Here is a 57,671-nt window from a genome sequence, read left to right on the forward strand (position 1 = left end):
TGCGGTGGACGACGTTCGCCAAGGGGTGCAGTGGGGGTGGGACGTGGGGCAGGAGGGCGGGAGTGGGGGGCGGGGGTTGGGTGAGAGGTTCCGGGGTGAGGGGTGCGGGGGTGGGGAGGTAGGAGGGTTGGAGGTGGTCCAGGGCTAGGTCGGCGTGGCCGGCTAGGGCTGCGGGGAGGGTTAGGGCGCCGGATACGGCGAGGGCTGTTGCGGTGCCTGGGGTGTCGAGGGTGGGGCGGGCTATGACGCGGAGGTGCAGGCCCGGGGCGGTGGACAGGACGCGGAGGTTTTCGCGGGTGGTGGGGGTTTCGCCGGTCAGGTCCAGGGTGCCGGTGGGGGTCGTCAGGCGTAGGGCTTGGCCTGCTGGGCCTTCTACCGTGCCCTCGGCGAAGAGCAGGGTCGGAGGGCGGTGGGATTCGGGGAGGGTCAGGGCGGCGAAGGCGGCGGTGATCTGGTCGGACAAGGGGCGGGACCACAGGGTGGACAGGGGTGGGGCGTCCCAGGTGGTGCCCTTGGCCGCTACCGCGCGGACCTGTTTGCCTGCGCCCAGGCGGTGGTCGGGGGACGCGGTGCCGCCGGACAGGAGGAGGCCCGCTCGGCCCAGGGCGCGGTGGGTCAGGCCGGACTCGCCGATCGCCACCGGGCCGTTCGCGGCGGCGGGTACGCGTTCCGGGCCGCCGGGCATGATCGACGGGACGGTCCACAGGGTGCCTGTGTCGTCCACCAGGTGGGTGACCACGCCACCGTAGCCCGATGTGGTGACGACGGCTTCGGTGCACAGGCCGTACAGGCGGAGTGAACCGATCGGGCGGTACTCGCGCCTGGCCGTGCCGCGCTCGGCGAGGGTGGCGGTGGGTGCGGTGCGGAGGTCGTGGCAGAGCAGCATCAAGTCGACCAGTTCGGCGGCCAGGACCTCGCGGTCGAACGCCGAGTCGTTCGTGTGGCACGCCGCCAGGGAGGCGGCGATGCGCAGTCCGCCGGCGGCGGCGCGGTGCAGGCCGGCGACGCGGGCGCTGTGCACGGCTCGCAGCAAACCGGCCCGCACGACTGCGCCGCTGCCTGTTGCCCCGGCACGCAGGACGGTCGCGCAGGCTGCCCAGAGCGCGGTGGCGGCGGCGCGCTCGTCCGGCCGGACCTCGATCACCGGATCGGAGGGGAAGGTGCCGGAGGCTTCCACCGCTGGGTCGCTCGCGGCGGCCGGAGTGGTGGTCGTCGGGTCGGTGGCCGGGTTTGCGGCCGTCGGGTCGGTGGCCCGGGTTACGGCCGTCGGGTCGGTCGCGGTGCCGGGGGTGGAGGCGGCGGTCGGGTCGGTGCCCGGGGTGGTGGCGGCTGGGGTGGTGGCCTCGGCGGTGGTGGCCTCGGGTGGGGTTGTGGTGGCGGGGTCTGTGATGGGGGCGGCGGCTACTGCCACGCCTCGGTGCAGGCACTTCGGGGCCAGGAGGCAGGTGCAGGTCAGGTCGTCGGCGTCGGTGAGGACGCCGTCGTGGAGGGTCCAGGTGAGGGTGGTGTCCGGGTCGAGTTCGGCGCGGGCCTCGGTCGGTGTTGTCGTGATCTCCCAGGTCGTCGCGCGGTCCAAGGACGTGTCGACGCGTTTGCGCAGGCGGGGTGGGAGGGTGTCCAGGACGTCGGCCAGTACCGCGGGGGCCACCGGGGGCGGGGTCACGAGCGCACCTTCTCCCCCACCCAGCGGGCCAGTTCCTGGGGGCTCAGCGCCGCCACCGGCATGCCGGCCGCGACCAGCGCGCCCGCGACGGACATCGAGTAGCGCGCCTTGCCCTTGTCGTCCAGGCTCGCGCAGCCCAGCACTGTCACGCCCGACGCGACCAGCTCGCGCACCTGCGCCACGAGCGAACCCACCGGGCCGCCCTCCTCGAAGTCGCTGACCAGCACCACCATCGTCCGTTCCGGAACGGTCACCAGGGAACGGGCGTGCCGCAGCGCGCCCGCGATGTGCGTGCCGCCGCCGACGCGCACCTCAAGCAGCAGGGACAACGGGTCTGCGACCCGGTCGGTGAGGTCCACGACCTCGGTCGAGAACGCCAGGAAGTGCGTGGTCAGCGCGGGCACGCCGGCGAACACCGCGGCGGTCAGCGCGGACCAGACCGTGGAGGCCTCCATCGAGCCGGACACGTCCACCACCAGCACGAGCCGCCAGTCGCTGGCCCGCCTGCCGCGCGTGCGGAACACCGGGCGCTCCGGCACGACCAGCACCCGGCCGTCCTCGGTGCGCCGGGCGGTGGCGAGGTTCGCGCGCAGGGTGCGCGGCAGGTCCAGGCGTCCGCCGGGTCTCCTGGTCGGGACGGGCAGCTGGATGCCGGTCAGCGCCGGGCGGACCCGGTTGGCCAGTTGGGCGGTCAGCTCGTCGACCAGTCGCTTCACCAGCGGGCGCAGCCGGGCCAGGGCCTGCTCGGACAGGCCGCCCGCCAGGGACAGCACGGTGCGCAGGAGGTCCACGGACGGGCGGACCGACTCGGGGTCGATCGCCAGCGCGGCCTCGATGCGCCCACCCTCGGCAGCAGCGGCGAGGACCTCTTCGCGGACCCGTTCGCCGAACAGGTCCGCCAGCTCCTCCGACCACTCCCGGACGTCCGGGAAGGGTGCGGACCGGTCAGCGCCCAGGTCGCCGCGGTTCGCGCCTTCGCCGCGGTCCTGGCCGTACAGCTCGTCTAGGGCGGCGGCGTAGCGGGCGGCGCCGGGCGGGCGTTCGCCGCGCGAGCCCAGCACCAGCCGCCACCGCACGATCGGTTGCAGGTCGGCGGTCGGGTCGGGCGCGGGAGGGGCTGGGGTGGCGGGTGTGCGAATAGTGTCCACTGTGGAGGGTGTAGGGGCGAGGTTGTGGGCGCGCAAGGCTTCCAGGGCGGCCAGCTCGGCGTTGAGCCACACGGCGAGCATCTCGGGATCGGGGCTACCCGGGACGTCGACCCGGTCGCCGGCGCGCTCCTCGACCACGGCCAGGACGCGGGTGCGGGCCGCCGGGCCGACCGAGGTGAAGGCGCCGCGGAGTGCGGGGAGGCGGGACAGGAAGTCCTTGTCGGACAGCGCACTCACGCGGTCCAGCAGCGGGTCCAAGGCCTCCGGGGTTTCCAGCAGGGGGCCGGCGGCGGCCAGGACGCCGGTCAGGCCCTGGCGCAGCACGGTTCGGCGTTCGGGGGTGGTGGCGTTGTCGATCCAGGAGGCGATGCGTTCACCCAGTTCGCCGGGTTCGGACAGGCCCAGGAGGACACGCGCCGCACCGGCCGCGCCGGCGATCATCGGCACGCCCTCGTCGCACAGCCGACGCAGCGCCGCGGACAGGCGCAGGCCGGTGCCGTGGGTGTCGTGACGCCTGCCCAGTTCGACCAGGGCGTGGGCGTCAGCCGGGTCCTCCGAGCCGGCCAGGCCTTCCAGTTGGGCGACGGCGGCGGTCTCCAGCTCGCGCACCAGGTGGGGGTGTGCGGCGAGGACGTCCGAGGGTGTGCCGGGGACGTGGCCGGCGGCCAGGCGGTCCAGCAGGGACAGGGCGTTGAGCAGGTCGTTCAGGGTGCCGGCGGAGGGCAGCACGGTGGCCGCGTCGGTCAGGAGGTCGCCGACCAGGTCCGGCAGGCCGCAGCGAGCGGCGTCGTCGAGGTCGGTCAGGACCCCGGTCGGCGTGGGACCGCCGCGCTGGTCGCGTTCGGCGCGACGGGCGCGCAGCCGGCCGTGCGCGGCCAGCGGCAGGGTCGCGCCCCACAGGCCCGCCACGGGGAGGGTCGCGGCGGTGGCCGGGGTCCACGTGGCCTTCCACCGGGTGGTCAGCGCGTCGCCGCCGCCGACGCCGGTGGTCGCGGTCTCCTCCGCGTACGAGACGCCCAGGACGGTCAGGCGGCGCAGGGCGATCTCGCGGCGGGCGTCCAGGTCGGACCGCAGCGGGTCCAGGCGCAGGTCCGCCGGGTCGCGGGTGCCGGGGCCGGGCAGGCGCAGGTCAGCCAGGAGGTCCTCCACGGCCGGGGCGAGGCCCGAGCGCGGTGTGTCCGGGGCCAGGACGCCCGTGCGGTGGCCGACCAGGACGTCACCGGCGGCTCTCGCCACGACCCGGCCCCGCCCCAGCGGTTCGGCGTGGGTGAGGACGGACTGGACCGCCTCCACCACCTCGCCCCGACCCGGCGCGGGCAGGCCGCGCAGGCGGGCGAGGTCGACCGCCATCCGCAGCGCCTCCCGGGCCTCGCCGGGACCGGCCGGGTGACCCAGTTCCCGCACCCGCGCGCAGATCCGCACGATGACGGTCGCCGCGGCGGCCTCGATCGCGGCCGGGTCTCCCCCGGCCTCCAGCACGGCCTGCTGCCATTCGGGGTCGCGGATGCCCGCCGGGTAGCCGGACCGCTCGTCCAGCAGCGAGAACCCGTACGGCACCAGGGAAGTCACGAGATCGACCTTGGTGTCCACTGTGGACTGCTCGGTCGCGGGGTCGAGCAGTGCCGCCGCGTGGAACGAGCCGACCACCGCCGCGCACCGCCGGTCGCCGACCTCGGCCACCGCGTTGCGCATCCACGCTTCGCGCCGGAGGTCGAACGGGTCCACGCCAGGGCCATCCGCGGCGTCGCGGCGCAGCGCCCAGCCGACCAGCAGGGCGGCCCGCCGCACCGCCTCCGGTGTCTGGCCGGGTGCGGCGGCCTCGACCAGGCGGTCCCACAGGTCGTCGCCGTCCCGACCGGTGACTGCTCGCCGGAGGGCGTCGGCCAGCGGTGTGCCGGCGGCGGCGGACGGGCTGTGGCCGTCGCCGCGCAGGGACAGGGGGAGGTCGCAGGTGCGGACCTCCACGCCGTGCCGGAACGCCCAGCGGATCGCCGCCAGCTCGGGCGAGAAGTCGGCGAACGGGTAGAACGCCAGGCCGCTGCCGTCGCGGTGCGCGCCGGACAGCGCGACCGGGGCGGTCAGGCCGGGGTTGGCGAGGTGGGGCAGCCACGAGCCGAGCTCCTCGGGCAGCTCGACCAGGAGCACCTCCGGGTCGGCCGCCGCCAGGAGGTCGGGCATCACGGCGGCCAGGGCGGGCGAGTGGTGGCGCACGCCGATGAGGACGGGCGCGCGGTGCTCGGCCAGCCGGGCGGCGAACTCGCGCGCGTCGGCGGAATCCGGCGGGTGGCCGGAGTCGCGCGGACCGGCGGCGGCGCGCGGACTGGCGGCGGCGCGCGGACTGGCGGCGGCGCGCGGACTGGCGGCGGCGCGCGGACTGGCGCTGGCGAGCGGACCGGCGGCGGCGCGCCCGGCGGCCGACTCCCGCGCCCTGGAGGGGGCGCGGGTGTCGGCCGGGCCGGGGGCGGCGGTGGGGTCAGGCGTCGAGGACATCGCGGAGTTCCCAGAGACGTCGCCAGGTTCGGGCTCCGGTCTCGGCGCGGCGGCGGACTGCACCATCCCAGTAGCCCAGGAGCTTTGCCGCGTCGGTCGGGTCGTCTTTGCGGACGACGCCGAGCAGGTGGCCGGGCAGGAGGGACAAGGGGTCGCGGTCGCTGGGGAAGTACGCGTCGGACAGGCCCAGTGCGGTGGCCACCGAGACCGCCTCCGCCGTGCTCATCACCGTGGACGGCCGCTCCACCGCCCACCCCTCCTCCGACACCCCGTTGCGCAGGTCCCGGAATGCCGTGACCAGCACCTCCAGCACCACGTCGTCCACCGCGAACGGGGCACGCACCCGCTCCAGCGCCGCCGTGGCCTGCCGCCGGACCAGCTCGGTCTCCGCCGCGAGCGACCCGATCGGGCCGACCGCCTCGAAGTTGAACCGGCGCTTGAGCGCCGCCGACATCTCCGACACGCCCCGGTCCCGCAGGTTCGCCGTCGCGATCACGGTGAACCCAGGCGCGGCGTGCACGGCCTCGCTCTCGGTGCCGGACAGCTCGGGCACGGCGATCCGCCGGTCGGACAGGATCGACACCAGCGCGTCCTGCACCTCCGGCAGGCAGCGGGTGACCTCCTCGACTCGCACCACACCGCCGTTGCGCATCGCGTTGAGCACCGGCGACGGCACCAGGGCGCGCGGTGTCGGGCCCTCGGCCAGCAGGAGGGCGTAGTTCCAGCCGTAGCGCAGCTGGTCCTCGGTGGTGCCGGCGGTGCCCTGGACGACCAGTTGGCTGCTGCCCGACACGGCCGCCGCCAGCAGTTCGGAGAGCATGGACTTCGCCGTGCCCGGCTCGCCGACCAGCAGCAGGCCCCGCTCACCCGCGAGCGTCACCACGGCCCGCTCGACCAGGGCCCGCTCCCCCACGAACTTCGGGCTGATCACCAACCGCGTGGGCAGCCCGTCGACGGGCGCGGGCAACGCCAAGGGGTCGCCGCTGCCCATCACGAACGTGACCACCGCGCGCGGGGTGAGCCGCCAGCCCGGCGGGCGCGGGCCGTCGTCGTGGGCGGCCAGGAACGCCAACTCCTCGCGGTAGGCGTCCTCGGCCGGTTCGATCTGCCGTGCGGCGGTCACCGTCGTCCTCCGGTCTTGAGCTCTTCGTAGGCGGGGGCGTCGCCGTCGAGCACGCGCCGCCAGGCACGCGCGAACAGGTCGGCGACGGGCTCGCGGGGCGCGATCACCCCGGTGGGCTCCGCGGTGAAGCCGAACATCGGCGCCTTCCACGACTCCAGCGGCAGGTGCGGGCTGCCCAGCGCGAGCCACCCGCCGGGCAGGAACAGCGACCGCCCCGCCCGGGACCGCTTCGCCGTGAGCACCAGGTCGGTCGCGGCCAGCGCCTCGCGGGCCTTGCGCAGCCGGGCGGGCTTCCACCCGGTCCAGCGGGTCACGTTGGCGTCGGTCGGGTCCGGCAGCGCCAGCAGTTGCAGGTACAGCGCGGCAGCGTCCTCCGGCAGGCCCGTCTTCGCGGCGACCTCGGTGATCAGGTCGGGCGCGGACACCGCCGGGTCCTGGAAGTACACGCCCGGGTCGGTGTCGGCACGGGCCGCGCACGCCGCCGTGAAGGACTCCTCGCCCAGCAGGCCCAGCGCCGACACCAGGTCCTGCGCGTAGCCCAGTTCGGCCAGCGCGGCCAGCTCCGCCCGGTCACCCGGACCGATCAGGCTCACGTTCACGACGACCTTGCTGTAGTAGTCGTTGCTGCGGATCACCGACAGCCACGGCCGCGCCTGGAGCACCTCGCCCTCCGGCGCCTCGGCGAGGCCGAGCAGGTTGTGCAGCGGCTTGGTCTCCATCCACGAGTTCAGCTCGATGACGAACCCGGGGTGGGAGACCCGCTGCCGCACCAGGTCCAGCGCGACCGGCAGGGCCGAGCGCAGCGGTGAGGCGGCGGGCAGCCGGTAGGCCAGCCACGCCAGGACCTCCGGCACGGACCGCAGCGCCGTGGACCCGAAGCCCTCGGGTTCACGGGCCACCAGCGCACCGCCCTCCAGCCGCACGTCCCGGTCGACGGAGAGCCACGGCGTTGTCTCCGGGTTGACCACCCCGGTCACGTACTCGGCGCCGGACCGGATCGGTAGCTTCACCGCGTCGGCCAGCACGTCGTCGGGCACCGGGCGGCGCACGCCCTTCTCGGCGATCCACACCTGTGCCACGGCCTCGACGTCGGGCCCACTGGTCCACAGATCGGCCGGGTCGGCGGGCAGCGCCGCGGCGAGCAGCCGCCGCCGGAACCCGTCGTCCAGCGGGCGCAGCCGCTCCTTCGCGGTCTTCGCGCCCGCCGCGGACAGGTCGAGCAGCTTGCGCTCGGCCGTGCTCAGGTAGGTGGACTGCCAGGTGTCCACCCCGGGCATGCCGGCCAGCAGGACGGTGGACTCGGCCGTGCCCAGGCCGGTGCGCTCGGCGAACTCGGCCGCCGCCGCCGGGAACCACGGCGCGGGACCGCGTTCGGCCAGCACCGCCAGGAACCGCCGGATGCGCTCCGACCCGAGGGGTGTGTCGACCTCGCGCGCGGTGTCCAGGAGCCAGCCGCGCGGCAGCTCGAACCGGCCCGGCGTGACCGCGTACTGGACGCCGTCGTACCGGTTGTCCGAGTTGTAGCGCCACTGTTCCTGGTACGTCGCCAGGAAACCGCCCTCCACGGGAGTGACGCGGTGCTTGGGGTTGGCCTGCCCCTCCGGCACGACGACGCTGACCATCCGCCAGTGCCCCGCCGCGTCGGTGAGACCGTGGTCGGCGATCGCGCCCAGGACCAGGGCCAGCGCGTCCCGGTGCTCGGGCGGGGTCAGCGGCGACGCGGCGCGGTGGGCGAGCGCCGCCAGGTCCGGCAGCCACAGCCACCACCACGTGGGGCTGTGCTCGCCCAGCTCGCGACCGGCCGGCGCACCTCCGGCGGCCACCGCCTCGGCCGCCAGCGCCGCCAGCTCCGCGACCTGCTGGGGCACGCGGGTCTCCACCGTGCCGGAGTTGCCCGAGTTCGCGTTGAACCACGACAGCGCGGCGTTCACCGCCTCCTCGGTGACCACCGGGCCGCGCGGCGCGAACACGGACGTGTCGACCTCGCGAGCCTGCGCGGCGATCTCGCCGTAGCGGCGGTAGCGGACCAGCAGGTCGGCCGTCCGCCGCACCAGCTCGACCACGCCCGCCAACAGGCCGGGATGGGTCACGCCGGGCAGGTGACGCCGGACCGCGCGGACCACCTCGTGGTCGTGGTCGCCGCCCGCGAACGCCGTGAGGCGCTCCGACCGGCTCCGGGCGTCGGCCGGCGCGTCGAGGGCCGCCGCGACCATCGCGTCCACGGCCTCGCGGGACACTTCCCGCAGCGCCGCCGACCCGGCCTCGTCGCGCGGCTTGAGCACGTGCCACCAGTCCAGCGGCGGCACCAGGGGCGTGCCGGCGGCGAACCGCTGGAGGCTCGCCTCGGCCTTCACATCGCCCAGTTCCACGCCGTGCTCGTCGTACAGGTCGATCGAGTCGTTGGCGCCGAGCAGGTCCAGCCGCCCGCCGGCGGGCAGGCGCAGCGAGCCCAGCGGGCGCTGCCGGCCGGGCGCCACCCGCACGCGCCACCCGTCCACGCCCTCGCCGACCGTCGAGCCGTCGGCCTCCTTGCGCACCCGCCACCCGTGCAGGCCGTCCACGGCGCCGAGCGGGCTGGCCGAGGTCGCCGCGACGGCGGGCCGCAGGTCGCAGTCCGCCAGCACGAGGGAGGCGCCGTCCGCGGCGAAGTCCTCCAGGAAGCGCGGCAGGCTCGCGCGGCCCCGGTCACCGGTCGCCGGGTCGACCTCCAGCCAGCGGAACGTCTGGTCCACCCACGCGCCGGTCCACACCGAGGTGCCGTCGCCGTGCGCCCGGTCGTGGCCGGGCAGCTTGGTGTCACCGGGCTTGACGGCCCGGTGGCCGGTGAAGCGGGCACCGCCGGGCAGCGCGATCGAGGCGTGCGGCGCGGGTTGGCGGCCGTAGTACACCGACTCGCCGGTCGCGGGGTCGAAGACGTGGTCGGGCGCGTCGCTCCAGTACGCGCGCTCGCCGTCCGGGCCGTGCCAGGTCACCAGGAGCACCCCGTCGAACCAGGACGCGGTCGGCGCGAAGGCCCACTGGTGGCGGTCGTCGGCGGGGATGCGGGACACGTGCTCGAACAGGATGCCGTCCGGCCCGACCACGATGAAGGTCTCGCCGCGCCGCAGCACCAGCGCGGGCCAGCCCTCGCCGCACATCACGACGTCCTCGCCCTTGACCGCGCCGGACCCGCGCAGCTTGGCCACGGCCTCCTCCAGCGCGGGCCAGCCCAGCTCGTCCAGCAGGCCGGCGCGCAGGGTCGCGTGCAGCGCCGCGCCCACGTCGGTGGCGGCCAGCGCCTCCGCCGCCTCCGGGATGTCGGCGAAGGCCTCCGGCAGGGCCACCACGGCCAGGCCCTCCAGGTGCCGGCCCAGGCTGGGCAGGCCCTGCGCGGTCTGCCCGGCGCGCCGCGAGATCCAGTGCCGCAACGCGGTCCGCAGACCGGGCACGGACAGCACGCCCACCAGCACGTCGGCCGCGACCGCCGATTTCTGCCGCACGTTGCGCAGGTAGGACACCAGGCCGTCGCCGAGACCGGTCACGAACCGCTCCGAGGCGGCCAGCGCGGCCAGGTCGCGGCGGCCGGGCTCGTCGTCGGACAGCCAGCCCTGCACGTACAGCTCGTGGTCGTCGCGGTCGGCCTTCTCGATCGGCACGCCCCGCGCCACCAGCAGGTCCAGCAGGTCCAGTTCGCCCTGCCGCCACACGCGCAGCGCCCGCACCGCCTTGCCGTCGGCCGAAAGCCGGTCGGCCATCGCCTCGACGAGGTCCAGCAGCGCCTGCGACCGGCCGTGCTCCCGCCACCCACTGGACCGGACGCCCAGCAGCGACGACAGCCACTCGGCCGCGTCGGCGGCGCCGCACGGCTCGATCAGCTCACGGGTGGCGCCGCACGCGGTCAGGATCTCCAGCCAAGTGTCCACAGTGGACGCGGATGCGGGCACGAAGGTGAGCAGCTGCGCGCGGACCTCGGCGTCGGCCGTCGCCAGACCGACCAGGGAGTCCCGGTAGGACTTCCAGAACGACGCCGTGGCGCGGCTGACCGCCGTGCTCTCCAGCACCGCCCGCAGCAGCCGCTCGTCCTCGGCGCGCAGGTCGCGCTTGGCCGCCTTCGCCAGCCGCCGCAGGTCCTCCGGCATGCCCGTGTACGGCGGCAGACCGCCCTTGGTGCGCTCCACGCACAGCGTGAGGAACAGCTCGTAGGCCGCGTCGGCGTCGTGCTTGCGCGCCAAGCCCTTCGCGTGCGCGGACAACGCCTTGGCCGTCAGCGCGCCGGCGAAGGCGAACTCCAGGAACACCTCCCGGGTGCGCTCCGGGTCGACGGCGAGGTCGTGCACCTCCTCCGCCTCGCGGGCCTTGCCGAACATCGTGGCCGCGTAGGTCTGGTTGCCGTGCTGGAGGAAGATCCGGCCCGCCTGCTCGTAGAACGTGGGCAGGAAGTGCGGCGCGGACCGGCCCAGCATGTCGCCCAGCGCGGTGAACCCGTCCTTGGCCGCGCCCGCGCGGGACTTCGCCACCCGCGCCAGCCGCTCGACCTCCTTGACCAGGTTGAGCGCGTGGTGGGCGTTCTTGGGGTCGTTGACCAGCGCCCACGCCGGGAAGCCCAGCGCGCTGCGCCGACCCGTCCCGACCTCGGCGACCCGCGCCGGCTCGGCGAACCCGAGGAACTCGCACGTGAGGTCTTCCGCGCGACCCAGGACCTCGGGCACCAGCCGCACCACGACCCGGTCGGCCAGCGCCGGGTGGGCGTAGTGCCGCGCGGTGATGGTGTCCCGGTCCTCGCCCGACGTCCCGACGCCCGGCAGCACGGCCCCGGCCGCGATGAGTGCCTTCTCGGTGCTCATGACGCGACCGCCTCCTCGACGACCCGGCCGGCGTGGATCGCCGACGCCATCCGCATGCCCTCCGACCACGCCACCGGCCCGACCTCGGCCAGCGGCACGGTGGTGCCGTTCTCCAGCGCCCAGTGCAGGTCGCCGGTCCACGTCTCGCCCTCGGGGTAATCCGACCCGATCCAGAACCGGGCCTCCACCACCCGGCCGCCCTCGAACGCCGAGTACACCGCGTCGCCGCCGCGCACCGGGTAGCCCAGCGTGCGGCACCGGCCCAGCGCGTGGTTGAGCTGCTCGAACTTGCCGCCGGAGAACTCGCTCACCGCGTTCTTGCCGGGCAGCGCGGCCGGCTTGGCGAAGGTCTGCCGGAACAGCTGCTGCACCTTCTGCTCCACGCCCAGCTCGGCCCCGAACTCGCGCAGCTCGTCCAAGTCCTCCAACAGGACCGGGTGCGGCACAGTCACCGTCTCGGGCTTGCGGCGCACCGTGTCGCCGTCCAACGTGACCAGGCCCAGGCCGCGCTCGGCGTCGGCGTCGCGCAGGAACCCGACCTCGCCGTCGGCCACGACCACCAGGTCGCGCAGCACTGCGGCCCACGCGGCGTCCGCCCACACCTCGGCCAGCAGCGCCGCGGGCACCGGCAGCGACCGCACCATCCACCCGTCCACGGTGGCCAGGCACTCGGCCTCGTGCCGCGACAGCCACTCCGCCAACTGGCGCAACTGCACCACCCGCGGATCGTCCTTGATGGACGAAGGCACCGACGACAGCACCTTCCCCTTGGCGTTGCGGCACTGGACGCGCCCGCCCTCACCCAGCCGCACCTGATACCCGGCAGCGGCGTCCAGCCAGCTCACGGCCCCTCCAACCAGTCGATCACAACTCGATGGGCGGAGGTTAACGACGAGCACCGACAAAAACGGATCACTCCCGGCCAACGGTATCCCGCCGTGATCGAAACGGGCAGAATCGGCGGGCGGTCGAGACGAGGGGGACGCGGTGGCCGACTACCCGGAAGTGCCGGACGAGGTGCTGGAACGGTTGAGCGCGGTGTGCGCGGCGCTGCCCGAGGCCGTCGAGGAGCGGGCGTGGCGCGGCACCCGCTGGCGCGTGGGCCAGCGGGCGTTCGCGCACGTGCTGGAGATCGAGGACGGCCGACCGCCGTCCTACGCCGAGGCGGCCGGGCTCACCGCGGGCAGCGTGCTGACCTTCCGGGCGGGCGGCCCGGAGTTGGCGGCGCTGTCCCACGCGCCGCACCCGTTCTTCAAACCGCGGTGGGCGGTCAACGTCGTGGGACTGGTCCTCGACGCCGACACCGACTGGGCCGAGGTCGCGGAGTTGCTCGTCGAGAGCTACCGCGTGTCGGCTCCCAAGCGCCTGAAAGCGTTGCTGGAAGCCCCTTAAGGCGCGTCGAAGAACTCAAGGACGCGTGTGGCGACGTCCTGTGGTCGTTCTTCGGGCACGTAGTGGGCCGCGCCGGGCACTTCCAGCACCTCCAAGTCGTCTGCTTGGTCTTCGTAGCCGTGTATGAGGCGCGGCTGCACGATCGGGTCCTTGGTGCCCAACAAGACCCGTGTGGGGGTCTTCAAGTGCGCCTTCTTGTAGGCGCCCGTGAGCATGCGGACGGATTCGGGCGTGATCAGCTTCCGGTACAGCAGGGAACCGGCCTTCGCACGCGCGGGGTCGCGGAGGCGTTCGAGGTAGATCTCGACGTCGCGTGGGGTGAGAGAGCCGGGGACCGTGAAGTTCGTGAGCAGGAATTGCGGCAGGCCGCCGTGGCGCAGCAGCCAGGCACCCAGGCCGGGCGTGATGATGGCGAGTTGGAACCATGCGTGCCGCAGCGCGCCGAGCATGCGGATGTCGAAGTCGATGAACGGCGGCGGCACGCCGATGGACACGAAGCGGCGGAAGCGGTTCGGGTCGTCCAGGCACATGCGGAAGACGACGATCGCCGACCAGTCGTGCGCGACGACGTCCACCCGGTCGAGGTTCAGCGTGTCGAGCAGGGCCAGCAGGTCCTCGCGCAGCGACTCGTAGCCGTAGCCGCGGGGCGGCGCGTCGGTCCAGCCGGCGCCGCGCAGGTCCGGGACGACCACCTTGCGCCGCCCGGCCAGGGCCGGGACGACCTTGCGCCACTCCCACCAGTGCTGGGGGAAGCCGTGCAGCAGCAGAACGGGGTCTCCGTCACCGGCCTCGGCCACGTGCGCACGCAGCCCCGGGAGGTCGAGGTAGCGGTGGGAGACGCCCTCCAAAGCGGGGAACTCCACCATGTGCCAACGGTACTACGGTCATAGTGGGTTGTCACTACGTTTATAGTGATCCAGTGACGTCAACGCGGACCCGCGCCCTCGACGCCGCCGTCGACCTCCTCGGCACGGGAGGACTCCGCGCCCTCACCCACGCACGCGTCGACGACCACGCCCACCTGCCGCGCGGCTCGACCTCCAACCACTTCCGCACCCGGGCCGCGCTGTTGGCGGGCGTGGTGGACTGGATCGCCGCCCACGAGCTGCGGGACATGAGCGGCGGCGCGCTAGCGCCGAAGACACCGGACGAACTGGTGGACATGATGTGCGGGTTCCTCGACCACCTCACCGGTGTCAACCGCACGTGGACCGCCGCGCGCCTGGTCCTGTTCATGGAGGCGCAGCACGAACCGGGGCTGCGCGACGCCCTGTCACGGGTCCGCGCCGTGATGGAGGAGTCCGCCGTCGCGGTCCTGACCTCGCTGGGAGCCCCCGACCCGCGCACCGCCGCGCGCACCATCGCCGCCTGCTGCGAAGGCGTCATCCTGCACCGCGTCGCCCGCGACGACCACACCGACCCGCGACCACTGCTGGAACTGGTGGTGCGCGGAGCCTTCCCCCGTGAGGAGACCAGGTGACGGCACCGACCGAACCACGCACGCAGGCCCTCCTCGGCGGGGTGGGCCTGCGCGCCCACGAGCACCACGAGGTCGAGGACGCGCTGCGCGACCGCGGGCGGTGGGTGACCCGGGAGGTGCTGCCCACCGGCGTCACCGTCGCCGTGGTCACCGTCGGCCTCGAAGAAGCCCGAAGACTCGCGGCCGACCAGCGCCTGTCCAAGGACGGGACGGCGCTGGAAGCCGCCTACCTGGCCCAACTGACCCGGCTGGGGCTGCCGGCGATGGTCAACCCGATGAACGGCGTCTCCGCGCTCAACTCCGACGACCCGCTGCACCGCACGCTCCGCAAGCCCATCGCCGCCGTGTTCACCCCGCGCCGCATCGACGCCTTCCGCCCCCACATCGAACGCATAGCGCGCGACCTGGTCGACACCCTCCCGACCGGCGTCCCCGTCGACCTGGTGAGCCGGTACGCGCTCCCGCTGTCCTTCCTCGTCCTGTGCGAACTGCTGGGGCTGCCCGAGTCCGACCACGACGTGCTGGTCCCGTGGACCCACGCGCTGACGGCGGAGAACCCGGCGGTGACCGGTCCGGCCGCGGCGGCCATCGCCGAGTACCTCGCGGAACTGGTCGCCGACCGGGCGGCCCACCCCACCGACGACCTGATCAGCGACCTGGTGCGGGTCACCGACCCGGCCGCGCCGGGCAGCCGGGAGTGGCTGGTCAACAACGTGCTGCTGCTCATCGTGGCCGGTCACGAGACCACCGCCGGCACCATCGGCAACCTCCTGGGCGTCCTGCTCTCCCCCCGCACCGCGCACGGCTGGGCGGCGCTGGCGGCGGCCCCGGACACCGCGCCGCTGGTGGTCCAGGAGGGCACCCGGCACAACCCCGCCGTGCGCAATCTGACCCCGCGCGTCGCCCGCGAGCACGTCGAGGTGCACGACACCGTGATCCAGCCGGGCGAACTGGTGTTCATCAACGTGGGCGCGGCCAACCGCGACCCGGCCGTGCACGGACCAACCGCCGCCGCCTTCGACCCGTTCCGCCCCACCGCCCGCCAGCAGCTGACCTTCGGCCACGGCATCCACTACTGCGTGGGCGCGCAGCTCGCGCCGATCGAGGCGGCCACGGCGATCCGCGAGCTGACCACCCGCTACCCCCGCGCGCGGCGGGCGTTCACCGACTACTGGCCGTGCCGGGACTCGTCGGTGACCAACCCGCCGGAGAAGATCCTGGCCGTGTTGCGATAGCGGTCTAGCCTGGGGCCCCACGACCGAATTCCAAGGGACGACATGGGACTGTTCACCCTGGCCGAGGCACGGCGCGAACTGGAGCGGCTGCGGCCGGTGCTGGACGAGATCGTGGCGTTGCGGGCCGACGCCGCCGAGCTGTCCGCCGCGCTGGCCGCGGGCGAGGCCACGCCGCTGGGCGGGCTGGCCGAGTTCAAGGCGGCGCAGGCGCGGCTGGACGACCTGATGAGCACCGTGCAGGGCACGGGCGCGGAGCTGAAGGGCTTCGCGCCGCTGCTGGTGGACTTCCCGGCCGAGCTGGACGGCGTGCCGGTGCTGCTGTGCTGGCTGGAGGGCGACCCGGGCCTGGACTGGTACCACCGCGTCGACCTGGGCTTCGCGGGCCGCCGCCGGCTGCCCTGAATCCGGTGGACCCGGGTCCGCGGGCCGGCGGACGATCACGCCCATGCTGCTGATGCTGGACGTCGACGGGCCGCTCAACCCGTACGCGGCGAAGCCGAGCAAGCGGCCGGAGGGCTACCGGACGTTCCGGTACACCCGCTCGGGCGGCTGGCACACCGGTCGCGACGCGCGCCGGTACCGCGGGCTGCGGGTGTGGCTGAATCCCGACCACGGTCCCGCGCTGCGCGCGCTGGCCGCCGACACCGGGCTGGAGCTGGTGTGGGCGACGACGTGGATGCACCTGGCCAACGAACTGGTCGCGCCGGCGCTCGGGCTGCCGCCGCTGCCAGTGGTGGAATTCCCCGACTACGGGGACGGGTGGCGGCCCGACGGGGAGTGGAAGTGGCGAGCGGTGGCCGCGTTCGCCGCGGGGCGGCCGTTGGCGTGGTTCGACGACGAGTTGAACGCCTGGCCGGTGGCGCGGGCGGCGTTCGACCGCGAGCGGACCGGGGTGCCGACGCGACTGTGCGCGGTGGACCCGCGGCGTGGCCTGACCCCGGGGCACCTCGACGACGTGCGTGCGTGGGCGGCGGGGCTGTGAGGAGGCCGCGTACGGTGGAACGGGTTCGTGCCGTTCGGGGGCGGGGAGTTGCTGCGGATGTCTGATCGGTCTCGGGTCAAGAGCGGGCGGGTGGTGCGGACCGAGCGGATCGCGCCGCAGATGATCCGGGTGGTGTTGGAGGTGGACGGGTTCGAGGTCGGGCCGTTCACCGACAGCTATGTGAAGTTGCAGTTCCCGCAGGCGGACGTGGTCTACCCGGAGCCGTTCGACCTGGGTGTGATCCGGGCTTCCCTGCCGCGCGACCAGTGGCCGCGCACCCGCACCTACACCGTGCGGCGGTGGGACGGGCGGGAGTTGTGGATCGACTTCGTGGTGCACGGGGACGAGGGCATCGCCGGGCCGTGGGCGGCCAAGGCGCAGCCCGGGGACGTACTGCACTTCGCCGGTCCCGGCGGCGGCTACGCGCCCGACCCGGACGCCGACTGGCACCTGATGGCCGGTGACGAGAGCGCGTGGCCGGCCATCGCCGCCGCTGTGGAGGCGTTGCCGGCGGGTGCGGTGGCGAAGGTGTTCGTCGAGGTCGACGGGCCGGAGGACGAGCACGACGTGCCGGGGGTCACCTGGCTGCACCGGGGTGGTCGGCGGCGCGGTGAGGTGCTGGTGGAGGCCGTGCGGGCGCTGGAGTTCCCGGCGGGTGACGTCCACGTGTTCGTGCACGGCGAGGCCAACGCGGTCAAGGCGTTGCGGGGCTACCTGAGGCAGGAACGCCAGGTGCCGCGCGAGCGGATGTCGATCTCGGGCTATTGGCGGTTGGGCGCGGACGAGGACGGTTGGCAGGCGGGCAAGTCCGACTTCAACCGGGTCATGGAGCAGGAGCAGGAAGCCTAGGCCCCGATGCGGTGCGCCTCGGCGTCCCGGGCGGCGCGGTAGTGCTCCTCCCGGATGCTTAGCTTGGCCGCCGCTTCGGCCGCGATCCGCAGGGTGACCAGGGCCAGGCCGGGCACGGCCGCCCGGTCGGCGGTCTCGAACGCCGTCCGCGCCAGGTCGCCGGACGCGTCCCGGGCCAGCGTGAACAACTCCTCGACGTAGTAGCGGCCCAGGCCGACCTCCCGCCACCCCGGCACGTTCTCCAACGCCACCGCGCAGTCCCGCAGCGCCGACCACGCGGCGTCGTACCGTCCGGCCAGGCGTTGGTAGCGGGCCAACATGTGCAAGGCCGACGCCGTGCCCCACGCGTCGCGGGCCAGGGCGAGCAGGTCGCGTTGCGCGGCTGCGGCCTCGGCGTGCGCGCCCAGGTCGGCGTAGCGGCCCCGCAGCACGGTCAGCGTTTCCTCGTTGCGCTCCCGACCCTCCGACCAGCGGTCGAGCCACGTGCGGGCCTCGTCGTGCCGACCGAGTTGGGCGGCGCGGTCCGACCAGGTGAGCGGGTTCTCGTCGGCGGGGTTCGTCGGGAACCAGGACTGCTTGCGGCGCCACCACTTCGCCAGGTCGACCTCGCCCACGTCGGCCAAGCGCTCCAGCACGGCGTCCCGCTCGGGGTGGTCGCTCGCGCGCACGAACTCCAGCGTCTCCGCCACCCCGGCCGCGAGCAGGTACTCGACGTCGTAACCGCTCCACGTGTCGAAGTTCGCGCGCTTGATGTCCCAGTGCAGCCACACATCAGACACTTCGCGGTAGGACGCCAGCAGGAACCCGGTCAGTTCGGTGTCGTCGGTGTGCCCTTGGAAGTCGTCGTCCGCGCGGTCCTGCGCCTCCGCCGCCGCCAATGTCCGCACCAGGTCGTGGTCCTCGGGGCGCAGGTCGTATTGCAAGCCCCACAAGACCAGCGGGCGGTTCTCGATGTCGCCGTCCCTTGCCCGTGCCACGGCCGCGCGCACCAACTCGATCACGCGCACCAGTATGGCGATGACCGAGACTTTACAAACCGGTGATCGGGATACGACAAGAATCTGACTCGTGGACCTGCTGCCCTGTGGACATGCCGCCTGCGTAGGACGTTCGAAGCTCTGCGAGCACCTGCTGGTCGAACAACCACCCGATCACCACCGCCGGCTGACCGGGGTCGGGTCGGCGTTCGACCTGGTGTGCGCGGCGTGCGTGGACGTGCGGGAGCTGGTCGTGGTGTGCCAGGGGTGTGTCGAGCGGGTCGAGGAGGACGAGTTGGACCACAACCTCGGCTGGTTGGGCGAACCCGAGGTGCGGCACCTCGACGGCCCGGCGGGCGGCGCCTGGAGCGAGCGGGAGTGGCGGGTGGTGCCGCTCGGGGACCGGTGTCTGGCGGCGCTGCCGGGTGGGTGGTTGGCGCTGACGGCGGACGGGCTGGTGGCGTGGGGTGAGGACGGGTCGCGGCTGGTCGGGCCGGTGGACGTGCCGGCCGACGACTCCGACCGGCGGCCGTACAAGCCGCGCCGGGCCGCCGTGCACACCTCGCCGGACGGGCGGTTCGCCGCCGTGGTCACCGACTACGGGCAGTACGGGACCGTGGTGGACCTGCGCGACGGCTCTCCCGTCCTGGCCCTCGACCGGGGCGGCTACCACGTCGACACCACGCCGTTCCCGGTGGCGTTCGTCGGCTCGACCGTCGTCGCCGCGACCGCCTGGAACCGGCTGGACGCCTTCGACGCCGCCACCGGACGGCTGCTCACCGAGCGCGACCCGTCCCAGCGCTACTCCGACTACTTCCACGGCGCCCTGCACCCCAGCCCGGACGGCCGGTGGCTGGCGTGCGACGGCTGGGTGTGGCACCCGGTGGGCGTGCCGGAGGTGGTGGACCTGCACTCGTGGCTGCACGGCGGGCACGCGTACGCGCCCGAGGACGCCGGGCGGCTGTCCCTGCGGTCGTACGCGTGGGACCAGCCGATGGCGTGGGTGGACGACAACACGGTCGCCATCCAGCGCATGGGGTTCGACGACAAGGAGATGCTGCCCGGCGTCGAGCTCTACACCGTGCCCGGGAACCGGTTGAAGGGCCTGGTCGCCGGGCTCGACGGGCCGATGTGGGCGCACGGCGGGCGGCTCTACGTCGCCGCCGAGAACGGGCTGGAGGTCTGGGACCCCGCGGCGGGCGCGCGCGTCGCGCTGGTCGAAGGGTTCCGGCCGCAGGCCCACGACCGGGCCACCGGCGCGTTCGCGCGGCTGTCCGGCGGACGGCTCACCACCTGGACGCCCACCGGGTGAGGCAGGATGCCGGCGTGACCGTTCATGCAGTGCTGCGCACGCTCGCGCGGCTCAGCGCTTCCGAGCAGCCGCAACGGGTCCAGCTGGACATCGCGAAGACCGCCGGGCTGGTGTGGCTGGGCGACGAGCCCGCCGCGTGGACCGCGCTGGTCCTGGACGCCGAGGCCGAGCCGGTGCCGTGGAGCGCGCGCCAGGACCAGCGGTACGCCGTGGAGCGGCTGGCGGCGTACGACGCGCTGCACCGCGAGGACCGGTTGCTGCGGCTGGGGTGGGCGTTCCTGTGCGGTCCGGCGGAGGTGGGCGGGCAGCGGCGGCGGGTGTGCCTGCCGCTGGTGTCGCGGCCGGTGCGGCTGCACCACGTGGGCGGTCGGCGGTACGCGGTCCAGCCGGCCGGCGACGTCGCGGTGTACCCGTTGGCGGACGCGGCGAAGGCGGCCGAGCTGGAGACCGGGCTCGACCGGACCGGCGAGTGGATCGCCGCGGTGCTGGCGGCGAGCGGGTTCGCCGACGTGCCGGTGCTCGACACCGCCCGCGACCTCAGGCCGCTCGTCGGCGGGGAGGGGTTGGTCGTGGTGGCGGGCGCGGGCCTGCACGCGGGCGAGCCGGTGGTCAGCACCGAACGCGGCGCCGCCCTCTACACGTGGGCAGGGACCACGGGGATCGAGGACACCGCGCTGGCCCGGCTGTACGCGCCGGTCGAGGCCACCCCGACCGACGACCCGATCACCGAGGTCCTGCCGCTGACGCCGAGCCAGCGCGCCGCCGTCCGCGCGGCCCGGTCCGCGCCGATCACCGTGGTGGGCGGGCCGCCGGGCAGCGGCAAGACGCACACGCTGGCCGCGATCGCGCTGGACGCCGTGGCGCGGGGCGAGTCGGTACTGCTGGCCAGTCGCACACGCAACGCCGCCGACGTGCTCGGGGCCGCCCTCCGCCGCGCGGGCGGCCCGTTGCCGGTGCTGTTCGGCGATTCCGAGCTGCGCCAGGAGATGGCCCGCGAGCTGGGCGACGGCCTGGCCCCCGTCGACAAGGGCGAGGTGAACGACCTCGACCGGGCGCGGCGGGCGGCGGACGCGGCGGTGGTGCGGGTCGAGCGGGCCGTCGCGGACGCTTTGCGGGACGAGGAGCTGGCCGGGGAGGCGGTGCGGCGGGAAGCGCTCATGCCGGCGCACCGGGCGGTGGCCCCGAAAGCGTTCGCGGACGTCGACCTGGGCCTGCTGCACGACCTGCTCCGGCCGCGCGAAGGCCTGCTGGCGGGGCTGCGGACGTGGTGGGCGCTGCGGTCGGCCCGCCGGCTCGCGGGAGCGGCGGACACCACGGACCCGGTCGAGCTGGAGGCCGCGGTGCGGGCGGCCGAGCAGTCCGCCGCGCAGGTCCGGCTGGCCGCGCGCGGCGGCACGGCGTTGACCGCCCTGCGGGACCTGCTGGCAGAGGAGGACGCCCGCCGCCACCGCGCGACCGCCGCGTGGCTGCGCGCCCGGTCCGGCAGCGCGCGCGGCGCGGGTCCGCGGCGGGCGGTGGCGGCGCTGGCGCGGGCGTTGCGCTCGGGACCGGCCGCGCGACGGCGGGCGCTGGCCGACGTCGCCCCGCACGACCTGGTCGCCGCGCTGCCGCTGTGGGTGGGGACGCTGGCCGAGGTGGAGGACATCCTGCCCGCCGTGCCGGGCATGTTCGACCTGGTCGTGGTGGACGAGTCCAGCCACGTGGACCAGCCGCTGGCCGCGCCGGCGCTGCTGCGCGGCAGGCGGGCGGTGATCGGCGGCGACCCGCGCCAGCTGCGGCACGTGTCGTTCGTCAGCGACCAGGCTGTGCGGGACGCGGTGGCCGCCGAGGGGACCGAAGCGCTGGCCGACCGGCTGGACGTGCCGAAGGTGAGCCTGTTCGACGCGGGCGCGGCGGCGGCCGGCGTGCACTGGCTGACCGAGCACCACCGCTGCGCGCCGCACCTGATCGGGTTCGCCGCGCGCGAGTTCTACGACGGCCGGATCTCGCTGCTCACCACGCACCCCGCGATCGCCGACGTGGACTGCATCGACACCGAGCACGTCCTGGGCACGCGCGACGGCAAGGGCGTCAACCCGGCCGAGGCGGACGCCGTGCTGGCCCACGTGGGCCGGCGGATCGAGCAGGGCGTGCGGTCGATCGGCGTGGTGACGCCCTTCCGCGCGCAGGCCGACGCCCTGGAGCAGGCCCTGCTCGACAAGCTGTCGCTGGACGAGATCACCGCCGGCGGCGTGCGGGTGGGCACCGTGCACGGGGTGCAGGGCTCGGAGTTCGACGAGGTCGTCGTGAGCCTGGCGCTGACCGACGAGGACAAGCCGAACGCGTGGCGGTTCGCGGGCGACCGCAACCTGCTGGCCGTGCTGACCACCCGCGCCCGCCGCCGGGTCCACCTGGTCACCTCCGCGACCCGGCCGGTGGGCCTGGTCGGCGCGTACCTGCGGCACGCCGGGGTGCCGCCGACGGAGACGGAGGGCGCGGAGCCGTCCGACGAGTGGACCGCCCGGCTGGCGGAGGCGTTGCGCGCGGCCGGGCACGCGGTGCGGACCGGGTACCCGGTCGGCGAATGGCGGCTGGACCTGGTCGTGGGCGAGGGCATCACGGCGGTCGCCGTCGAGACCCGCCCGCACCCCGACGGCGTCGAGGCGCACCTGGCGCGGTGGCGTGCCCTGCACGGCGCGGGCTGGCGGGTGCACGACGCCTTCCCGAGCCGGTTCGACCGCGACCCGGTGCGGGCGGCGGTCGGGCTCGCCCCGGAGCTCGGCGCGACCACGACCGTCTGACCTGCGCCCCTGCGACGGGTCCGACCAACGGGTTAGCATCGCGTGCTCATCGGCGGGACGGGGAGGGCTGGCGTGGTGCGCGGATCGTCCAGCCCGCAGGGACCCGACACGTCCGTCGCGGGCGTGGTCGAGTCCCGGTGGGGTGTCCGACCCGAACCCGCGATCGCCCGCTACGCCGAGCCCGGCTGGCAGCTGTCCCCCATCCCGATCGAGAAGCGCTGCCCGAAGTGCGCGAACGAGCTGCACGGCCTCTACCGCTCCCACCCGCACCGCGGCAAGCAGCAGTTGCAGGCCGCCGTGGTGTGCGTGACGTGCCCGGCGTCGTTCACGCTGCGCGAGTTGCAGCTGGCCCAGAAGTCGGTGCTGGGCGACCTCCGCCCGGAAGCGGTGGCCAGGCGCGCGGCCGAGGACGCCCAACTGGCGGCGCTGGCCCAGGAGACCCGCGTCTTCGAACGCCCCTCGACCCGCGCCGAGAACCCGCCGCTCGAAGCCGAGGAGCCGGCCGAAGCTGAGAACCCCGCCGACGCTGAGAGCCGGCAGCCCGGAATTGTCGGTCCCCCGGAGGAGAATGGAACCGGGGGCCGGAGGCCACGCCCCACCACAGCAGACCCGGCCGCAGCCAGGGCAGACCCCGCCGCCGCCACGGCGGATCCGGCGGCCGACACGACCGGCGAGGCCGAGCCGGAACCCGAGCCCGCGCGGCCGGTGCGGCGCATGTCGACCACGGTCATGGCGGCCCGCATCCGGTCGATCCTCGCCGGCTCCGAAGCCGTCCCCACCGCCCAGGCCGACGACACCCCCACCCTCCCGCCGCACCTGCTCACCGACCCCGCCCCGGTGTGGTGGTGCAAGACCACGGACCCGACGCTCAAACCACCCGCCGGCGTCGTCGGAGCCAGGGTCGTCATGCCCGACCGCCCCGAGTTCGACGAGCTGCGCGCCCTGCTCACCCAAGAAGGCATCGAGCACCGGTCCCTCAAGCACTGGCTGGAGCAGGAGACCGTCTCCGCCCAACCCGGCGATCCCCTGCGCGCCACCGCCTGGCTGTCCGAGGTCGGCGGCATCGTCCCGGAGCGCTGCGAACCCACCGGCGACGACAAGGCCTGGGCCGCCCGCCTGGCGTTCGACGTCCTGTGGAAGCTGCACGACACCCCCGGCCCCGCGCCCGACCCCACCCCGGTGGCGGACCTCGTCCCGCCGGATTACCGCCCCTACCTGCCCTTCCCCGTCCTCAACCCCGCCCAGACCCAGGCCGCGCCGCACATCCTCGACGACGACGCCCACCTGCTGATCACCGCTCCGACCGGCGCGGGCAAGACCGCGATCGGCATGCTGGCCGTCCTGCGCACGATCCTGGAGGAGGGCCGCAAGGCCGCCTGGCTGGTGCCGCAGCGCTCGCTGACCGACGAGCTGGACCGCGAGCTGGAGTCCTGGCGCAAGCAGGGCCTGCGGGTCGAACGGCTGTCCGGCGAGTACGCCGTGGACGTCGAACGGGTCCGCGCCGCCGACCTGTGGGTGGCCACGACGGAGAAGTTCGAGGCGATCTGCCGGGCCGCCTCCCTCCAGGCCGCGCTGGGCGAGGTCGGCTGCATGGTGGTCGACGAGATCCACCTGTTGGGCACGCCCGGCCGGGGCGCGCTGCTGGAGGCCCTGCTGGCGCGGGTGCGCGGCGCGGACTCGCCGGTGCGGATCGTGGGGCTGTCGGCGACGGTGTCCAACGCGGCCGAGGTCGCCGAGTGGCTCGAAGCCGACCTGGTGGCCACGACCTGGCGGCCCTCGCGGGTCACCTGGCAGTTGCCGACCATCCCGGCCGCCTCGGGGTTCGCGGCCGGCGCGCGGCTGCGTGAACAGGTCGTGCTCGACCTGACCGCCCGGCACACCGCCGAGCAGGGCAGCGTCCTGGTGTTCTGCGGGTCCAAGCGCAACGTCCGCTCCACCGCGATGGCCATCGCCGCCGACCGGGGCGCGCCCGTGCACAGCGTGGCCGGCGACGACGTGGACGGCCTGACGAAGGTCTGCGCCGAGGTCGGCGTCCGGATGCACTACGCGGACTACGAGCACAAGCACGCCGCCGAGCGGGCCTTCCGCGACCGCAAGGCCGACGTGCTGGTGGCCACCTCGACCGTCGCCGCCGGCGTGAACCTGCCCGCCCGCGCGGTGATCGTGCGGGACACCACAGTCGGCGGCGAGCCGATGGACACCTCGATGGTGTTGCAGATGTTCGGCCGGGCCGGGCGGATCGGCGCGGGCGAGACCGAGGGCTGGTCGTACCTGGTCGTGGACGAGCACCAGCGGGCGGCGTGGCAGACCCGGCTGGTGGCGGGCTACTCGGTGTACTCGCGCATCCACGAGAGCCTGCCCGACCACGTGCTGGCCGAGGTGTTGCAGGGGCGGATCACCAGCCTGGCCGACGCCGAGGCGTGGTGGGTGGAGACCCTCGCCTACGCCCAGGGCGACGACGCCCTGCAACCCGTGCAGGACGCCGTGGCTTTCCTTGTCGCAGAAGGACATCTGACCGAGCGGGACGGTGCGCTGGCGATCACCGAGCTGGGCCGGTTGACCGCGCGGATGATGGTGTCCACCCACACCGGGCACCGGCTGCGCTACGCCCTGGGCCTGCTGCCCGTGCCGCCGGACCCGGAGGCCGCCGAGGACGCCCTGGTGCTGGTGCTGTCGGTCGCCGTTCGGGACCTGGCGGCCCTGCCCGTGCCGGACCAGGTGCGGCCGGCGGTGGCGACCGTGGTCAAGGCGGGCGGCCGGGCCTCGCAGGTGACCAACACGGCGTCGGTCAAGGGCCTGGGCTCGCAGACCACCACCGCGCCCGGCGACCTGGCCCGCGCCGGCCTGCTGCTGGCCGCCCGGTCGCCGCACTTGTTCACCGGCCGGACGCGGCGGGTGGCGGCGGGCATCCCGCTGACCACCCTGCACCCGGTGTTCGAGCAGGCGCCCCGCTTCCTGTCGTGGCTGGCGGCGCAGGGGGTGCTGGGGACGGTGCACCCGTGGATCGCGGTCGTCGCCGCCGACCTCGACCAGCGCGTCCGGTGGCGGTCGCTGACGCCCCGGCGCGGCGCGGGCCGGCTGCTGTGGCTGTGCGAGCAGATGGCGACTCGGGCGCGGGTGCACGACCTGGTGCCGGAGATGTGGCGGTCGGCGGTGGCGCGCGGGGTGCGGTCGCCGGACTGGCCCCCGGGTCGGCCGCCGGCGGAGTGCGAGCTGGACCAGGCCGGGTACACGGCGCTGCTGCGGGAGCGGGTGACCGGCGCGGTGCTGGAGGTCCGCGAGGACCGGGCGCACGTGTCCGGGACGGTCGCGGCGCACGCGGTGGCGTGGCGGGGCAAGGAGTACGGGCCGTCGGTCAGCACGAAGGCCACGACCGAGGTGCCGTACCCCGAGGGCGAGGACACCGACAGGGGCATCGCGGTGTTCACCCGCCGGGGCGACTACCGGGCGTCGGGTTGGCTGAGCGCCTACGCGGCACTGGCCGACGACGAAGACCCCGCGCCTGCCCCGAAGCCGTCGCGCCGGGGTCTGGGAGCCGTCCGGCGGGCGTGACCGTCTTCGCCCGTGGCCGCCACCTCGACTTTCGGTGCGGGTGGACGCCCCGCCGGCAGGGAGAACTGGGTGCCCGACCCCGTGCGTTGAGGCCGGGCACCCGTTGCCTCACAAGGTGAGCGTCCAGGTGTCGAGGGTGCCGACGTCCTGGGCGGCGGCGTCCTGCACGCGCAGTGTCCAGGTGCCGGACCGGTTCTCGCCCGACAGGTCGACCGGGTAGGTCTTGTCGATGTTGTCGGTGCCGCTGCCGGACCGGTTGTGCAGCACGTACGCGCTGCCGTCCGGCGCGACCAGCGTGACCACGAGGTCACCGATGTAGGTGTGCTTGATGTGCACCTCCACCGAGGACGTCGGTGAGGCGGTGCCCTGGCAGGTCAACGGGATCGTCGAGGTCACCGTCGTGTTGTCGCCGATGGCCACGTCGTTGGGGTTGGTCCCGGCGCACGTGCCGCCGACCTGGTTCACCGTGAGGGTGTAGGTCGTGCTGCGCGTGGCCGACGCCGCCGTGCCGGTCAGCGTGATCGGGTACGTGCCCGCCGGCGTGGTGCTCGACGTGCGGATGGTGACGGTGGCCGATGCGCCCGCCGTCACCGACGACGGGGTGAACGTGGCCGTGGCGCCGGCCGGGAGGCCGGTCGCGGACAGGGTCACGGACTCCGCCGTCCCCGACACCACCGACGTCGCCACGGTCGCGGTCGCCGTGCCGCCCGGGTCGACCGCGCCCGAGGCCGGGGACGCCGAGAGCGCGAAGTCGTTGGCGGGCGCGCTCGACGGCCGGATCTGGTAGATGCCCAGGCCGTAGGTCGCCGCCGTGAGCACTGTCTGTCCACTTGCGACAGAGGGTGCCAGGTCGGTCACCGGCACCACCGGCAGGTCGGTGCCCAGCGGGGACCAGTTGCCGCCGCCGTTGGTGGACACGAACGCGCCCACGTCGCTGCCCACGTACAGGATCGAGCGGTTGAGCGGGTCCAGGACGATCTCGTTGACCGGCGCGTCCGGCAGGTTGCCGGAGATGTCGGTCCACGTCGTGCCGCCGTCGGAGGTCCGGAACACGTGTGCCAGGTCGGACCCGTTGCGGTAGCCCGAGACGGTGACGTAGGCGAGGTTCGCGTCCGTCGGGTCGACGGTGACCCGGGTGATGAACCGCGTCGGCAGCCCGGTCGTGATCTCCCGCCAGGTGGCGCCCGTGTCGCGGGTGACCCACATGCGGCCGTCCTCGGTGCCCGCGTACACGACCCGGCCGTCGCTCTTGGCCACGCCGATCGCGCTGATCGTGGCCCACGTGCCGTGCGTGAGGTCGTTGCTGATCACGCTGAAGGACTGGGCCGAGTTGGTGGACCGGTTGAGCCGGTTGCCGCCGTAGTACACGATCGCCGGGTTGCTCGGGTCCAGCACGACCGGCGTCAGCCAGCCGCGCCGCGTGGACGTGGTGCTGCCGAACGCCGACGTCGTGTTGCCGCCGTCGGTCGACCGGACGCACTGCCCGTTCTGGGCGCACGCGTAGACCTTGTTGTGGTTGGTCGGGTCGATGACGTTGGCCAGGCCGTCGCCGCCGTAGATCTGACCCCAGCCCGCCCAGGACCGCACGGACCCGTTGTCCTGCAAGCCCCCGCTGATCCGCGTCGGGTCCTGCTGCGAGACGGCGGCGGTGTAGAACTGCATGTTGGACAGGTTGCGGGCCTTGGTCCACGTCCCGGACAGCGAGCCGTTCTGGGTCGAGCGGTAGACACCGCCGTCGTTGCCGATGAACACCCGGCCGGACACCCTCGGGTCCACCGCCACCGCGTGCTGGTCGACGTGGAAGGACGAGCTGTTGCTGGTCCAGCTGCTGCCCGCGTTGGTGGACTCCAGCATCGGCACGCCCGGCACCCACAGGTGCTGCGCGGCGGCCGGATCGACGAAGATCCGGCCGAACCACCACCCGAACGTCGACTGCGAGGACGACAGCGCGCTGGTGTTGGTGATCCTGGTCCACGTGTCGCCGCGGTTGGTGGAGGTCCAGAAGCCCTGGAAGTTGCCCGTGGTGTCGGCGGAGATCACATACAGCCGGGCCGGGTCGGACTTGGCGACCGCGATGCCCAGGCGGCCGTTGTTCGCGTCGGGCGCGGGCAGCCCGCCGCCCAGCCGCGTCCACGTCTGGCCGCCGTCGGAGGACCGGTACGCGCCCGTCCCGACACCACCGTAGGTGCGGCCCTCGGGTTTGCGGGTGTGGTCCCACATCGCCGCGTAGACGTAGTTCGGCTCGGCCGGGCTGATCGACACGTCAATGCCGCCCGTGGTGGTGTTCACGCCCGCGAGGGCCTGCCGCCACGTCGTGCCGCCGTCGGTGGTGGCGTAGATGCCGCGCGTGCCGCCCGGCTGGTAGAGCTTGCCCGCGGCGGCGACGAAGATCCGGTTGGGGTTGGCGGGGTCGATGGAGATGCGGCCGATGCGGTCGGTGCCGTCCAGGCCCAGGTGCTGCCAGGTCGCGCCGGCGTCGGTGGAGCGGTAGACCCCGTTGCCGGGGAAGGAGTACGACGCCGAGCCGGGCGCGCCCTCGCCGGTACCGACGTACAGGGTGCCGTTGCTGCTCACGGCCAGCGCGCCCGTGGACTGCGGCAGGTCGCGCTGCCACGAGTAGCTGAAGGTGGTGCCGCCGTCGGTGCTCTTCCAGACGCCGCCGGAGGCCGCGCCCACGTACACGGTGTCGGGTCGGGTGGGGTCGACGGCGATGTCGGAGATCCGGCCGCCCAGACCCGGTCCGAGGGACTGCCAGGCGGCTTGCACGGACAGGGCGTGCCCGTCCCGCAGGGCTTCCGCCTCGCGCACCGCGCGGGTGAGGTTCGCGCCGATGTCGACGGGGGTGGGGTGCAGGCGTTGGCGGGCGAACCACTCGTCGCTGCCGCCGGGTCCGAGGGGGTTGTCGTTCTCCACGTGCAGGGAGCCGATCACGCGGTCGGCCACGCCGGGCACGGCCGCGGCGGGCAGTAAGAGCAGGGAGGTGCCGAGCAGGGCGAGGACCGTTCTGCGGCGCATGGCAGGCCTTCCGGTGGGCAGGGTTGCCGCACATGGTCCGGACGGTCCGGGGTGTCCGGTAGGGCCGAATTGCGGGGGTGTTTCACCGTTTACGGCCGACCGTTGTCCTGGTTCGGGTGGGCGTGGGACCGTGGCGCGTCCTGGTGGAAGGGGTGGGTTCGCGGGTGTGGCGGCGCTGGGGTGCGGTGGCGGTGGTCGCCGTCTTCCTGCCTCCGCTGGCGCTGCTGGTGTCCGGGTCGCTGCACCGGCCCGGGTTGCCGCCGCCGACCACTCCCGACCTGGTGCCCGCGCCGGTGTCGGTCGAGGGGTACCGGCTGGCGGCGGAGCTGGGCGGGCTGGTCCGGGCGACGGTGAACTCACTGCTGGTGTGCGCCGTGGCGGTGCCGCTGAGCGTGGTGGTCGCCTCGATGGCGGGCTTCGCGATGGCCCGGTTGCCGCAGCGGGTGGCGGGCTGGGTGGCGGCGTTGTCGTTGGTGGCGTTGATGGTCCCGGCGGTGGCGCTGCTGGTGCCGAGGTTCGCGGTGTTCCGGGTGGCGGGGCTGACCGACACTCTCGTGCCGCTGGTCGCGCCCGCGCTGATCGCGGGCTCCCCGCTGTTCCCGCTGGTCTACTACCTGGCCTTCCGGGCGGTGCCGGGCGAGCTGTGGGAGGCGTGCGCGATGGAGGACCTGTCGCCGCTGCGCACGTGGTGGCGGGTCGGGATGCCGCTGGTGCGGCCGGCGACGGCGGGCACGGCCGCGTTGACGTTCGTGCTGACGTGGTCGAACTTCCTGGACCCGCTGGTGTTCCTGTACGACCGGGACCTGTTCACCCTGCCGCTGGCGCTGCGGTCGCTGGCGGCGCTGGACGCGGCGGACTTCCCGGTGTTCCTGGCGGGCGCGGTCGTGGCGACCGTGCCCGCGCTGGTGGTCTTCGTGGTCGCGCAACGCGAGTTGAAGGGGGTCTCCCGGTGAGAGCACGTGCCCTTGCGGTGGCTGCGGCGCTGGTCGTGGCGGGGTGCGCGGGCGGCGAGGACGGGTCGGCGACGAGCCTGCTGGTGTTCGGCGACCCGCACGAGCTGGCCGCCTACCGGTCCCTGGAGGCCGCCTACGAGCAGGCGCACCCCGGCGCGGACCTGCGGCTGGTCGAGGCGAGCGACCGCAAGGACCTCATCGCGCGGCTGTCCACGTCCATCGCGGGCGGCAAGCCACCGGACCTGTTCCTGATGAACTACCGGTTCTACGGCCAGTTCGCGGCCAAGGACGCCATCGAGCCGGCGGGACCGATGCTGACCGCGTCGAAGACGCTGAAGGCCGACGACTTCTACCCGCAGGCGCTGGAGGCCTTCCAAGTGCGCGGCGAGCAGATGTGCATGCCGCAGAACATCTCCAGCCTGGTCGTCTACTACAACAAGGACCTGTTCAAGAAGTACGGGGTCGCCGAGCCGCGCCCGGGGTGGTCGTGGGACGACATGGTCGCCACCGCCATCGCGTTGACCCGGGACGCCAACGGAGACGTGGTGAAGGGCGTCGACACCGACCAGCCCGGCGCGGCCCCGACCGGTCCGCCGCCCGCGGAGTACGGCCTGGGGGTGTCGCCGGAGCTGGTCCGGTTGGCCCCGTTCGTGTGGTCCAACGGGGGCAAGCTGTTCGACGACGACCACTCCCCCGCTCGGCTCGCGCTGGACGAGCCGGCGGTGGAGGCGTTGCAGGACTTCATCGACCTGCGTGGCCTGCACGGGGCCGTGCCCACCGACCAGGAGGTGGAGAGCCAGGACGACGAGGCCCGGTTCGCCGCCGGGAAGCTCGGGATGCTGATGTCCTCGCGCCGGTCCACCACGACGTTCCGCGCGGTCTCCGGGTTCGACTGGGACGTGGCCGCGCTGCCGGTGCACCGCACGCCCGCGACCGTGCTGCACAGCGACGCCTACTGCGTCACGCGCGGGTCGTCGGACAAGGCTGCGGCGTGGAAGTTCGTGGAGTTCGCGCTGGGACCCGAGGGAGCGAAGATCATGGCCGGGACCGGGCGGACCGTGCCGTCGAACAAGGCCGTGGCCCAGTCGCCGGCGTTCCTGGACCCCGCCGCCAAGCCGCGCAGCGCGCAGGTGTTCCTGGACTCGATCCCGAGCATCCGGGCGACACCGACCATCTCGACGTGGCCGGAGATCGAGGACGTGGCCAACGGGATCTTGGAGAACGCCTTGTACTACAACAAACCCACGGCCGAGGTCGTGCGGGAGCTGGACGAGCAGACCCGACCGCTGTTCGAACGCGCGAGCAAGTGACCGGGGTCGAACTGGTCGGGGTGCGGGCCGCGCACGGGCGGGACGACGTGCTGCGCGGCGTCGACCTCGTCGTGGAGCGCGGTGAGCTGCTCGTGGTGCTCGGCCCGTCGGGCGCGGGCAAGTCGACGCTGCTGCGGGTCGTCGCGGGCCTGCACCCGGTGGCGGCGGGGACGGTCCGGATCGCCGGGCGGAACGTGACGGCGCTGAGCCCGGGTGAGCGGGACGTGGCGATGGTCTTCCAGTCGCACGCCCTGTTCCCGCACCTCACGGTCGCGGACAACATCGCGTTCGGGCACCGGGTGCGGGGCCTGCGGCGCGGGTCGGCGCGGGCGATCGCGTCCCGGGCGGCGGCCGTGGTGGGCTGCGAGCACCTGCTGGACCGCCGGCCGCACCAGCTGTCCGGCGGCGAGCGGCAGCGGGTCGCGTTGGCGCGGGCGCTGGTCCGGGAGCCGGCGGTGTTCCTGCTGGACGAGCCGCTGTCCAATGTGGACGGACCGCTGCGGGAGCGGACGCGGGCGGAGTTGCGGGCGCTGCACGACCGGGTCGGCGCGACCATGCTGCACGTCACGCACGACCGGGTCGAGGCGCTGATCCTGGGCGACCGGGTGGCCGTGGTGCGCGACGGGCGGGTCGAGCAGGTCGGGACGCCGGAGGAGGTGTGGCGGCGGCCGGCGACGGAGTTCGTGGCAACGTTCGTCGGGCCGATGAACGTGCTGCCCGGCGACGGCCCGTGGCGCGGCGGCCACCGGGTCGGGTTCCGACAGGAGGCGGTGCGGCTGGTGGACGACGGGGTACCGGGCCGGGTGGTGCGGGTGGAGGTGGTGGGCGAGGACGCTTACGTGCACCTGGACGTGCGGTCGCACCCCGTGGTCGCAAGGGTGCCTTCGTCCCAGCAGCCCGAGGTGGGGGCCGAGGTGTGCCTGGAGGTCGGGGAACTGCACCTGTTCGACGCGTCCGGGACGCGCAGTGTCTAAAAAGGACAAGCAGCTGTGGCTGATGCTGCTGCCGTACCTGGTCGGGCTCCTTGTGCTGGTGTTCGGCCCGGCGCTGGTGACGCTGGCGCTGGCGTTCACCGAGTACGACCTGATCGGGCCGCCGCAGTGGATCGGCCTGGCGAACTTCGCCGAACTGGCCACCAGCGTGCCGTTCCGCGCGGCCCTGGTGAACTCGCTGGTGTTCGCGGCGGTGGCGGTACCGCTGCGGGTGGCCCTCGCGCTCGGGCTGGCCCTGCTGCTGCACCGCCGGGCGCCCGGCGCGGCCACCGCCCGCACGGTCGCCACCCTGCCCACCGCCGTGCCGGAGATCGCCTACGGGCTGCTGTGGTTGTGGCTGCTCAACCCGCTGTACGGGCCGGTGAACCAGCTGTTGCGCCTGGGCGGCGAGAACGGGCGGACCGCGCTGGGCACGGCCGTGCCCGCCTGGCTCACCGCGCCGGAGGACGCCCGTGCGGCGATCATCGTGATGAGCCTGTTCACCATCGGCGAGATGCTGGTCGTGCTGCTGGCCGCCCGCCGGGCGCTGCCGCGCGAGGTGCACGAACTCGCCGCCCTGGAAGGCGCGTCGGCCTGGTCGCTGGCACGGCGGGTCACGCTGCCCCTGCTGTCGCCGGTCATCGCGCTGCTGTTGCTGCGGGACACCATCCTGAGCTTCCAGTTCTCCTTCGTGCCCGCGCTGGTGGTCACCGAGGGCGGCCCGCCGCCGTACTCGACCACGTACCTGCCGCTGTACGTCTACCGCAACGCCTTCGAGTACCTGCGCTACGGCCACGCGGCGGCGGCCACGCTGGTGGTGCTGGTCCTCACCGCCGCCGCGGTCGCCGCCCAGTGGCTGGTCATCCGCCGTTACCGCGCGCTCGCAGGCCCTCCGCGATCGCCGCGCGTTCCTCCTCGGTGACCTGGTCGCCGACCGCCGGGCGCTGGGCGAGCAGCCGGGCCAGGGAGTCGGCGAGGTCCGCGTGCCGCACGACGTGCTCACCGCGCCGGGCCACCGCGATCGCCGCCCCGATCACCGCCCGCTTGATGTCGCGGCCCACCACGTCACCGGTCTCCGCGAGCGCGGCCGGGGAGACGTCGTCGGCCAGCGGCAGCCCGGTGGACAGGTGGGCCGCCCAGATCGCCTCGCGCGCGGCGTGGTCGGGCGCGGGGACCAGCACGTGGTGCAGGCGGCTGCTGATCGCCGGGTCGTAGGAGCGCACCAGGTTCGTCGCGAACACCACCACCCCTTCGTGCTGGTCCAGGTGCTGCACGAGTTCGCTGCGCAGGGTGTTCACGGCGTGCTCGGCGCCCTGCCCGAGGCTCTCGAACCGCCGGGACAGCAGCGACTCGGCCTCGTCCACGAACAGCACGGCGTCCGCCCGCTTCGCCGCCTCGAACAACGCGGTCAGGTACTTGCCGCCCTCGCCGTGGTACTTGCTCTCCAGCTGCGAGGTGCGGGCGGGCAGCAAAGGTTTGCCCAGGTGGGTGGCGAGGGCGTGGGCGATCATCGTCTTGCCGGTGCCGGGCGGGCCGTGCAGGCCGATGGCGGTGCGCGGGTGCGGTTCGACGGCCCGCAGGCCCCAGGTGTCGAACACCAGGTGCCGCAGGCGGACGGCGTCGATGGCGCGGTGCAGCTCCTCCAAGGTGTCCGGGGGCAGCACGAGCCGGCCGAAGTCGTGCCCCGGCCGCACCACCCGGAAGTACGACATGCGCTGGTCGAGGTCCAGCGCGGCCTCCGGCGGCGGCGCCGTGCCCTCGCGGCGCACCACCAGGTTGATCTCGTGCAGCCCGGTCTCGTCGAACAGCTCGCGGGCGCCGCGGGTCAGCCTGCCGCGGAACGCCGCCGCCGCGACCGGGGGCAGGTCGGCGGGCAGGCCGAGCACCTCCAGCCGGTACTGGTCGTCCAGCACGCGGAACTCCCTCCTAGGACGTGTAGACGACGACCCGGTCCGAGTCGCCGAAGCGGCGCCGTACCTCGGGGTCCAGCCGCGAAGTGCGCCAGGTGCGGGTGTGCTTCGGGGTGCCGCCGCGGTCCAGGACGTTGGCAACGACCTCGTAGTGGCCGGTCTCCAGCTCGCGGCGGACCAGTTCGCCGAGCGTGGCGGGCGCGCGGTGGCGGTCGAACCACAGCTGGATCTCCCGCCACGCCAACACCGCCACCGCCGCGAGGGCCGCGACCACGCCCAGCACCGTCGCGGCCGTGCTGGTTCTGCGGCGAGGTCGGCGGAACAGCAGGTAGAGCACGAGTGCGAGGATCGCGACGAACACCACGGCTTCCATGCCCGGCTCCTCAGGTGTAGACGGCGAGGTTCTCGCGGGCGTGGGCTTGGGCCAGGCGCGGGTCAAGCCGGTTGGCGTTGACCCGGCGGGCCTCCGTGACCTGGCCGGTGGCCTGGTCGAAGATGCCCTGGACCACCGTGAAAGCGCCGGTGTCGAGCTGTTGGCGCAGGGTGAAGGCGATGTCGTCCTCGTCCATCGAGGCGTAGCGCTGCACGAACCAGTCCACCACCGCCGCGAACGCCAGCACGACGACGGTCAGCACCACTTCGATGATCAGGCCGGCGAGCGCGGACAGGATCAGTTCCAGCACGTCGGTGCTCCTCCCGGGTCAGTCGAACAGGATCAGGTCGCGGTCGCCGAACAGCTCCCGCAACTCCTCGTCGCAGTCCCGGGCGAGCACGACGTGCCCGATCACCCGGCCGGCGCGGTCGTCGAGCGGGTCGCCGTCGGGGCCGAGGAAGGCGAGCTGGAACGCCCACGCGCCCGTTCGGCGCCGCCGCAGCAGGACACCGCGCTCGGCGCCCGCCGGCCGGTTGGCCACCAGGTAGCCGACGACCTCCCGGAAGGACAGCACCCGGTCGGGCACGGAGTCCTCCACGGCCCGCCGCACGAGCGCGTCGGCCAGCCCCAGCCACCGCCGCGCCCACCCGAACACCCCGCTGTCGTGCTCCGCCGCGGGGGCGACGCGGGGATCGGCGGGGCGTCCGGGCGGCTGGGGCGGGAACGGTCGGGGCGGGAGCGGGTGCTCAGGCGGCGGTGGTTGCGCAGGCGGTGGTTGCGCAAGCGGCGGTTGCGGAGGCAGCGGTTGCGCAAGCGGTGGTTGCGGAGGCAGCGGTTGCGCAAGCGGTGGTTGTGGAGGCGGCGTGGGTTGCTTGCGCGGCGGGAGTTGCTCGTGTGGCGGGGGTTGTGGAGGCGGGGGTTGCTCGCGTGGAGGCGGCGGGGGCGGGTCCAGTGCGGTGGGCTCCTCGGTCATGCGGGTTCCTCACGTTCGCGACCGGGACCGATTCGTTATCCCGGCACGGGTTGCGATCGGGGGCGCTCGAACGAACCACTGGGTGCGTCCCTCGACGCAACCGACCGTAAGAGGACCGCGCACCGCCCGGAACCACAGAAATCTGTGGGGTCCACGAGGGGGAGTCCCGTGCCACCGTCCCGCTCCCGCAACGAGCTCAAGGCCAGGCTCGGCCACAACCTGGCCCCCGCCACGACCGCAGCCGACGTCCTGACCCGCGCCGCCGACACCCTGCTGTGGGCGGTGCCCGCCGACGTGTGGTGCGGCGTCCTGCTCGACCCGTCCACCCTCCTGGACACCGGGGGCGTCCACCACGAGGGCTTCCCGGCCGACGTCATGCCCCGGCTGTTCGAGATCGAGCACGTCGAGCAGGACGGCGTCGACAACGTCCGCGCCCTGGCCCGCCGCGAGTCGCCGGTCAGCCTGCTGTCCGCCTCGACCGGGGGCGACCTGGCGTCGAGCACCTACTACCGCGACATCCTCGCGCCGCTGCGCCTGGCCGACGAGCTGCGCGTGGTCCTGCGCGACGGCGCCCGCACCTGGGGCCTGCTGGTGTGGTGCCGCGCCACCACCCCGTTCACCGCGGCCGACCTCGCCGCCGCCCACGCCGTCGTCGCACCGGCCACCGAGGCCCTGCGCCGGTCGTTCCTGCGCCACGGCACCGACACCGGCACCACCGTCGACGGCACAGGCCTGGTCGTGGTGGACGCCGACCAGCGCATCACCCACAGCACCAGCACGGCCGACCGCCTGCTCACCGAACTCCAGGAGGACGGCCGCCCGCACCACGCCGACGACTCGCCGCACACCCTGCGCGCCCTGGCCGCCAGGGCGCGGACCGCCGGTCCGCGCGGCAGCGTCCGCTCGCACGCGAAGACCCGTTCCGGCGCGTGGATCTCCCTGACCGCCTACGCGATGCCCGCCGACGGCGCCGTCACCATCTCCGTGGGTCCGCCCGACCTGACCGAGCTGACGGCCATCGTCCTGGACGCCTACGCGTTGAGCCCCCGCCACCGGGAGGTCACCGAGCTGGTGCTGCGCGGCCGTTCCACCGAGGAGATCATGGCCCAGCTCCACCTGTCCCGGAACACCCTGGCCGGCTACTTCACCAAGATCTTCGACACGGTCGGCGTCCGCAGCCGCAGCGAACTGGCCGCCCACGTCTTCCAACGCCATTACCAGCCCAACCTGGCCCACGCCCCGCTGGCGCTGGACGGCAGGCTCCTGCTGACCTGACCCCTTGACCGTCCACCGTGGACCGCCGGTTCGCGCTGTCCGCAACCGTGCGGAGTGGGACCGCATCGCGCCGATATTCGTTCGCCGGCCCGCCCGGGGCTGCGGCAGCATGTCGTGGCAACCCCACAAAAACCCCGGCGAAGGGATCACTGTGCCCGAATCGCCCGACCCCGCGGGTACCCCTCCGCGCCAACGCAAGACGGCGGTCGTGCTGGCACTGCGCTACTACGGCCGCGAGCTGGTGCGCCAGAAGGCGATGGCCGCACCGGCCCTGATCATGCCCGCCCTCGGCAACATCGGCATCAACTACCTCGCACCCCTGGTGGTCGCCTCGCTGGTGGGCCACCTCGCCGGCGGTGGCGACCACACCGCCGCCACGGTCCTGCCCTACGTCCTGGGCTTCGCCGGCGTGCTGCTGCTCGCGGAAGTGTTGTGGCGCATCGGGATCCACTGCCTCAACCGGACCGACGGCCGCGGCATCGAGCGGTTGAACGTGGTGGGCATGGACGAGTTGCTGGCCAAGGACGCGGCGTTCTTCCACGACAACTTCGCGGGTTCGCTGACCAAGCGGGTGCTCGGGTTCTCCTCGCGGTTCGAGGAGTTCGTGGACACGCTGGCGTTCTCGGTGATCGCCAACCTGGTGCCGCTGGTGTTCGCGTCGGTGGTGCTGTGGCGCTACGACCCGATGCTGGTCGTGGTGCTGATCGGCCTGATCCTGGTGACCGGTTTCGGGGTCGCGCCGCTGGTGCGCCGCCGCCAGAAGCTGGTCGACGAGCGCGAGGCCGCCTACGCCAGGGTGTCCGGGCACGTCGCCGACACGCTGACCAACATGGAGACCGTCCGGGCGTTCGCGGCGGAGCACCGGGAGGCCGCCGAGCACCGGGCACGGGTCGCCGAGTCGCGGCGGCTGGCGATGCGGTCGTGGGACTACGGCAACCTGCGCATCGACACGTTGGTCGCGCCGATGTCCGTGCTCACCAACGCGCTGGGCCTGCTGCTGGCGGTCGGCCTGAGCGACGGGCTGGGCGTCGAGGCGATCCTGGTGACGTTCACCTACTACTCCAGCGCCACGCGGATCATGTTCGAGTTCAACCAGATCTACCGGCGCTTGGAGAGCGCTCTGACCGAGGCGGCCCAGTTCACCGAACTGCTGCTGGACCCGCCGACCGTCCTGGACCCGCCCGCGCCCGAGCCGTTGCGCGCCGGCGCGGGGGACGTCCGGTTCGACCGGGTGGACTTCGCGCACGCTCCCGGCAAGCCCCTGTTCCAGGGCTTGGACCTGGACATCCCGGGCGGCACGAAGATCGGCCTGGTGGGCCGGTCCGGCGGCGGCAAGACGACGCTGACCCGGTTGTTGTTGCGGCTGATGGACATCCAGGGCGGACGCATCCTCGTGGGCGGCCAGGACATCGCCAAGCTCCGCCAGGCCGACCTGCGCGGCCTGATCGCCTACGTCCCGCAGGAACCGGCGATGTTCCACCGAACCCTGCGCGACAACATCGCCTTCGCCCGCCCGGACGCCACCGAGGAGGAGATCCAACGCGCCGCCCGCGCGGCCCACGTGACGGAGTTCGCACGCACCCTGCCCGACGGCTTCGACACCCTGGTCGGCGAGCGCGGCGTGAAGCTCTCCGGCGGCCAACGCCAGCGGGTCGCCCTGGCCCGCGCCATCCTGCGGGACGCGCCGATCCTGCTGCTGGACGAGGCGACCAGCGCCCTGGACTCGGAGAGCGAACTCCTGGTGCAGGAGGCGTTGTGGCGGCTGATGGAGGGCCGCACGGCGATCGTGGTGGCCCACCGGCTGAGCACGATCGTCCGCATGGACCGCCTGGTCGTGCTCGACCAGGGCCGCATCGTGGAACAGGGCACGCACGACGAACTGCTCCGCGAACAAGGCACCTACGCCCGCTTGTGGCACCACCAGTCGGGCGGGTTCCTCACCGAAGAGGAAGAAGAACAACCGACCACGGTGTCCTGAGCCGGTTCCGGGAGGTGTGGTGTCACGCCTCCCGGAACCGACGGGCCGCCGCCACGCCCGCCGCCACGTCCCACCCGGTCGGACCGACGACCGCCGCCAGGTGCGCTTCAGTCACCTCGCCGTCGGCCGCGATCAGGGCGTCGATCGCCCCCGTGTTGGGTTGGGGGGCGTCCTGGATGAAGTCGGTGATCAGCTCGTGGCAGCGGCGGGTGTCCAGGGCGGGCAGGTTGACCGAGTCGAAGCCGTCGTCCAGGTCGTAGGGGGCGCGGTGCCAGCGGCCGTCCTCGAAGCCGTAGGCGAAACCGACCCACCGGCCCTCGTCGATCACCGCGCGGACCGGTGGGTACCACCACTCCGGGGCGCCGGCGAGGAGGTCGGTTTCCTCCTCCTCGAAGTACTCGGCGGCGTTGGCGTAGTAGGTCTCCGAGTACTCGTGGTCGTGGCCCAGGAGGAGTGCTCGGCCGCCGCCCAGGTGGTGCAGGTCCGCCCAGTTGCCGCCGCCGTCGTCGTAGTGCCACACGTGTCCGTCGGCGTGGCAGTTGTCGCCCCAGCCGCGTGCGGCGCAGACCGCCGCGAAGGCCGCCCACCGGCCGCGCAGCCGGAGCGGGTCGGGCAGGTCCAGCTCGACCAGTCCCACCTGGCACCTCTTTCATCCGGTCGTCTATTGCCATAAGCTTGCAACAAGCCGAGCGACGGAGGACCCATGACCGGCACCACCCGCACCACCACCCTGACCGACCTCATGCGCCAGTGGGAGCGCGGTTGGCGCGAGTGCCGGGGTTGGGCGGTGCCGGAGGAGGCCCGGGGCGGCCTGCACTCGGTCCAGGACCAGCCCTCCCGCTACCGCGAGATCATCGCACTCCACGACGACGACACGACCCTCCACACCCTCGGCGCGGAGGCCGCCGCCGCGACGAGGACGACCTGGGTCACCGTCGCCACCACCAGACCCGACGAGGTCGAACACACCCTCCGCGCGGCCGGCCTGACCCCCCGCGACGCGCACGAGTACCTGATGACCCGCACCCTGACCGGCCACCCGACCCGGGTCGCCCCTGCTCCCTACCAGGTCACCACGACCTCCACCGGCAGCGTGCTCAAGGTCGAGATCCACGACGGGGAGGCGCTGGCGGCAAGCGGCCAGGCCTCGGTGGTCGACGGCCACGCGGTCCCCGACAGGATCGAAACCCAGCCGGACCACCGCCGCTGCGGCCTGGGCACGGTGGTCATGGGCACCTTGGTCACCGAGGCGGCGAACCTGGACGCCCACACCGGCATCCTCTTGGCCAGCAAGGACGGCCAGGCCCTCTACACCTCACTGGGATGGATCACGGCCGCAACGATCGTGATCGCCACGAACGTTTAGCTCCCGTACCAGTCCGCGCGCCTCCTCACGACACACCTCACTCCACAGGGCCAAGTCCCGCGCCGCCCGCCGCCGAACATGCCGGGCAATCCCCTCGTCGCACGCCACCGCCCGAACCGCCACCACAGCCCTCTCCCGCAACGGCCTCCACAGGCTGACCACGTCCTCGGCACACCGAACCCGCGATATCGCCGGCAGTTCCGGGTCCACGGCCATAGCCGCCAACTGGACGGCCGCTTCCGCCGGTTCGAGCTGACCGATCCCCAGCAGTGCCCGCCCGCGGAGGAACGGGTTGGCGGTGCCGCGGAAACCCCGCAACAGCGCCAACGCTTCCCTCCGCCAAGCCGGGGCGGAATCCAACAGTTCACTCGCCGCCCTGATCCGGATGGCGACCGGGATCTCCTCCGCAGTCGCCATCGAGCGCAACACCGCCACCGCCTTCTCCCTGCCAGGCGTCCCGAGCCGGGCGAGGTCGTGAGTGACCTGGTGCCGCAACGCGGGCTTCTGCGCGGGATCGGTGGCGATCGCGTGCAGCAACGAGACCGCCGCCGCGCGGTCGGCCACGTCGTAGGGCACCAGCTTGACCGCTGCCCGCCACCGGACAGCGGAGGGAAGGGTGGTGTCATCGCGCATCGCCCGCACGGGGTGCAGCCCATCGGTCTTCCGCAACGCGAACCGGATGCGCAAGCGGCTCAGGTAAGACACACTCGCCACCGCTTCGCGCAGGAATCCCACCACCGACTGGGGCAGGACCCGCGCGATCTCGGCGACCATCAACGCCGTCTCGACCCGCTCTCGCAACGGCAGGGAACCATCGAGAACCTCGCGCTCCGCCTCACCCACCACCTGCCGCCACTGCGCCGCCCCCAGTCCGGCCAACGCCTTGCGGGCCTCGCGCGACCGCATGCCGGTCAAGACGCTGGTCGCTTCGGGCACGAAATGGCCGGACAGCGTCGCCAGCGCGATCGCGGCGTTAACCCGTTCCCCGGTGGAGGTCTCCGGCCCGGCCAGCACGTCACGGATCTCGGCTTCCGCCTCGGCCGCCAAGGGCAGGTCGTCCCACATGTCGGATCGGGGCACTCGCACGGCGAGCGACAGTGAGCGGTCGGCCAGCAGGTCACCTTCCACCTCCGTCCGCTTCTGCCGGTCGAGCAGGAGCACCAGGCGTCGCGAACGCCGCCGGGCGCCCGGATACCCCAGCACCTCGACGGCGAGCCTTCCGACCTCGACCTCTTCCACCACGAACAGGTTGCGCAGGCGTTCCACGCACGCGGTTCGCTCGTCTGGTGTCGCCGTCCGGTCGGAGGCGCCGAAACGCAGCAGCGCCACTGCGGAGGGAACGTGCTCGGACCGGTAGTGCGCCGCCAAGTGTGCGACGAACGCGCGTTCATCAAGCAGTTCGCTGCCATTGCCGGCGACGGCCTCGAAGTACGCGAGCACCGCCTCATCCCCTGCCGGGTCACGTCGGGCCACCTCGATCAACGCGGTGCACCGGTCCGAAGGGCTCAGGTACTCGTCGTCTGCCAAGCGGCGCAGCTCGTCGAGTGCGCCCTTCTCACCCAGGTCGTGCAGCAGTCCGGCCGCCGCCACGCGAACCCAGTGCGGCGTATCGGGGTTCTTGTACAGGCCGCGCACCAGGGGCACGACATCGACGCCGGTTCCAGCCAAGGTCGCCATTCGCCGACGGAAGCCCCCAGGATAATTCTCGTCGTCAGCGGGTTCGAACACGGCGGCAGCCAGTTCGCTAGCTTCCTCCGGCACGCACCGCGCTAGCATCACGGCCGCCTCCGCCCGGGTATGGCGATCGGCGGAGCCGTCGGCCAGGACACCGCGCAGTGCAGCCAGGGCTTCGGGCCGGTCGCCGAAGCCCAGCACTCCCAGCGCCGTCGCCATCCGAGTGGCCGCCTCGCTGGTGACGGCTTGCGGCAGCAGTTCACACAGCACGTCCGCGACTTGCTTCCGCAGCTCCACCCCGACATCGGTCAGGGACCTGGCCAGAAAGGGGAAGTCGGAGAATTCACGCACGATGGAGCGGATCATCGTGCACACCAGGTCCACGACGGCCCGGTGATGGCGCCGCCCGAGCCGCAACAGGGGATCAACCGCCTCCTGTCGGCTCCTGAGGCTCCCGGAGGTGTCCGCCAGGACACCGAGCAGGATTGCCGCGACCCGGTCGTGCTCCTCGTCGGAGGATGGCAGGTCGGCCGCGTAGTGGATGTACCGGGTACCGCCCTGGACAAGGATGTCCTCGAACGCCGCCAGCGCTTCCCCACGCAGCCCAGGGTCCAAGTCCACCAAGGCTGTCCAAGCCCGGAGAACCGTGGTCGAGTCGATCTCTGTGCGTGTGATCGCGAGCAGGCACTGCTTCACCTCGTCGTGGAACTCCGGCCCCGAACGGACCAAGCGCCCCGCGACCACGCACCGCTCCTCCGCCGGCAGTCGAGGTGCGGTGAGCCGTGACCGCAACTCGCGCAACGCCTCCGACCGGTACGGCTCGGCGTACTCGGTGAGCCGCGCCCACGTCCAGGTGCGGACCGATTCCGTCATCTCGACCTCAGTCGCCATCCGCCGTAGTTCGGCGGCCGACTCGGCGACGTACTCCGGCCCGAGGTCCGCGAGCCCTCCGGCACACACCCGCATGGTTCCAACCATCGCGCCGCCGTCGGCGATCACCTCGCGCAGGTGCTTCGCCGCCGGCTCGCGCCACTGCACGCCCATCGTGCCGAGTTGCTTCGCCCAGTGTGAGCGGTCGTTCGGGGTGAGAAAGGGATCAGCCAGTGCCGAGACGATCAAGTCGGCCGCCGTCTTGCGGTGTTGCGGTCCCAGTTCGGCCAGCACTCCCGCGATGAGGGAACGGTTGTAGTGGTCGCGGCGGGGGTCGCGGGCCAAGGCGGTGAGGATGCCGGCGGCTTCGGCGCTGTGGTCTGAGCCCAACGAGGCCAGGCCCAGGGCCGCGTCGCGCCTGCCCGCTGTGCCGTCCACGGGGTCGGTCAGGATCGCGTGGAAGATCTCGGCTCCGCGATCGTGGAACTCCGCGCCGATCTCGACGAGCCCGGTCGCCGCTTCCACGAGGTCATCCGGTGGGGTGGTGCCGTCGTCGAGCAGGCGGGTCAGGGACTGGATCGCGTATGTGCGCGCCTCTCGGCCGAAATTGGAGAGCACGACCGCCGCTGTCCGGCAGCGGTAGCCGGAGGCCCAAGGGTTCTCCAGGACCGAGCGCAGGCCGCGTTCGGCTGCTGCGCGTTCGCCCTCGCCGCAGTCGGCCAGGGCCTGGGCGGCGTCCAGGCGTTCCCAGACGGACGCGTCCGGGTCGTCCACGAGAGCGGTCAGGAAGGCGATGGCCTCGGGGGTCTGGGGGCCGCGCAGGCGGGTTGCCAGGGCGGAGGCGGCCTCGATGCGGGAGTCGGGTGGGGCGGTGGTGGTGCGCATCAGGGTGGTGAGCCAGTCGGCCAGGCCGGGGTGGTGGGTGGCGCGGCTGGTTTGGGCGAGGATTTCGGCGCACGGGTAGAGGCTGGTCATCGCCCAGCCCCACACGGTTTCCAGGAAGGCGTCCACGACCGACGCGCTCGCGGGCACGCGTCTGGCCAGCAGGCGGGCGGCCAGGAGGTGGTGTTCGGCGTCGCCGGAGTGCAGGTGGCTGATCAGGGGGTCGGCTTCGGTGGGGCGTAGGCGGGTGTGGTGGAGGAGGACGGATCGGGCGAAGTGGCCGCGTTCGCGGGGGCGGGCGGCGTACAGGGTGCGGACGAATTCTGGGTGTTGGGGGTTGAAAGCGGTTGGTAGGTCGCGGGCGATCGAGGTCGCAGCGAGGTGTTCGGCGAAGCTGTGGTGCAGGAAGCGCAGGTCGCCGGTGCGGATGATCAACGGGCCTACGGAGACCAGGAACGCGGTCAGGGCGTCCGGCCAGTCCGGGGGCAGGGCACCGGCGGGGACGTGGGTGCGGACCCAGTGGCGCGCGGCGTCGAGGAGTGAGCTGTCGGTTTCCAGGCGGATGCGGCCCAGGTGTTCCAGCAGGGCCTCGCGGTGGTCCTCGAACGGACCGGTCGGGGTGCGGGCCGAGCGGAGGAAGGCCAGGTAGGACTCGTACAGCTCGTACTGGTTGTCCGGTAGCGGGCGGTCGGAGCGCTGTTCGAAGATGATCGCCGCGATGGTGGCCAGCAGGGGCACGCGGACCAGCTCGTCCAGGTGGGCCGCGCGGATCTGGCGGACGAAGCGGTGGGCCAGGTCCGGGTCGTCGTCGGCGAACCAGTTGTGCGCGAAGGAGAGCAGGGCCTCCTCGTCGAACGGCTGGAGCTCGTAGCGGGCCGCGCCGATGCGGTGCAGCGGGGCCAGCGCCCCACCTTCCACCGGACGGGTGGTCAGCATCACCCGATAGGGAGCGTCCTCGCCGGCCCAGGAGGCCAGTACGGTGACCAGGCGGTCGCGGTCGGCGCTGTCGGCCACCTCGTCCAGGGCGTCCACCAGCAGCAGCCACCGCCGGCCCGCCACGCGCTCGGCCAGCAGGTCGGCGGTCACGGGCGCGCGCAGCAGGGCCCCGTACTCGGCGTGCGCGCTGTCGGCCAGGGCCTGGGAGAAGGGCAGGTCGAGGCGGGCGGCGAGTTCGCGGGCGGGCAGGCGCAGCGGCACGGCCTCCTCGGTGATCGGGTTCTCCCCCGTGCCGCACCACCAGGCGGCCAGGTCGGCGGCCAGCCGCAGCGACAGCGTCGACTTGCCCTGGCCCGCGCCGCCGGTGACCAGCAGGTGCTCGTCGCCGTCGAGCGCCTCGCGGACCGTCCGGGCCGGCGGGCGCACGGCCACCCGCACGACCGGCGCGCGCGGCACCTCGACCAGCTGCCCGTGGCCGTCCACGATCGGGGTCGGCCGGGGCGCCTCGGCACGGGGTTCCTCGATGCCGGCGCCGAGGTCCTGGCGCACGTACACGGTGGCCAGCGACGGCCGGCGCGCCCCGCGCAGCTGGTAGGGCAGCTCGTGGGCGGCGCTGATCTGGGCGTGCAGCAGCGACCGGACGGCGGCCGGCAGCAGGTGGTCGTCCGGCGGCGGGGCGGCGGCCACGTGGAAGTGGACGCCGCCCTCGATCACGCCCGCCTGGACGGTGGGGGCGTGCACGCCGCCGGTGACGTGGTTGGCGATCTCCTGGTCCACGAAGGCATGGTCCCACGCCGCCCGACCGCACTTTTGCGGCTCAGGAGTGGGACTTCCGGCGTCAAGTCCACTGTGGACAACCGAACCGGGTCGGCGCGGCGGCGTTGCCGCGCCGACCCGGTCGGCGGCGGGCTCACCCGCCGAGGAGGTGGTCCAGGACCCGGTCCATCACCGCATTGCGGGTCGCCGCGTCGCTGATCCCTTCGAAGCCGAACCCGAAGTACAGCGTGTCCTCCGTGGCCACCGCGGCGCCCTCGGGGAAGCCGGCCGCGGTGATGCGCTCGAAGTTGTTCGGGTTCACCGCGCTGCCCACCGGCGGACCGGTGAACGCCCAGCCGTCCAGGCCGGTCTCGAACGAGGTGCTGCCCTCGCCCGTGGACACCACGATGTCGTCGATGAACACGCCCAGCCCCTGCACGGACCAGTCGCTGACGTAGGCGATGGACACCTCGACCTGGCCGTTGGCGTAGGCCGACAGGTCGACGGCCCACTGCTGCCAACCGCCCGAGCCGCCGGACGACGCGTTCCACACGCCGGTCGTCCCGGTCGGCGAGCACGTGCCGTCGGCGTTGAGGGTCTGGTAGTGGTCCAGGTGCGGGTGGATGTCCCGCCAGCCCTCCGGGCAGCTGTCACCGGTCGCGGTGGTGGTGTTGCCGTTGAGGTCGGGCAGGGTCGTCCAGGTCTCCGTGCCGACCGGGCGGGCCTCGACGAACACGTGGTCCCACGCCGGTTCGGTGTCGAAGGAGGTCCAGAACGACAGCTGCGCGCCGCCGGCGGGCACGGAGATCGTCCGGGTCAACCGCTTGTAGGAGACGTCCCCGATCTGCGAGTAGGCGTAGAACTCGCCGGTGTGCGGCTCGAACGGGCCGCCGGCACGCGCCCACGCGGCCACCGGGCTGCTCGCGAACTGCGGGTAGCGGTTGGCGGGCAGCAGGGCGCTGGTGGTGATGAACGACGCCGTCCGGCTCTGGTTCTGCGCGGAGTCCGCGCCGTTGAGCGTCCACGCCAGGCCCGCCAGCGGCGGCGCGGTGCCTTCGACGGCGTTCGGGTCGCCGTTGGCGTCCAGACCCGCGCCCGCGTTGACCAGGCCCGCGCCGAACCAGTACTCGATGACGTCGTTGAGCCCGTTGCCCGACCCGCCCAGCGGGCGGCAGCGCGGCGCGACGGCCGGGTCGGCGCACGAGGCGTTCTGGAACGGGTCGTAGAGCTGCGGAGCCAGGGCGGAGCTGTACTGCTGACCGGCGGAGTTGCCGGTGTAGAACACCTTCCCGCCCTCGTTGAGGTAGTCGCGCACCGCGAACAGCTCGGTCTGGGCGAGGCTGGAAGCCGTGCCGGCGGGCCGTCCCGCGTCACGGGTGACGACGTCGTCGCCGGTGTACCAGATGACGGCGTCGTAGTGGGACAGCACGCCCAGCGGGTCCGGCGCGGTGCGGCCGTTGGCGTCCACGTCGTAAACGTCGAAGCTGGTGCCCGAGGCGGCCAGCGCGTCGGTGTAGTACGACAGGTACTGCGGCGCGGTCACCCCGGTCTTGAGCGGCGACGCGCCCGTGTAGTCCTCGGCCGCCAGCACCAGCACCCGGGCACCGCTGTCGGACTCGACCCGGTACTCGAAGGACGGGCTGGTCGCGCCACCGCCCTCGAACCACACCTTCACCGAGTCGTCGGGGTTCGTGCCGGTCACCTGCCCGCTCACCACGTGGTAGTAGTTCGAGTTGCCCGCGCCGTAGCGCTCACCACCGGTCCACTCGCCGGTCGCCGCGCTCTGCACCGCGCCACCGTTGACCTGCCACTTCGCGGTGACCGCGCCGAGCGACCGCTTGGCCAGCACCCGGACCTCCTGCGGGTCGCCGTAGGAGACGTCGAAGGTGAAGTCCAGCATCGACAGCGGACCGTTCTCCGCGTCGGCGTCGGCCTGGTCGAGGTAGAACGGCTGCGTGGTCAGGCCCGCGGCCGACTTCGGGTTGGCCGGATCGGTCGCCGACCGGGCCAGCGACAGCGAGAACGGCAGGGTCTTCTGGAACTCCGCCTCCACCAGCGCCTCGTCGTCGGGGAAGACGAAACCGCAACCCTCGCAGCCCTCGCCCAGCTCGGGGGTGAAGGCCACGGTGCCGGCGGCGCTGTCGGCGTAGTCGGTGGTCTCGCCGTTGGTCACGTACAGCTCGTCGGAGCTGATGCCGGGGTCGAAGCCGGGGATCGCAGGGTTGGCGTCGGTGCCCGCCAATGCCACGTAGACCGGGTTGTCCGCCTCCGGGGAACCGGTCTGCCAGCCCTGCGGGTAGAGGATGAACGGGCCGTAGGAGTGCAGGTTGGACTGGAACTTCGGCTTGATCCGGTCGATCAGGCCCTGCATGGCCCTGGTCTCCGGCTCGGAGGCCGCGCTCGGGCCGCGGTAGGTGTCGCTGGACGGCGCGGTCGAGGAGCCCTCGTTGTCGTAGTCGAAGTGCTCGTCGAAGTTGCGGTTGGGGTCGACGCCGTCGCCGACGTTGACCACGCCGTTGCCGTCGTTGTCCCGCAGGTTCTTGCGCCACAGGCGTTCGGTGTCGAACGAGTACTGGTAGCCGTCCGGGTTGGCCACCACCACGAACCACAGCTCGGTGCTCTTGAGCAGGTCCTTGATCTCCGGGTCGTCGGCCTTGAAGCGGTCGAGGTAGTGGCGCAGCAGGCGCCGGTTGACCTCGACGCTGATCCACTCCCGGGCGTGCTGCAACGACGAGTACAGCACCGCCGGGCGGGCGCCGTCCTTGAGGCCCGGCGCCCCCTGGGTGACCTTGAGGGCGATGATCTCGCGGTTCTGCGCCGTGCGGCCCAGGACGGACAGCTTGACCAGGTTGCGGTTGGCGCGGGCCAGCGAGTACAGCTCGTCGCGGATGCCGCCGGTCTCGTCGAACGACCGCCACACGGTGTGCCCGTCGGCGGCCTGCTCGGCGGCCAACTGGCGCGCGGTCTTGCCGTCCTTGGACTTCTTGACCTGCACCGGGACGCCCCGCTCGACCAGCCGGTCGCGTTCGCTGTCGGCCAGCACCAGTTCCACCCGGACCCGGTCGCCGACCACCTGGTTGGACACCACGTCCAAGCCTTGGCGGGCCAACGCCGCCGCGTCGGCCGGCGCCACCTCCGCCACGTAGACGTCCAGCGGATCGGCGGGTGGGGCCGCCCCGGCCGGGGCGGCGACCCCGGCGAGGACGAGGATCAGCGAAGCGAGGACGGCAGCGGACCGCTTCATGGCGCGGCTCCTTCCGAGCATCCGTGCGGCGGCGGAAGTCCTGCTCGGGGACGCTACGCCCGTCGGCGGTGCCCGCTATGGGCCGAAAGGCCCTATGTCAGGCGTTCGGCGCTCACGTCTGGCCGTCGATCATCCACGTCCCGTTGACCTGCACCAGGGTGAAGGTGTGGAAGTAGCTCTCGGTGCCGCCCGCCTTGGTGAGGTAGGTGACGGTGGCGGAGACGTGGTTGGCGTCCTGGAGGGTGACGTTGCTGAGCTGCACCGAGGCGATCCCGCTCCAGAAGTTCTGGTACTGCTCGAAGCTCCCCACCCGTGGCGTGGCCTTGAAGGCGTCGGTGAGGCGGGACCAGCCGCCCTGGATGTCGCCCGGCATGAGCGCGTAGTAGTCGGCGAGGCCCTTGTCCGCGGTGCCGGCCGGCTGCGGCGCTGGTGCCGTGGTGGTGGTGGTCGTGGGGGGTTGGGTCGTGGTGGGCTGCTCGGTGGAGGTGGCCGGGGGCTGCTGCGGCTCGGTGGTGGGTTCGAGGGCCGGCGTCGTGGTGGTCGTGGTGTCGGTGGGGCTGCCGGCCTGGTCGTTCGGCGGCGTTTTGTCGCGGTTGAGCAGCACGACCAGCAGGACCACGAGCAGCACGGCCAGCGCCGCGCCGGCCAGCAGCAGGGGGCGCTTGCGGTCGCGCTTGTCGGCGGGCTCCTCGCGGGCGGGGTCCCGGTGGGCGGGGTCCTCGATGGGCCGGGTCACGGGCGGGACCGCGGCGGCGGGCTGGTAGTCCGCCGGAGTCGCTGCGGCCGACTGCGGCGCGGCCGACTGCGGCCTGGGCGGCGCGGCGGGTGACTGCGGCGCGGGTGACTGCGGCGCGGGTGACTGCGGCGCGGGTGACTGCGGCGCGGGTGACTGCGGCGCGGGCGGCGCGGCGGCCGGCGTGTAGTCCGCCGGCGGGGTCATACCAGCCGGCGGGGTGGCGGGCGGTGGTGTCGGCGCGGGTCCGCTGCCGGCGTCGGGCGCGGCGGCGGGTGCGGCGGGTTCCGGAGTCGGGTCGGCGGGAGGGGTCGGGTCGGCCGGGGTTTCCGCGGGCGGGCTCGGCGGGACGATCACCTTGGTCGCCGGCGCGGAGGGCAGGGCGGAGGCCAGCACCGTGGCCGGGTCGGTCGACTCCTCGCTGAGCATCCGGACCGCCTCGGCCATCGTCGGCCGGGTCTCGGGGTTCGGGTCGAGCAGGCGGGTCAGGACCGGTTCCAGCGTGCCCGCGTTCGACGGCGGCGGGTACTTGCCCTCGGCGGCCCGGTGCAGCAGCAGGATGGGGTTGCCGTCGGTGCCGAACGGCGGTGCGCCCTCCAGCGCCGCGTACAGGGTCGCGCCGACGCCGAACACGTCGGCCGGGAAGCCGATCTCCTCGCCGCGCGCGACCTCCGGGGCCAGGTAGGCGGGTGTGCCGACGAGCATGCCGGTCGCCGTGATCGTGCCCTCCCCCGCCACGCGGGAGGTGCCGAAGTCGGTGACCTTGACCGTGCCGAACTCGGTCACCAGCACGTTGCCGGGCTTGACGTCCCGGTGCACGACGCCGGCCGCGTGCGCCGCCGCCAGCCCGGACGCCAGTTGCGCGCCGACGCGCCGCACCTCGTCCGGCGGCAGGGTGCCGCGGTCGACCAGGATCGCCGCGAGGCTGCGCGAGGGCAGGTACTCCATCACCAGCCACGGCCGGCCGTCGTCCTCGACCACGTCGTAGAGCGCGATCACGTTGGCGTGCTGGAGCCGGGCGGCGATGCGGCCCTCGCGGACCGCGCGGCGCACCGAGTCGGCGTCGAAACCGTTGCGGGTCACCAACTCCTTGAGCGCGACGATGCGCCGCAGCCGGGTGTCCTCGGCGCGCCAGACGACGCCCATGCCACCCGCGCCGATCCGGTCCGTCAACCGGTACCGGCCCGCGACGGTCCGCTCCTCCACCACTTCCCCATCCCCTCCAGCGATCGCGTCCGCTCGATCAGGTGACCGTCGAACGTGTGTACCCCGCCACGATGCCGGCCGATCATCGCCCCGTCCGCGAGCGCCCCGTGGTGTGTCGCGCACACCGGTCGCACCCTCGACCGGAGGAAATGCGGCCCGCGACCACGGAAAGAAATGAATGGTAAGGCTAACCTAATCATTCTCGTGTTGCGACCATGCAATAGGTGGGGCACTGTGCGAAACGGCGAAACAATCGACCGAGGAGCCGGGATGACCACCACTGAAATGCCCCATGTCAGCGAGTGCACGGTCGCGGGCTGTTCGTACAACCACGACGGCTGCCACGCCTTCGCCATCACCGTGAGCGGCCACAACGGCGCCGCCGACTGCGGCACGTTCATCCCGCTGTCGCGCAAGGGCGGACTGGACCGGGTGATCGCCCAGGTCGGCGCGTGTTCGCGCACCGACTGCCGGTACAACAAGGACCTGGAATGCTCGGCCTCCGACATCCGCGTCGGTCCGGGCGAGGGCGGGCACGCGGCGAACTGCCTCACCTATTCCCCGCGCGCGGACGTCTGACCACCGGGTTCGCCGACCCGAAGGCCCCGACCGGCCCGCCCGCGCTCACCCCGTCGGCTTCCACCACCACTTGGCGTGCGCCACGACGGTGAAGCCGAAGGAGTCGTAGAGCGGGCGGCCGGCCTCGGTCGCGGTCAGGGTGGCCGGCCCGTCCACCCCGTCGAGCGCGGCGGCGAGCAGCGCCCGCCCCACGCCCCGGGAGCGGTGCTCCGGGAGAGTCGTCACCCAGTACAGGCCGGTCGCGTGACCGTCCAGGATGGACAGACAGGCGCCGGTGGGCTCGCCGTCGCGCGCCACCAGGTGCAGCCGCGCCTCGGGCCGGTCGAGCAGGGCGGGCGTCAACGCCTCCCCCGGCGCGAACCCGGGCAGCGGGAACCCGTCCAGCACGACCTTCTCCGCCGCCGCGAGCTGCGCCACCGTCTCCACCGGCGTCACGTCGAGCGCGGGCGGGGACACCGGACCGGGTTGCCGCGCCATGACCGGCAGCTCCCGGCTTCCCAGCCCCCAGTCCGCGCAGTCGAGCACGGCGAACGGGTCCTCGACGACGGTCACCCGCCGCTCCCCCGCCGCCGCGACCAGGTCCGCCATCTCGGCGACGTCGTCCGCCGCCGGCTCCGGACCCCGCACCAGCACGCGGACCAGGCCGGGTCCCCGCATCGCGGTGAAGCCCGGCCGGCGGATCAGCTCGTGCCCGCGGGTCTCGGCGAGCACGGTGTGCAGGACGTCGGAGTTGTGCGTGGCGAGCGCGAGCGCGGCGGGCACGACAGAGGTCATGATCGGACTCTATGCGCCGATCGGCCCTGCGGTCAGGCGCATTTCCGCCGCGCCCGCCCGGCCGTCACCGCCGGTTGAGCAGCTGGTCGAAGGGCACGAAGGTGTCCGCCGGCTTGGTCGCGACCCGCCCTTCCAGCAGGCCGGCCAGCTCACCCGCGGCCCGATCGATGCGGGTCGACAGGCCCTCCGGCGCGCCCCAGTCCGAGGACGCCGCGTAGACGCCGGTCGGCACGACGACGGCACGCAGGTAGGCGAACAACGGGCGCAGGGCGTGGTCGAGCACCAGCGAGTGGCGTTCGGTCCCGCCGGTCGCCGCGATCAACACAGGCTTGCCCACCAGGGAGTCCGGCTCCAGCACATCCACGAAGGACTTGAACAGCCCGCTGTAGGAGGCGTTGAACGTCGGCGTCACCACGATCAGCCCGTCGGCCGTGACGACGTCGTCCACGACCTCCTTCAGCCGGGCGCTGGGGAACCCGGTCACCAGGTTGTCCGCCACGTCCCGCGCCACGTCGCGCAGCCGGACGGACCGGAGGTCGACGGGCAGCTCACGGTCGACGGCGGCGGCGAGCCGGTCGGCCAGCAGGTGGCTGGACGACGGCTCACCGAGACCGGCCGACACGACGGCCAGGGTCGTCACTTCACGCCCTCCTTCGAGGCGGCGGCGAGCAGGGAAGCGTGGGTGGGGGCGTCGGGCACGTCGGCGGGCCGCCCGATGGCGAACTCGCGGCGCAGCACCGGCACGATCTCGCCGAGCATGTCCAGCTGCTCCAGCACGGTCTTGAGCGGCAGGCCGGCGTGGTCCATCAGGAACAGCTGCCGCTGGTAGTCGCCGAAGTGCTCGCGGAAGGTCAGCGTCTTGTCGATGACCTCCTGCGGGCTGCCCACGGTCAGCGGCGTCTGCGAGGTGAACTCCTCCAGCGACGGGCCGTGCCCGTAGACGGGGGCGTTGTCGAAGTACGGCCGGAACTCGCGGACGGCGTCCTGGGAGTTGCGGCGCATGAACACCTGGCCGCCGAGGCCGACGATCGCCTGGTGCGCGGCGCCGTGCCCGTAGTGCTCGAAGCGCTCCCGGTAGAGGTTGATCAGCCGCTGGAAGTGCTCCTTGGGCCAGAAGATGTTGTTCGCGAAGAAGCCGTCGCCGTAGTACGCGGCCTGCTCGGCGATCTCCGGGCTGCGGATCGAGCCGTGCCACACGAACGGCGGCACGCCGTCCAGCGGCCGGGGCGTCGCGGTGAACGACTGGAGCGGGGTGCGGAAGCGGCCCTGCCAGTCCACGACGTCCTCGCGCCACAACCGGTGCAGCAGGTGGTAGTTCTCGATGGCCAGGTCGATGCCGTCGCGGATGTCCTTGCCGAACCACGGGTACACCGGGCCGGTGTTGCCCCGGCCCATGACCAGGTCCACCCGGCCGTCGGCCAGGTGCTGGAGCATCGCGTAGTCCTCGGCGATCTTGACCGGGTCGTTGGTGGTGATCAGCGTGGTGGCGGTGGACAGGATGAGGCGTTCCGTGCGCGCCGCGACGTAGCCGAGCATCGTGGTGGGCGAGGACGGCACGAACGGCGGGTTGTGGTGCTCGCCGGTCGCGAACACGTCCAGGCCGACCTCCTCGGCCTTGAGCGCGATCGCGACCATCGCCTTGATGCGCTCGGCCTCGGTCGGCGTCCGGTCCGTGGTGGGGTCGGGCGTCACGTCGCCGACGGTGAAGACACCGAACTGCATAACCGCTCCTCGGTCCAAGTAGTTGCACTTTCAACTACTGCGCACAACGGTACCGCGTCGATCGCTATTCCGCCGTTGCGGGGTGGCGCGGACCACGCCAGGGTGTGTGGCCGGGGTCACTCTTGTGGGGGACGTGATGCGGTTCGCGTGGCGCGAGGTGGGGGTCGTGGTCGCGGTGCAGGCGGTGGTGCTCACCGCACTGTCCGACCGGTACGGGTTCCACCGCGACGAGCTGTACTTCCTGGCCGCCGGCAAGCACCCGGCCTGGGGTTATGTCGACCAGCCGCCGCTGACACCGCTGCTGGCGCGCGCGTTCACGGCGCTGCTGGGCGAGACGCCGGCGGGCCTGCGGGTGGCCGCCACCCTGCTCGCCGCCGCCACCCTCGTCGTGGTGGCCCTGATCACGGCCGAACTCGGCGGCGGCCGGGCCGCCCAGGTCTTCGCCGCCGCCGCGACCGCGTTGTCCGGGTTCGTGCTCGGCATCACGCACATGCTGTCCACGGCCACCGTCGACCTGCTGCTGTGGGTGGCGATCGCGTACTTCTTCCTGCGCGTGCTGCGCGGCGACGGCCGGTGGTGGGTGGCGGTCGGGGCGGCCGTCGGCGTGGCGATGGCCAACAAGTGGCTGGTGCCGCTGCTGGTCGTGTCGTTGGGCGTGGCGCTGCTGGTCACCGGGCCGCGCCGGGTGCTGCTGAGCCGGTGGCTGCCGGTCGGGGTGCTGGTGGCGGCGCTGCTCACGGCCCCGGTGTTCCTCTGGCAGCTCCGGCACGACTTCCCGCTGCTGCGGGTGGCCGGCGGGATCAGCGAGGTGGACGGCGGCGAGAACCGGGCGATGTTCGTGCCCCTGCAACTGCTGTACCTGTCGCCGGTGCTGGTGCCGGTGTGGGTGGCGGGGTTCGTGCGGTTGTGGCAGGAGCCGCGCCACCGGTCGGTCGCGCTGGCCTACCCGGTGCTGTGCGCGATCACCGTGATCAGCGGCGGCAAGCCGTACTACACCATGCCGTTGCTGGTGGTGCTGCTCGCGGCCGGAGCCGCGCCGGCGGTGCGCTGGGCCGCTCGGCACCGGGTGTGGGCGGGGACGGGCGCGGTCGTCGGCACGGCGGTGTCGGTGGTGGTCGGCCTGCCCGTGCTGCCCGCACCGGCCCTGGGTCCGGTGCTCGCGATCAACCCCGAGGCGGGCGAACAGGTCGGCTGGCCCGAGCTGACCGCCACCGTCGCCCGGGTGTGGGCGACCATCCCGGCCGAGCGGCGCGGCGAGGCGGTGGTCTTCGCGCGCAACTACGGGCAGGCGGGCGCGATCGAGCGGTTCGGCCCGGAGCACGGCCTGCCCCGGCCGCACTCGGGGCACATGTCCTACGCCGACTGGGGTCCGCCCGCGGACACCTCCGACGGGCCGGTGCTGGTGGTGGGCGCGCGCAGCCCGGAGTTCACCGAGTGCCGGGTGGTGGAGATCCACCACGCCGCGGTGGAGAACGAGGAGGACGGGACGGACGTGGCCCTGTGCAAGGCGCCACAGTGGTCCCGGGTGTGGCCCCAGCTGCGCCGGTACTACAGCTGAGTGGCTCGTCGGCCGGAGCGGCGGACTATTGTGGACGGATGAGTTCGATCAAGACGTTCCAAGTCACCTTCGACTGCGCGGACCCCGCGCGCGTCGGGCGTTTCTGGTGCGAGGTGCTGGGCTACGTCCCGGTCCCGCCCCCGGACGGGTTCGCCGACTGGGACGAGTTCGGGCGCTCCCTGCCCGCCGACCGCGAGGGCGCGTGGTTCGCCTGCGTCGACCCGACGGGCGTGGGGCCACGGCTGTACTTCCAGCGCGTCCCCGAGGGCAAGGTCGTCAAGAACCGCGTGCACCTCGATGTGCGCGTCGGCACGGGCCTCGTGGGCGAGGAGCGCCTGGCCACGCTGAAGGCGGAGGCCGACCGGCTGGTCGCGCTGGGCGCGAGCATCGTGCAGGTGCTGGTCGCCGACGAGGAAAACGAGTCGTGCATCCCGATGCTCGACGTCGAGGGCAACGAGTTCTGCGTGGACTGAGCCGGGCGGCGGTGGCCGGGCGGCGGTCACCACTGCCAGCGGAAGCCGTAGGTGCCCGGGCCGATGTCGAGCGCGACGCCCAGCAGGGAGCCGCTCGCGTCGACCCGCACCGGCACCGCCGTCTCCGGGCGTCCGTCGGCCCGGTGGTACTGCTCGCACGACACCGGCAGCGCCGCCGGGTCGAAGGCCACCTCCAGCACGTACTCCCGCACCGGCAGCCGGAACTTGCGGCCGACCGCCGTGGTGACGCCGAACGGCGGTCGGCTGACCAACTCGTGCTCGATGACGATGCTCTCGCCGCGCCGCAACGCCCGGTCGAACACCAGCTCCGCGCACACCACCCCCGCATCACGCCGGCCGACCGTGCGGCCGACCGCGCAGTGCCGCACCGGGCGCAGCAGCGGCAGCGGTGTGCCGGGACGCTCGGTGCCGGCGATCACCACCCACCGGTCCGCGCCGTCCGCTTCGGCGCGCAGCACGTGCCGGGACCGGATCACGCGTTCGGCGCGGTCGGCGCCCACGGTGACGAAGTCGTGCTGGCTCAACCGGGTCAGCACGTCGTCCCACCCGGTGTCCACCTGCCGCACGGCCCACTCGACGCTCTCCCGGTCGGCCCACAGGGAGCTGATCGGCACCGGCTCGTCCGGCACCCGCTTGAGCCACCGCCCCCGCGGTCGCGGCGGACCCAGCAGGTTCTCCAGGTGGCCCGGCGGCAGGGCCAGCACCTCCTCCAGCAACCCGATCGCCGCCAGCGACGACCGCCGCTCCGGCCTGCTGCGCCCCGACTGCCAGTAGCTCAACGTCGCCAGGCTGACCTTGACCCCGTGCTGCTCCAGGTGCTCGCGGATGCGCTCCAACCCCAGTCCGCGGGCCGCGATCGCCGCGCGCAGGGCGCCGGCGAACGTGTCCGTCTTCGCTGCGTCCATGCCACTCCCCCTCGCCGTCCACGGTATTGCCGGATCAGCACCCCGGGGAATGGCTTTATGCCCCGTTCTCGTGTCCCCGCCCCGGATGGCCAGCCGGGGTCCACTGTGGACGATCGTCAGCGGTGGGCCACCACGACCGCGGCGTCCCCTCGCCGCCAGACGACCTCGACGTGCGCGAATCCGGCCGCCGTCAAGGCGTCGACGTGCCAGGACACGGGCGGGTAGAAATCGGCGGACTCGCCGTCGACCCGATCGGCCGCCGCCTCCGCGAGCGCGGGGTGCGCCAACGCCTTCCGCCACCACTCGTGCCACGCCGCCATCGCCGCCTCACCGGACCCATCGGGAGCCGCACCGGGTTCCGGCATGCGGTCGGCGTTGGCGAACAGACCGCCGGGGGTGAGCAGGTCGCGGATCTCGGCGTAGAGCGCCCGCAGCCGGTCCGGGCCGAAGTGGTGCAGCGCGGTTCCCGCCAGCACCGAGTCGAACCGCGGCAACCCCGACGCCCAGCCCGGTCCGCTCAGGTCGGCGCGCACCACCGGCACGCCCAGCGCGACCCGGGCGATCTCCAGCAGCACCGGGTCCACGTCCAGCACGGTGACGTCGGTCAGGCGGGACGCGATCGAGCCCGTCCCGCCGGCCAGGTCCAGCACCCGACCGCGCGCCCGTGCGGCCAGGACGTCGAACACCTCCTCCCGCCAGGGCAGGAAGGGCTGCTGCTGGGCGTCCCAGCCTCGCCGGAGCGAGCGCGCGGTCGTCGGGTCCAAGGTCGTCATGCCGCCAGCTTAACGACTATGGTTTTCACTTTCGCGGGATCAGCCCCGCTCGATCAAGTGCCCCACCACGTCCGGACCCGGGTGGGCGTGGCCCGACGCGTCGCGCCGCACGTCCACCTCGGGCAGCTCCACCGGCGACCCGTTGTCCGCCGCACCCGCCGGGCGCGGTCCGACCCACGCCAGCACCAGCCCGTTCTCGCCCTTGAGGAACCGCTGCGACCGCACACCGCCGGTCGCCCGACCCTTCGCCGGGTACTCCGCGAACGGCGTCACCTTCACGCTCTGCCCCGTCGAGGTCACCACCATCGGCTCGCCGTGCTCGTCGTCGTCGGTCCGCACCGCGCCGAAGAACACCACCCGCTGACCGGCCGCGAGGTTGATCCCGGCCATGCCACCGCCCTTGAGCCCCTGCGGTCGCACCAGCGAAGCGCCGTAGCGCAGCAACGACGAGTCGGACGAGACGAACACCAGCGACTCCTCCGCGCCGCCCAGCCACGACACGCCGACCACCTCGTCACCCTCCTTGAGGGTGATCACCTCGAACTCCTCCGACCGCACCGGCCACTCCGGCGCGCACACCTTCACCACGCCCTGCCGCGTGCCCAGCGCCAGCCCCGGCGAGTCGGTGTCGGTCA

At 73.4% G+C, this 57,671-nt stretch carries 41 protein-coding genes (2 of these 41 cut by a window edge); 19 read left to right on the forward strand and 22 right to left on the reverse strand.

Annotated features, from left to right (window positions below; all coding sequences use genetic code 11):
• The 5 genes in view from WBN91_RS07845 to WBN91_RS07865 are tightly spaced (each overlapping or abutting the next) and all read right to left on the reverse strand, a layout consistent with a single transcriptional unit that may run on beyond the window.
• Positions 1-1,663, reverse strand: partial view of a hypothetical protein gene (locus WBN91_RS07845; protein WP_337722595.1) — the 5' portion only. It extends 263 nt beyond the left edge of the window; only the first 1,663 of its 1,926 coding nucleotides appear in the window; its start codon is at positions 1,661-1,663; its stop codon lies beyond the left edge, outside the window.
• Positions 1,660-5,301, reverse strand: coding sequence for a DUF5682 family protein (locus WBN91_RS07850; protein ID WP_337722596.1), 3,642 nt, complete (start codon positions 5,299-5,301; stop codon positions 1,660-1,662). Before WBN91_RS07850 ends, WBN91_RS07845 begins: the two co-directional genes overlap by 4 nt.
• Positions 5,285-6,424: an ATP-binding protein gene (locus tag WBN91_RS07855; protein ID WP_337722597.1), complete on the reverse strand. Its 1,140-nt coding sequence runs from the start codon at positions 6,422-6,424 to the stop codon at positions 5,285-5,287. Before WBN91_RS07855 ends, WBN91_RS07850 begins: the two co-directional genes overlap by 17 nt.
• Entirely contained in the window at positions 6,421-11,247 is a 4,827-nt protein-coding gene (locus WBN91_RS07860) for a hypothetical protein (RefSeq protein ID WP_337722598.1), read from the reverse strand. The genes WBN91_RS07855 and WBN91_RS07860 overlap by 4 nt, the downstream gene beginning before the upstream one ends.
• Positions 11,244-12,092: a DUF4132 domain-containing protein gene (locus WBN91_RS07865; RefSeq protein ID WP_337722599.1), complete on the reverse strand. Its 849-nt coding sequence runs from the start codon at positions 12,090-12,092 to the stop codon at positions 11,244-11,246. The genes WBN91_RS07860 and WBN91_RS07865 overlap by 4 nt, the downstream gene beginning before the upstream one ends.
• A 142-nt stretch (positions 12,093-12,234) precedes the next feature.
• Between WBN91_RS07865 and WBN91_RS07870 the strand changes: the two genes are divergently transcribed.
• Positions 12,235-12,639 (forward strand): MmcQ/YjbR family DNA-binding protein, encoded by a 405-nt coding sequence (locus WBN91_RS07870; RefSeq protein WP_337722600.1) that lies wholly within the window; start codon positions 12,235-12,237, stop codon positions 12,637-12,639.
• Here the strand turns inward: WBN91_RS07870 and WBN91_RS07875 are convergent.
• Positions 12,636-13,505 (reverse strand): alpha/beta fold hydrolase, encoded by an 870-nt coding sequence (locus WBN91_RS07875; RefSeq protein WP_337722601.1) that lies wholly within the window; start codon positions 13,503-13,505, stop codon positions 12,636-12,638. The genes WBN91_RS07870 and WBN91_RS07875 overlap by 4 nt on opposite strands.
• 53 nt (positions 13,506-13,558) lie before the next feature.
• Between WBN91_RS07875 and WBN91_RS07880 the strand changes: the two genes are divergently transcribed.
• The 5 genes from WBN91_RS07880 to WBN91_RS07900 are packed head-to-tail and all read left to right on the forward strand — an operon-like array spanning position 13,559 to position 17,185.
• Positions 13,559-14,119, forward strand: coding sequence for a TetR/AcrR family transcriptional regulator (locus tag WBN91_RS07880; RefSeq protein WP_337722602.1), 561 nt, complete (start codon positions 13,559-13,561; stop codon positions 14,117-14,119).
• Positions 14,116-15,354, forward strand: coding sequence for a cytochrome P450 (locus WBN91_RS07885; RefSeq protein WP_337722603.1), 1,239 nt, complete (start codon positions 14,116-14,118; stop codon positions 15,352-15,354). Before WBN91_RS07880 ends, WBN91_RS07885 begins: the two co-directional genes overlap by 4 nt.
• Before the next feature lie 42 nt (positions 15,355-15,396).
• Positions 15,397-15,756 carry a DUF2203 domain-containing protein gene (locus WBN91_RS07890; protein ID WP_337722604.1) on the forward strand — a complete coding sequence of 120 codons (360 nt, stop codon included), beginning with the start codon at positions 15,397-15,399 and terminating at the stop codon, positions 15,754-15,756.
• A 43-nt stretch (positions 15,757-15,799) separates the two neighbouring features.
• A complete protein-coding gene (locus WBN91_RS07895; RefSeq protein ID WP_337722605.1) occupies positions 15,800-16,336 on the forward strand; it encodes an HAD domain-containing protein in 537 nt (178 codons plus the stop codon).
• A 57-nt stretch (positions 16,337-16,393) separates the two neighbouring features.
• Positions 16,394-17,185: a siderophore-interacting protein gene (locus WBN91_RS07900; protein WP_337722606.1), complete on the forward strand. Its 792-nt coding sequence runs from the start codon at positions 16,394-16,396 to the stop codon at positions 17,183-17,185.
• On the opposite strand, the gene WBN91_RS07905 is transcribed toward WBN91_RS07900, so the two are convergent.
• Positions 17,182-18,186 (reverse strand): hypothetical protein, encoded by a 1,005-nt coding sequence (locus tag WBN91_RS07905; protein WP_337722607.1) that lies wholly within the window; start codon positions 18,184-18,186, stop codon positions 17,182-17,184. The two genes, WBN91_RS07900 and WBN91_RS07905, sit on opposite strands and share 4 nt — an antisense overlap.
• A 67-nt stretch (positions 18,187-18,253) precedes the next feature.
• Here WBN91_RS07905 and WBN91_RS07910 point away from each other — a divergent pair, with 67 nt between their 5' ends.
• The 3 genes from WBN91_RS07910 (at position 18,254) to WBN91_RS07920 (ending at position 25,806) form a co-directional block, all read left to right on the forward strand.
• Entirely contained in the window at positions 18,254-19,474 is a 1,221-nt protein-coding gene (locus tag WBN91_RS07910) for a hypothetical protein (protein WP_337722608.1), read from the forward strand.
• A 14-nt stretch (positions 19,475-19,488) separates the two neighbouring features.
• A complete protein-coding gene (locus tag WBN91_RS07915; RefSeq protein WP_337722609.1) occupies positions 19,489-22,254 on the forward strand; it encodes an AAA domain-containing protein in 2,766 nt (921 codons plus the stop codon).
• A 72-nt stretch (positions 22,255-22,326) separates the two neighbouring features.
• A complete protein-coding gene (locus WBN91_RS07920; RefSeq protein ID WP_337722610.1) occupies positions 22,327-25,806 on the forward strand; it encodes a DEAD/DEAH box helicase in 3,480 nt (1,159 codons plus the stop codon).
• A gap of 108 nt (positions 25,807-25,914) precedes the next feature.
• Here the strand turns inward: WBN91_RS07920 and WBN91_RS07925 are convergent, their stop codons facing one another.
• On the reverse strand, positions 25,915-28,821 hold the full coding sequence (locus WBN91_RS07925; RefSeq protein ID WP_337722611.1) for a VPS10 domain-containing protein: 2,907 nt from the start codon (positions 28,819-28,821) through the stop codon (positions 25,915-25,917).
• A gap of 116 nt (positions 28,822-28,937) precedes the next feature.
• Between WBN91_RS07925 and WBN91_RS07930 the strand changes: the two genes are divergently transcribed.
• From WBN91_RS07930 to WBN91_RS07945, 4 genes are read left to right on the forward strand one after another with little or no spacing between them, the layout of a single operon-like run.
• Entirely contained in the window at positions 28,938-29,774 is an 837-nt protein-coding gene (locus WBN91_RS07930; protein ID WP_337722612.1) for a carbohydrate ABC transporter permease, read from the forward strand.
• Entirely contained in the window at positions 29,771-31,084 is a 1,314-nt protein-coding gene (locus WBN91_RS07935; RefSeq protein WP_337722613.1) for an ABC transporter substrate-binding protein, read from the forward strand. The genes WBN91_RS07930 and WBN91_RS07935 overlap by 4 nt, the downstream gene beginning before the upstream one ends.
• The gene (locus tag WBN91_RS07940; protein ID WP_337722614.1) at positions 31,081-32,058 is read left to right on the forward strand and encodes an ABC transporter ATP-binding protein; all 978 of its coding nucleotides are present in this window, start codon (positions 31,081-31,083) and stop codon (positions 32,056-32,058) included. Before WBN91_RS07935 ends, WBN91_RS07940 begins: the two co-directional genes overlap by 4 nt.
• A complete protein-coding gene (locus WBN91_RS07945; RefSeq protein ID WP_337722615.1) occupies positions 32,051-32,977 on the forward strand; it encodes a carbohydrate ABC transporter permease in 927 nt (308 codons plus the stop codon). The genes WBN91_RS07940 and WBN91_RS07945 overlap by 8 nt, the downstream gene beginning before the upstream one ends.
• Here WBN91_RS07945 and WBN91_RS07950 read toward each other — a convergent pair.
• From WBN91_RS07950 to WBN91_RS07965, 4 genes are read right to left on the reverse strand one after another with little or no spacing between them, the layout of a single operon-like run.
• Positions 32,916-33,968, reverse strand: coding sequence for an ATP-binding protein (locus tag WBN91_RS07950; RefSeq protein WP_337722616.1), 1,053 nt, complete (start codon positions 33,966-33,968; stop codon positions 32,916-32,918). The genes WBN91_RS07945 and WBN91_RS07950 overlap by 62 nt on opposite strands.
• A 13-nt stretch (positions 33,969-33,981) precedes the next feature.
• The gene (locus WBN91_RS07955; RefSeq protein ID WP_337722617.1) at positions 33,982-34,338 is read right to left on the reverse strand and encodes a hypothetical protein; all 357 of its coding nucleotides are present in this window, start codon (positions 34,336-34,338) and stop codon (positions 33,982-33,984) included.
• Positions 34,339-34,348: 10 nt separating this feature from the next.
• Complete coding sequence (locus WBN91_RS07960) at positions 34,349-34,648, reverse strand: hypothetical protein (protein ID WP_337722618.1); 300 nt, start codon at positions 34,646-34,648, stop codon at positions 34,349-34,351.
• A gap of 18 nt (positions 34,649-34,666) precedes the next feature.
• The gene (locus WBN91_RS07965) at positions 34,667-34,993 is read right to left on the reverse strand and encodes a hypothetical protein (protein WP_337722619.1); all 327 of its coding nucleotides are present in this window, start codon (positions 34,991-34,993) and stop codon (positions 34,667-34,669) included.
• 486 nt (positions 34,994-35,479) lie between these two features.
• Here WBN91_RS07965 and WBN91_RS07970 point away from each other — a divergent pair, with 486 nt between their 5' ends.
• Positions 35,480-36,586 (forward strand): helix-turn-helix transcriptional regulator, encoded by a 1,107-nt coding sequence (locus tag WBN91_RS07970; RefSeq protein WP_337722620.1) that lies wholly within the window; start codon positions 35,480-35,482, stop codon positions 36,584-36,586.
• Between the two features lie 151 nt (positions 36,587-36,737).
• Positions 36,738-38,564 (forward strand): ABC transporter ATP-binding protein, encoded by a 1,827-nt coding sequence (locus WBN91_RS07975; RefSeq protein ID WP_337722621.1) that lies wholly within the window; start codon positions 36,738-36,740, stop codon positions 38,562-38,564.
• Positions 38,565-38,586: 22 nt separating this feature from the next.
• On the opposite strand, the gene WBN91_RS07980 is transcribed toward WBN91_RS07975, so the two are convergent.
• Positions 38,587-39,201 (reverse strand): proteophosphoglycan 5, encoded by a 615-nt coding sequence (locus WBN91_RS07980; protein ID WP_337722622.1) that lies wholly within the window; start codon positions 39,199-39,201, stop codon positions 38,587-38,589.
• Positions 39,202-39,267: 66 nt separating this feature from the next.
• Between WBN91_RS07980 and WBN91_RS07985 the strand changes: the two genes are divergently transcribed.
• On the forward strand, positions 39,268-39,930 hold the full coding sequence (locus WBN91_RS07985; protein WP_337722623.1) for a GNAT family N-acetyltransferase: 663 nt from the start codon (positions 39,268-39,270) through the stop codon (positions 39,928-39,930).
• Here WBN91_RS07985 and WBN91_RS07990 read toward each other — a convergent pair.
• From WBN91_RS07990 to WBN91_RS08000, 3 genes are all read right to left on the reverse strand, one after another.
• Positions 39,880-45,069 (reverse strand): NACHT domain-containing protein, encoded by a 5,190-nt coding sequence (locus WBN91_RS07990; RefSeq protein ID WP_337722624.1) that lies wholly within the window; start codon positions 45,067-45,069, stop codon positions 39,880-39,882. The genes WBN91_RS07985 and WBN91_RS07990 overlap by 51 nt on opposite strands.
• Positions 45,070-45,202: 133 nt before the next feature.
• Positions 45,203-48,292, reverse strand: a complete 3,090-nt coding sequence (locus WBN91_RS07995) for a M14 family metallopeptidase (RefSeq protein ID WP_337722625.1) — start codon at positions 48,290-48,292, stop codon at positions 45,203-45,205.
• Between the two features lie 112 nt (positions 48,293-48,404).
• Positions 48,405-50,234, reverse strand: a complete 1,830-nt coding sequence (locus WBN91_RS08000) for a serine/threonine-protein kinase (protein WP_337722626.1) — start codon at positions 50,232-50,234, stop codon at positions 48,405-48,407.
• A gap of 267 nt (positions 50,235-50,501) precedes the next feature.
• Between WBN91_RS08000 and WBN91_RS08005 the strand changes: the two genes are divergently transcribed.
• Entirely contained in the window at positions 50,502-50,810 is a 309-nt protein-coding gene (locus WBN91_RS08005) for a DUF1540 domain-containing protein (RefSeq protein ID WP_337722627.1), read from the forward strand.
• Between the two features lie 45 nt (positions 50,811-50,855).
• On the opposite strand, the gene WBN91_RS08010 is transcribed toward WBN91_RS08005, so the two are convergent.
• The 3 genes from WBN91_RS08010 to WBN91_RS08020 form a co-directional block, all read right to left on the reverse strand.
• Positions 50,856-51,584 (reverse strand): GNAT family N-acetyltransferase, encoded by a 729-nt coding sequence (locus WBN91_RS08010; RefSeq protein ID WP_337722628.1) that lies wholly within the window; start codon positions 51,582-51,584, stop codon positions 50,856-50,858.
• A 64-nt stretch (positions 51,585-51,648) separates the two neighbouring features.
• Positions 51,649-52,224 (reverse strand): FMN reductase, encoded by a 576-nt coding sequence (locus tag WBN91_RS08015; protein ID WP_337722629.1) that lies wholly within the window; start codon positions 52,222-52,224, stop codon positions 51,649-51,651.
• Positions 52,221-53,306: an LLM class flavin-dependent oxidoreductase gene (locus WBN91_RS08020; protein WP_337722630.1), complete on the reverse strand. Its 1,086-nt coding sequence runs from the start codon at positions 53,304-53,306 to the stop codon at positions 52,221-52,223. The genes WBN91_RS08015 and WBN91_RS08020 overlap by 4 nt, the downstream gene beginning before the upstream one ends.
• A 136-nt stretch (positions 53,307-53,442) precedes the next feature.
• Here WBN91_RS08020 and WBN91_RS08025 point away from each other — a divergent pair, with 136 nt between their 5' ends.
• Both WBN91_RS08025 and WBN91_RS08030 read left to right on the forward strand, forming a co-directional pair.
• The gene (locus WBN91_RS08025; RefSeq protein WP_337722631.1) at positions 53,443-54,864 is read left to right on the forward strand and encodes a glycosyltransferase family 39 protein; all 1,422 of its coding nucleotides are present in this window, start codon (positions 53,443-53,445) and stop codon (positions 54,862-54,864) included.
• 38 nt (positions 54,865-54,902) lie between these two features.
• Entirely contained in the window at positions 54,903-55,337 is a 435-nt protein-coding gene (locus tag WBN91_RS08030) for a VOC family protein (RefSeq protein WP_337722632.1), read from the forward strand.
• 26 nt (positions 55,338-55,363) lie between these two features.
• Here the strand turns inward: WBN91_RS08030 and WBN91_RS08035 are convergent, their stop codons facing one another.
• The 3 genes from WBN91_RS08035 to WBN91_RS08045 form a co-directional block, all read right to left on the reverse strand.
• Complete coding sequence (locus WBN91_RS08035) at positions 55,364-56,263, reverse strand: XRE family transcriptional regulator (RefSeq protein ID WP_337722633.1); 900 nt, start codon at positions 56,261-56,263, stop codon at positions 55,364-55,366.
• A gap of 116 nt (positions 56,264-56,379) precedes the next feature.
• Complete coding sequence (locus WBN91_RS08040; protein ID WP_337722634.1) at positions 56,380-57,036, reverse strand: class I SAM-dependent methyltransferase; 657 nt, start codon at positions 57,034-57,036, stop codon at positions 56,380-56,382.
• Positions 57,037-57,075: 39 nt separating this feature from the next.
• Positions 57,076-57,671 carry the end of a DNA topoisomerase (ATP-hydrolyzing) gene (locus WBN91_RS08045; RefSeq protein WP_337722635.1) on the reverse strand. It continues 2,818 nt past the right edge of the window, so only the last 596 of its 3,414 coding nucleotides appear in the window; its start codon lies beyond the right edge, outside the window; its stop codon occupies positions 57,076-57,078.

It is taken from the genome of Saccharothrix sp. CCNWYY140, assembly GCF_037401995.1.
Taxonomy (GTDB): domain Bacteria; phylum Actinomycetota; class Actinomycetes; order Mycobacteriales; family Pseudonocardiaceae; genus Actinosynnema.

Bases quoted from the DNA above. Each gene is read 5' to 3' on its own strand.
- WBN91_RS07850 (WP_337722596.1), bottom strand. From the start codon at position 5,301: ATGTCCTCGACGCCTGACCCCACCGCCGCCCCCGGCCCGGCCGACACC.
- WBN91_RS07860 (WP_337722598.1), bottom strand. From the start codon at position 11,247: ATGAGCACCGAGAAGGCACTCATCGCGGCCGGGGCCGTGCTGCCGGGC.
- WBN91_RS07875 (WP_337722601.1), bottom strand. From the start codon at position 13,505: ATGGTGGAGTTCCCCGCTTTGGAGGGCGTCTCCCACCGCTACCTCGAC.
- WBN91_RS07890 (WP_337722604.1), top strand. From the start codon at position 15,397: ATGGGACTGTTCACCCTGGCCGAGGCACGGCGCGAACTGGAGCGGCTG.
- WBN91_RS07895 (WP_337722605.1), top strand. From the start codon at position 15,800: ATGCTGCTGATGCTGGACGTCGACGGGCCGCTCAACCCGTACGCGGCG.
- WBN91_RS07900 (WP_337722606.1), top strand. From the start codon at position 16,394: ATGTCTGATCGGTCTCGGGTCAAGAGCGGGCGGGTGGTGCGGACCGAG.
- WBN91_RS07925 (WP_337722611.1), bottom strand. From the start codon at position 28,821: ATGCGCCGCAGAACGGTCCTCGCCCTGCTCGGCACCTCCCTGCTCTTA.
- WBN91_RS07955 (WP_337722617.1), bottom strand. From the start codon at position 34,338: ATGGAAGCCGTGGTGTTCGTCGCGATCCTCGCACTCGTGCTCTACCTG.
- WBN91_RS07985 (WP_337722623.1), top strand. From the start codon at position 39,268: ATGACCGGCACCACCCGCACCACCACCCTGACCGACCTCATGCGCCAG.
- WBN91_RS07995 (WP_337722625.1), bottom strand. From the start codon at position 48,292: ATGAAGCGGTCCGCTGCCGTCCTCGCTTCGCTGATCCTCGTCCTCGCC.
- WBN91_RS08005 (WP_337722627.1), top strand. From the start codon at position 50,502: ATGACCACCACTGAAATGCCCCATGTCAGCGAGTGCACGGTCGCGGGC.
- WBN91_RS08010 (WP_337722628.1), bottom strand. From the start codon at position 51,584: ATGACCTCTGTCGTGCCCGCCGCGCTCGCGCTCGCCACGCACAACTCC.
- WBN91_RS08020 (WP_337722630.1), bottom strand. From the start codon at position 53,306: ATGCAGTTCGGTGTCTTCACCGTCGGCGACGTGACGCCCGACCCCACC.
- WBN91_RS08025 (WP_337722631.1), top strand. From the start codon at position 53,443: ATGCGGTTCGCGTGGCGCGAGGTGGGGGTCGTGGTCGCGGTGCAGGCG.
- WBN91_RS08030 (WP_337722632.1), top strand. From the start codon at position 54,903: ATGAGTTCGATCAAGACGTTCCAAGTCACCTTCGACTGCGCGGACCCC.
- WBN91_RS08035 (WP_337722633.1), bottom strand. From the start codon at position 56,263: ATGGACGCAGCGAAGACGGACACGTTCGCCGGCGCCCTGCGCGCGGCG.
- WBN91_RS08040 (WP_337722634.1), bottom strand. From the start codon at position 57,036: ATGACGACCTTGGACCCGACGACCGCGCGCTCGCTCCGGCGAGGCTGG.